This is a genomic window from Butyrivibrio sp. WCD2001, assembly GCF_000424485.1.
Lineage (GTDB): Bacteria > Bacillota > Clostridia > Lachnospirales > Lachnospiraceae > Butyrivibrio.
The window spans coordinates 369,598-427,268 of record NZ_KE384200.1 but is presented as its reverse complement, the minus strand read 5'-3'; the positions used below and the strand labels follow the sequence as shown (position 1 = coordinate 427,268).

Below are 57,671 nucleotides of genomic sequence, written 5' to 3'. Positions count from 1 at the left end.
CAAAGTGAACCGTTGCTCCTGAAACCCTGACGCCGCGCTCGAGCGCTTTTTCATGAACCTTCAGACCGTAGAAACCGGTTCCGCAAAATGACGGAATGAGCGAAGGATGGATGTTGATTATCCTGCCGCTAAATGCCTTGACGATCTTCTCGGGTATCACCACAAGGCAGCCCGCAAGAACGATAAGATCAGGATTCTCTGAAATCAGAAGATTGTAAAAAGCTTCATTAAAAGCATCTCTGTTCTCAAATTCCTTCGGAACAAGAACCTCGGTTTTTATTCCGTGCTTTGCTGCTCTCTCGAGAGCGTAGGCATTTCGGTTATTTGAGAAAACCATGCCAATTTTAGTATTTGTAATCTTGCCGCTCTCCACAGCATCAATTATCGCCTGAAGATTGGTTCCGCCGCCGGAAACAAGGACTGCAATGTTTAGCATATCTCCACTCCCTTGTCGCCTGCTTCTACAGATCCAACGATCCATGCCTTCTCGCCTGAAGCCTTGATTGCCTCAAGGGTCTTGTCAGCATCTGCAGGATCTACAGCGATAACCATTCCAAGTCCGCAGTTGAAGGTATTGAACATCATCTTCTCCTCAAGATTGCCTGTCTTCTGCATAAGCTTGAAGATAGCGGGAACCTCGTAGCTGTCCTTCTTCACTACTGCCTTGCAGCCATCGGGAAGCATTCTCGGGATGTTTTCATAAAAACCGCCGCCTGTGATGTGGCTGCAGCCCTTAACCTTAACGCCTGCATTTTTAATGCTCTTGAGCATCTTCACATAAATCTTGGTAGGTGCAAGAAGCGCCTCGCCGAGTGTACATCCGAGCTCATCGTAGTACTTCTCAAGGCTCTCCTTAGTCATGTCAAATACTTTTCTTACAAGTGAAAAGCCGTTGGAATGAACGCCACTTGAAGCTACGCCGATAAGTGTATCGCCGGCTTTAATGGTGCTACCGTCGATCATGTCCTCTCTGTCTACAACGCCAACTGCAAAGCCTGCCACGTCATACTCATCCTCGGGCATAAGTCCCGGATGCTCAGCTGTCTCACCGCCTATTAGTGCACACTCAGACTGCTTGCAGCCCTCAGCAACACCCTTAACGATTGCTGCGATTTTCTCCGGATAGTTCTTGCCGCAAGCGATGTAATCAAGGAAGAACAGCGGCTCACCACCCGCGCAGATAACATCATTTACACACATTGCAACAGCATCGATTCCGATGGTGTCGTGCTTATCAAGAAGAAATGCAAGTTTTATCTTTGTTCCAACTCCGTCGGTTCCGGATAAGAGTACCGGATCCTTCATATTCTTAATGTTTGCAAGGGAAAAGGCTCCTGAAAAGCCACCAAGGCCGCCAAGGACTTCGGGTCTCATGGTCTCCTTTACATAGCCCTTAATCATCTCAACAGACTTGTAGCCTGCTTCGATATCGACACCTGCGTTTTTGTAGTTAAGCTCTGACATGTTTTCCTCCGTATATATTAATAGTTCTGGTATCCAACCTCCTGAAGGTGTGCGTCCTTTGCGACAACCGCTTCCTTCAGGCCTTTTGAATAGTCCTTAAGTTTTCCCAAAAGCTCTGCATCACTTGTTGCAAGAATCTTCGCAGCAAGAAGACCGGCATTTACACCGCCATTAATAGCCACAGTAGCAACCGGAATGCCTGAAGGCATCTGTACAATACTGTAGAGCGAATCTCTTCCACCTAATGAAGTTGTATGCATGGGAATTCCGATAACAGGCATAGGAAAAATTGCGGCGCACATACCAGGAAGATGTGCTGCCATTCCTGCTCCGGCAATGATGACTTTAAAACCTTTATCTTCTGCGCTCTTCGCATATTCGAAGAACTCTTCGGGCTCACGATGTGCTGAAATAATATTCATCTCATACGAGATTCCCAGCTCATCAAGCACCCCTGCTGCCTTGGCCATGACCGGCATATCCGAGTCAGAGCCCATAACGATCCCAACTTGTGCCATATCTCTCCTCCAAATAAAATGGTACAAAAAATTAAAAACGTAACCACGGAAATCCTACCATAAGATGTACTGTATAATCAACTATGAGAATGCGCTAAACTTTCCGTTTTTAAAATGGTTTTCTTGAGCTTTTTTTCCAATAAACGATAGCTCCCCAAATGCTCAAGAAAAGATTTCTCGTCTCCGTCTTCTATATCCCTCTCCATTGATAGAGCAAGCTCTGCAAGCTGCACTGCTCCGATCAGCCTTGCGGCGTCCTTGGCAGCGCGCACACCGGGCAGAAGTACCGACACTTCCTGAAAGGTGAGCATCTTTTCAGCCCAGTCGAAGGTGCTGTTCTTTGAATACTCGTATAAAACCTCCGTATAAAAAGAAAAGTCGTTCAAAAAATACTGCATCGGCCCTTCGATATCTATACCTTTTATTTTCTTTGAAAATTTCCTCCATTCATCCTTTTCGCCATCGCATCCGATGATGCCGTATTTCATAAAAATGGCTCTGACATCCTTAGAAGGTATCGGTTTTTTCAGGTACTCGGAAAAACCGGCTTCCTTATAAATATCTCCGTCAGCTGCGGAATCGTTTGCGGTTACCATGACTACAGGCGTGGAGGGACACAGCTTTTCCTTCTTAATAATCGCCATGGCCTCAAGTCCATCCATCACCGGCATTAGATGATCCATGAAAATAAGGTCAAAGGTTTCGCGGCGCACCAAATCGACCGCTTCCTTTCCATTGGAAGCAGTCATCGAATCCACTCCAAACATTCCTACGATTTCTGCAAGGAGCTCAGCATTCATTTCGGCGTCATCAACAATCAAAACCTTAGCCATTATTTCTGGTTTCTCCAAGCATGTACAAAAGTCCGAAGGCCGCACTTCCATGGATAGCTGCCATGGATGCGGATTCTTTCTGAACAATTATCTCTTCAAAGGACATTATATTGTTTACCCATTTCTTGATCTCCTCAATCTCCGCGGATGAAAGATCGCTATGGGTTATAAACAGTCTTCTTCTGTCAATAGGTGCAAACTTGGTCAGCTGATCCTCAATGTAGGCTTTGCGGCATTTTGTCACAGAGCCCATCATCATTCTTCCCAGGCTGCCTCTGCCGTCACGGAAGAGAACCGCCGGCTTAAGCATAAAGAGTCTGCTGAAACCTCCGACTTTTCTTTTGATTCTTCCCATCCTGATAAGGTAATCGATATTGTCGATAAGGAAGCTGGTGTGTATACGTTTCTTTATAATATTAAGCTGCTCTACGCAATCCTGAACGCTTTTCCCCTCCCTGGCAAGACGTATTGCCTCAAACACAAGAAGTCCTATACCACTGGATAGACTCTCGGAATCAATCACAGTGACCTTATCAAAAGAAGCTGCAGCCTCTTTTGCCACATGATATGCTCCACCGGCTTTTCCCGACATACTGATATGGATGATATTCTCAGCATCCGAAAGATGCGAAGCAAAGAAATCCTCATACTCCTGAATAGACGGAACATCCACAAAGAGCTTATCTGCTCCGCCCTCTTTCATGTACTTCAAGACGCCATCGGTCTCAGCCTCAACTCCGTCAAGGAACAGTCCGTTCTGCGTCCTGATATAGAGCGGAATAATAGGAATTCTGAGCTCAGATATCATTTCTTTAGGTATATCAACAGCACTTTCTGTCGTTATCAAAATCGGAAGCTTCTCTCTGGTTGAAAGGAGCTTTTGATCCTCCGGATCAATATAAGTGGGAGTTATCCTGTGAACCTTATCTCCCGGAAGCACGCGAAGCAGTGTATTTTCAAGCATTTCTCCGGAGATCGGTTTTAGCAGGTAGCCGTCAAAGCCCGCTGCTCTGTACATCGCCTGATCATCGGCCGACGAATGCGCTGTCAGAACAATGACAGGCGTCTCTCTGTTCAGACCACCAATCTGAGAGCGTATCTGGCGAAGACTCTCCACTCCGTCCATCTCGGGCATCTCGATATCCATAAAAATACAATCATATTCTGCATCATTACATCTTGAAAGACATTCTGCGCCGCTCTCTGCCTGGTCGATAACCATTTTGGTATCCTTCAGGAGTTTGACGGTGACGATTCTGTTCATCATGTTGTCATCGACAACAAGAATCCTGCAGGCGGGAGCCTCGAAGCTCTGTCTGTAGAACTGCCCCATTTCGCGCTTTTTAAGAGTTTCTAGCGCCATCTCACCTATGGGCTCATCCCTAACAATTTCCTGTGGAATCGATACGGTAAAGGTCGAACCCTTTGTATAGATACTGTTGACCTGTATCTCACCGTTCATCTGCTCCGTCAGCTGTTTTACAATCGCAAGGCCAAGTCCCGTACCTGAAATGCCCTTGGTCTGCTCGACATTTATTCTCTTGAACTCATCAAACAGATATGGCATGTTATCTCTCTTGATACCCATACCTGTATCTTCTACTGAAAAGATGATAGATATCTGCTTGTTCTGAAGCGGTTTCCATTTTACGGAAATCTTAACGCTTCCTTCATTCGTAAACTTGATGGCATTGCTAAGGAGATTGATAAGAATCTGCTCTATTCTCATGTCATCTCCGATAAGTTTTCTGGGGATTGTCTTGTCCACGTCAACGTAAAGGGCAAGCCCTTTTCTCGAAGCGCTCTCCCATACCATATTGACTGTCTCGGACAACATTCCGGCAAGGTCATATTCCGCAGGAACAATCTCCATTTTTCCGGATTCAAGCTTATTCATATCCAGAACGTCATTTATAAGAGATAGCATGAGTCTGCTGGCGCTCTTGATATTCTCGGCGTTCTCCGCTATCTCATCGTTGTTTGCACTTCTAAGGATCAGCTCATTGAATCCAAGAATTGAATCTATGGGCGTTCTGAGCTCGTGGCTGACATTCGAAAAGAATTTGTTCCTTGTCTGGGACAGTTCTTCGATTTCCTTCTTCTGCTGCTGGATAAGATCATTTTCCGATTGGTAAACCTGATTCTGGAAAAGAACTATTATCGTAATCAGGAAACTCACAAGCACAACACTTGCAAAGGAATCAAGGTGCGCCATCTCCAGCGTATGCTGCGCCACCTTTTCGGGAAATGTGTAAGCGATATAGTAGGAGATACCGGTCATGATCGCACCGACTACAAGAAGGACATATTTTCTTCTGCCTTCAACCGTAATTCCTATATATGCAAAGCCGAATACGAACCATATCGGGGATCCACCATAGATTCCGCCTCCGTATATGAATGCTGCCGGAAGCATTATAACCACAAGCACCACAGCTATTATGGTAGCTCCGGTCTGCACTCTGCGCTTTTTTTTGGAAATGACAACTATTGCTATAAATGCTATAAGGCAAAGCGAAATAATGAATGTGTTTTTTATGTCATCCTCAACAAAGATGCCTATAAAAATAAGGAGGAACATGGAAAACAGACCGATCACCGGAATAACCGTGAATAGTCTCTCTTGAAGTGTCTTGTTATGATCACTTGCAGCTTTGAACAAGCGCTTTAAAATCATGATGCATTACCTCCGTAAACACGAATAATATCGTCTTTTACAGCGCCTATCTGTCGTTTTAAATCCTCGTGGTTTGCAATAATATATGCCTCCCACTTATCCTTTGCAGCCCTCTCAATCTCTCCCGCTTTTCTGGAAAGATCGTCTGCGCCGATTATTCTTGAAGACAACTTAAGTCCCGAGAGCTTTATACTGTAATTCTCCCAGTCTCTCGCGTCATAGAGTTCCTGCGCCTCACCGGCAATCGCGTCTGCTTCCCTGGCAAATTCAAGCAGTACTTCCTCATAAAAATCGCTGCTTCCGCGGCAGATTCTTACACCCTGTTCGGTATTTAAAGTAACAAGTTCACTGCTTCTGCTAATGCCTGATCCGCCCTCTGCCTGTACCACTTCCTCATCATCTCTCTCAACGGTGACATACTCCCACATCGTTGAAGGAAGCAGCTTTTTAAGGATTCTCTCAAGCTCCGATATCTCAATGGGCTTTGCAAGAAATTCATCAAACCCCTCCTTCATGAACATTTCTCTGACGCCACTCACGGCATTTGCGGTAAACGCAATAATTGCGGTGTGATCGTCGGGGCCAAGGTTATGTCTTATCATCTTCATAGCCTCAACGCCGTCAACTTCGGGCATCATATGATCCATAAAAATGACATCATAGCTCTTTTTCTCACACAGATGTACAGCTTCCATTCCGCTTAGCACAACATCCGCGTCCATTCCGTACCCGGCGAGAATTCCCTTCGCAACAAGCAGGTTCATCTCCTCATCATCAACAACCAGCGCATTTACGCCGTTGAATACAAGCTTCTTTCCACTGGTCTCGGGATCGAATTCCCAAACGGTCATCTTTCTGTTAACAGCATTTACAATTGAATGGCTGAAAATAGGCTTTCTGATAAAGGTAACCTTGCTGCCGGCAGGTATTCTGTAACCTCCCGAAACTGACACAATAACCGAAACGTCAGACTTCATATTTTCATAGAAATCCTTGTTCTCCTGATATTCTTCCTCTGCTATGAGGACATGAGTTATCTGATTTGCGGCGCACAGCTTCTTAAGCTCCTCAAATTCGGAAGCTCTGTGAATCGGAACCGACAAGCCTTTAAGAGTATGCATTATCATCGTGTTGTAGTACTCTCTGACTGCAGGGCTCTTATACTTATCGTTTCTAAGATAGCAGGCAAGCTCGAGTTTTTCGGGATGATCAAGGATAACGCTGGGCTTATCGTCCACAACCTTCTGGGGTATACTTACAGTCACCCTGGTGCCCTTTTTCACCTCGCTCTCAAGTCTCACGAAGCCGCCCATCTGCTTTACAAATCCGAACACGATTGAAAGACCGAGTCCAATACCCTCAGCCCTTCTGCTTCGTCCGGAATCTATCTGATACATTCCCTCTATAACTCGAAGTCTCTCATCATCCGTCATTCCGATACCTGTGTCCGTAACTTCGATACACAGATTAGCTCCGTACTCCTTTTTTCTTGCAAAAAGATGTAAATTTACGCAGCCGTTTTTATCAGTAAATTTCGCCGCATTTACCATGAGATGTCTTATGATTCTCTTTATTCTGCCAGCGTCTCCAATCATTCTCGCAGGGAGATTAACATCCATATCAATGACTATCTCACAGGTTCCGCTTCTGAAGGTTCGAAACTCTGTCGCTATGTCGTTAACTATGGAGGAAATACGGTACTCCTCTTCGGAGAGAAGGAGCGAGCCCGTATCTATCTCGGTGTAGTCCAGGATGTCCTCAATCCTTGAAAACAGTCTTTTACCTGCACTCTGAATTGCATTTAAATCGGCCTTCTTTTTTTCTTCCTTCTCATCTTCGAGCATAAGACCTGACAGACCGGTAACAACGTTTATGGGCGTTCTCAGTTCGTGTGAAATGTTCGCCATGAAGTCCTCGGACTTCTGCTTCATGTCATTTAGTTCCAACTCAAGGTCATCGGCCATTTTCTTGGAAATCGAGAACATTTCACAGATGTATCCGCCCACCCTGTCAGCCAGAATAACCGACAGGATATCCAGAATCAGTATCGAAACAGACAGGTCACTGAAATTCTCCATACCGGTCGCCATGAGAATCATGTGATAGGCAAAGAGCATTACATACATCATGAATAAAATCCTGAGCGCAGGCTTTTCCTCGGTAAGTGAGAACAAAAGCATCGCCAGAACTATTATTAGTGTGGAATTATAAAATTCGGAAATATGGGAACCATAAAAGAATGTAGATAGTGCCACGAAACCGGCAAAAACATATATCCTGAACTTATACTCGAACTGTCCGGACACATAAAGACTCCAGCAGATGACAGTTCCGATAAAGATAATCGGAACTGCCCAAAACTCCCATTTATTTAGTACTGATACCAAAGCGAGGCCAACAGAATACAAGCTATAGCAAAGCAGTATTACGATCTGTATACTCTTGCGTATTTCCTCATTCCGCTTGTTTCTGTCCATAAACTGCACCTCACAATACAGAAAAGTACAACAGCAACCCTACCCATATGAGCGACAGCACATTGAGTATTATCCCCAGATTCGGAAAAAGCTTGAATATATCCCTCTCCATCCTCGACATAATGCCAAGAACCAGACCTGCAATTGAATAAACCAGACAAAACATCACGGCCACCGCGTATTTTGCTTCTGCCTGCCCACCATTCCTGTAGCTTAGAATGACGGCATACACGATTGTGGCTACGGAAATCAGCCCCAGTGCAGCTGAAAGGACTCCTTTTTCAGGATGCTTCTTGTCGGTGAACACGTACCTGCCGCGCCCAAACGACGGAAGCTTAATATTAAGTTTTCGCCTCTTTTTTCTCTCCTCCATATATCAGTTAGCCGGCAGATACCCCTGCTGCGCCATACTCCTTGTAATACTCATCGATGGCCTTCTTAATCTCTTTGTTTATAATAACCTCGCCATCAAAATTCTTGCCATAGAGGTGTTCAACCACTTCTGACATTGAAACGATCGCACCGGCCTCAAATCCATATCTGTCTGTTATCTCCTCAAGTGCGCTCTTGTCGGAATCCTGTCCCTTCTCCTGTCTGTTGAGAGAAACCATCATTCCGACTATATCAACCTCTGCCTGCTCTCTTATGATCGGAACTGTCTCCTCGATGGACTTACCTGATGTGGTAACATCCTCGATGATCATAACTCTGTCCCCGTCTCTGAGTTTGGTTCCGAGAAGAATTCCCTTATCGCCGTGGTCCTTGATCTCCTTGCGGTTTGAACAGTATCTTATCTCTCTTCCGTAGAGCTCGCTTATGGCGATAGTTGTTGCAACCGTAAGCGGAATTCCCTTATAAGCAGGTCCGAATAATACATCAAATTCAAGACCGAAATTGTCATGTATTGCTCTTGCATAATACTCGCCGAGCTTCTTGAGCTGAGCTCCTGTAACATAAGCACCGGCGTTCATGAAAAACGGAGACTTGCGTCCGCTTTTTAATGTGAACTCTCCAAACTTAAGAACGTTGCTGTCCACCATAAATTCAATAAATTCTTCCTTATACCTCTCCATTTTGAGCATACTCCTTTTATTGTATTGCTATGTGCATTGTATCACATTGAAATAAGCATAAACAATTAACTAAATATTAAAGATTTGTAACGATAAAATGCGTATTTTTCTTTTATTTATTGAGTGCGCAGGTCATTACTTTAATGCGTTCTGTATGTCTTCCTTCATGTCGAGAACGGCTTTTCTAGCCGCCTCTCCTACAGCTTCTTTTGCGGGATCGCCGTATTTCTCGTTTTTCCATGCAGCGATGATTCCTCTGGAGGAATTTACGATTGCTCCGAGGCCATCCTTATCAAAGAAGTGAACAAGATCTGAGCCCTTTCCGCCCTGTGCTCCATAGCCCGGAACAAGGATGAAAGCGTGAGGCATGATGTCGCGAAGAACCTTGCCCATCTCGGGATAAGTAGCACCTACGACAGCGCCGACATTACTGTAACTTCCGTCCATAGAATCCTGTCCCCACTTTTCAACAAGCTCTCCGACTGTCTCGTAGAGGGGCTTGCCGTCCGCTATTTTATCCTGAAGCTCACCGCTTGAGGGGTTTGAAGTTTTTACAAGTACGAAGATTCCCTTGTCAAACTCGTTGCAGACGTTGATGAAGGGCTTAACTCCGTCTGATCCAAGGTAAGGATTAACCGTTGCAAAATCAGCATCGAATCCTTTGATGAGAGTATCTCCCACTTTGGATGCTCCGAGGTGTGAGAGCGCGTAGGATTCTGAGGTTGAGCCTATATCGCCGCGCTTTACATCAGCTATAACAAGGAGTCCCTTTTCATGACAGTAATCAATTGTCTTCTTATAGGCGATGAGCCCGGGAAGTCCGAACTGCTCATACATTGCAACCTGCGGTTTTACGGCCGGAACCAGATCGCAGATGCTATCAACTATCTCTTTATTGAATTCAAAGAAGCTGTCAGCTATCGCCTCCGCTGTGTATCCTTTTTCATTAAGAGCCTTGTCCAAAATTCTCTTCGGAATGAAGTCTGTCTTGGGATCAAGTCCTACAACAATTGGTGCCTCAGTCTTTTTGATACCGTCAATTAAGTTTTTGATCATGGGAACTCTCCTTGTGAATAATCTTGTAGATTGCGTTTTTATCTCTCGACAGTATACATGATTTTGGGAGATAAGTTAAGTATCCGGTATGATGTATTTACCGTTAATGGCGCTCGTCTGTGTTCTCAAACCGCTCACAGAATCTTGCTGAAAACGCAGGTGCTTCATTCCCCATAGTGAGGTGGGTGATATCACCGATTCTCAGGGTTCTGAAAATGGCTATCCCTTTTTCGCGCTCCTCTGTAACAATCTCTGTTACGGAAGTCGGCGCCATCGCAAGAAACTGCATGGTGACAAAGGGTGACACTCCCCACAAATGTGACAACATAATTGAAGTGATTCCGAAATGGCAGAAAAATCCGATAACCTTGTCATTGTTTTCCCTAACCTTGTAAACGCTGCCATCGCGCTCGTATCCATAGTCTGAAAGAAACTTATCAAAGCTGTCTATGACATAATCATAAATCTGTGGCATGTCAGTACTCTTTACGAATTCGGAATCTCTCCACGCTTTCGCATCAAACAATTCAGGATGATTCATATAATATGAAGGAATGATGTCCCAGACTATGCGCTTATCATACTCTCCTGTGGCTTCATTTATATGAAGTTCATTTGGAAAGGCAAGTCTTGTTTCTTCATCCGCCTTATTTGCATCAAACAGCGCCGGGAATTCCTTGAGCCAATCTAAAACCGCAGCCTCTTTCCCTAATTCCTTAAGTGAATACTCCGCGGTCTGCCTCGCTCTTCCAAGCGGCGACACATATACATCATCCAAGTGAAAGGACTTGATTTGCGCAGCCAGAAGCTTAGCTTCAACCTTCCCTTTTTCCGTAAGCCCGTCTATCTGATAGTCGGGATCACCATGTCTGAAAAATAAAATTCTCATCGTTTTCTTCCAATCTATTTTGCTGTTTATTTCTTCTTGAAAATCAAGTGATTAAAGAAGGCAATCTTTTTGTATTCTTCCTTCTTGCCCGCTTCCGTTTCCAGGTCAAGCATAGCCTCATACCACTCATCTGTAAACTTGATGTCGTTATTGGAGGACAGTCCAAAGAAGGTTCGCACACCAAACATAGCTGTAAGTTCTGCTTTGTCTGCAATTGATGCTGTAAGCGTTTCGTTGTTGTAGACATTCCGGGTTCCGAATGCGCAGTTCTCACTGCCTTCCTGCGTTAACAATTCAAGGGCTGCCTTCGGATTATCATTCAGTACTGCGTACATCATAACTCTGCCGGGATCATTATGTTTTACTACAGACAGCATTCCACCTTTTTTCAGAATCCTGACAAACTGCTGCAACAAGGCCTCTCTGTCATCCACGTATTCGAGAACGTTGTGGCATATAACAACATCGTAGCTGTTATCTTCAAGTGTTTCCAGGTACTCCGCTCCCTGTGGAACCAGGGTGTAATCATTGTCTGAAAAGCGAAGGCTGTACATTTCTTCACTTGGCTCAACCGCAGTCACTTCATGGCTTTTTGCATAGTGGCCTGCGGTTATGCAAAAACCTGCACCGAAATCGAGTATCTTTAATTTTTTATCACTCGGAATATTCAGTTGTCTGTATATCAAATCATAGAACATTCTTCCCCAGGGCTGCTCTACTGTTTTTCTGTAATTATCGATTGCTGCTGACATTTTTCTCCTCCATAGTATTCTATCTTAAGCCATGTCTTGCAAGCCGCATGTTGTTGAATTTTTTTAGATGTGCTTATCGTCCCCGTTTTTTTATTAAAACGTCGACAGCCTCTTCTCCTTGGGCACATAATAAGGGCTGTCCGGATCAACATCATAGGTCTCGTAAAACTCATCAAACTGGCCAACAATATAATTTATGCGTTCCTTATAAGGAAGGTGTGTATCCTTCACCGCCTCCTTTAAGCCGTCCTGTGTGTAGTAGCAGGCATTTTCTCTTGCGTAGGCTTTGAAAAATGCGTCATAATCAGGATTATCTCTTTCCCCGAGAATTCTGATGCAGCATTCCATTCCCATTAAGTCAGCGAAGGCTTCCTGGCAAACCAGTTTCCCGTCAAGCTTTATGCCATCTCCGACTTCCATCCCATCGAAAAATTCTTCAATTTTCTTAGTCCGATTCGAATACTCCTCGTATTCTTCTTCAGACATCCAGGGATCATTATAGCCCTCATAGTCATAGTTACTGCCTTTGGGGTCATACGCATGAGATAACTCGTGTGCCAGCGTAACTCCCAGATATGCAAGTTTTTCCTCATATGATGCATCGGTAACATCTTCCAGATAACCATCCCCAACAATAATGCTGTTATTATAGGCATTGTAAAATGCATTGACCTGTATAAATGAGCCTGTGAACAATTCCTTATCTGTTTTATCTGTTAAAAGCTGCTTATCTCGAAAGTCATTCAAACTTGTTTTTAGCGCAATGTAGTTTTCCAATGGATTCTCAGTGAGTTCCACTTCGGACAAATCGTCAGTGTGACCATTTTCACCAATGTACTCCTTAAGATAAAAAATCTTGTGATTCGCCTGCTCCTTACCATGCACAGAAAGCCAGTCTGTATCAGCTATCATGTTCCGCATTGTTGCTTTTTCATCTTCTATTATCTCTTTTACGTCATCAATAGTCTTGTCACTAATATATTTATCTTTGAATGTTTTTTCGATTGTGTAACCACCCGCCTGAAACATAGCATATCTAAGGCACTCGTCAAAATCAGGTTTCTCCGCGTACGGATAAAATGCAAAGCTGGTCTCGCCACCGTCTTCTTTATCAAGTCTGGAAAGTGTCACTGCCGCGCAGGCGATCATCTGATCTCTGATTTTCGGAATATTCTCATCTGTATAATAATCATCCAGAAAGCTCAGGTAGTCCAAACTAGAATAGAAGCTTTTATCTCTTCCTAGCGCTTCCTGATTACTTAAGATATCAAGAATCGGGAACTGAACGTTTTTCTCTTCAAGCGTTTTTCTTCCAATGAATCCCCAAAGTGTATCCTCAGACAAACCGTCATGATAGTCGACAATCATCTTATCCATCTCATCAGCATTACTGATGATTTCTTTCGCTCTGTCTTCCGAAAAGCCAAGGTTAATCAGGTAATTTTGCGCCACAGATTTTTGTTCATCTGTCATTCTCCCGTTACCTATGATTGTCTGCGGATCAATGTCATTTGTTATATCACCTCTCACAAAATCAACTCTTCTTGACATTCCGAGATTATAACGTCCCCAGTATTTATCTGTGAAAAGCGAGTATAAATCGTGACGGGTGCACACAGCGTCAATCAGGTCAAGTTTACTCTTTATCTCCTTTTTGGCTTCCGTTCCTTCCCACTTTGCATCCAGAATCTGATTGTAAACATAGAGCACTTTGTAAATGTCACTGTCCTGTGGAAGTGATGAAATATCCGTTTTGAATATTTCCACCATTTTGTCGTCAAGAACCTCTGTCCTCTCAGTAATAACAGAGTAATAACTATACCCGTTTTCTTCCAGTTTGGCTTTGGCTTCTTCTTTCCACTGAGCATTTACCAAGTCATCGAAATCGTAAACGGATTCTCTTTCTATGATTTCTTCAGAAGGGGTTATTTCCTTTTCACTTTCTATGATTTCTTCCGGCTGAGTAGCCTTATTTGAAACAGATGCTGCGCATCCGGTAACTTGCGCGGCAATAGATACACTTAAAGCAGCCGTCACTAAACAGGCTGCCACCCTTTTAATGCGACAATTAGTCATTCTTTTCATACCGTTTCCTCCTTAATTTGTTCCCCCCAAGCAATTATAGCAATATTGGCGGAATCTCTCAAATTGGAGACGGGGCTGTTTAAACGTGGATTCGACTATAGCTCCACTTTAGGTACTTAAAAATCCAGCCTCACAACAAATCTGATTCCGGACGTCTGATTTGTTGTTCCGAATATATCTCCATACAACAAATATAACTACATCTATCTGATTTATTGTGTCTCATATTTTTGCAAACAACAAATCAGTTTTCATCTGTTTGGTTTGTTGTGTCTAGTTTTTTTCCAAACAACAAATCAAGCTGTACTGCTTGGTTTTGTTGCATTGATATTTCGTTCAAACAACAAATCCATCAAATATCTCTTTATTTATTGTTTCTCAATTTTTCCCATACAACAATTATGTCTGATATACTCTTATTTATTGTATCTCCAGGTTTTTCTCACAATAGATTCGTAATGAATTCTATCATTTGTTGTATCTATATTTTCTCGGAGATCATTCCCCTCCTAAGAATCCTGTCAATCCCCGTAGATCTCTGTTAATCTCCCGTAGATTTCTGTCAATCCCCGTAGATCCTCTGTAAAGCTCCTCATAAATCAAGTGTAAATAAATACGCTTAACCGTATTTTTCGCCGCTGAAATCACATGTATTCATATTTATGCTTGACACTGTTATGTTTATGAGTAAAATATAATCTTGTTGTTCTTCGAGCGATTGGTATGCGTTCAGCATGCTATTTTCACAATACTTTTTACAAATTTGGACTCAAAATATATGGCCAGATAGTTTGAACTCCAAAACATGTAACCCCGCTACTGTGAATAATGAGGATAAAAACGAAAAGAATTGAGGACTAATTATATGCAAATAAACACAAATAATATTTACGATTTGATAATAGAAAGAGAAAAAAATCTAACACAAGAAATTGAAAAGCGAAAGAAACGTTTGAATAAATACCCTGAAGGTGATCTCAAAATCATCAGAAATCGTAATAGTTATCAATATTACAAGCGTAACAAAGGGGAGCCTAACGGTGAATATATTCACAAAGATAAACCCAAAACTATTCTTGAACTAGCCCAGAAAAGGTATGACGTAAAATACATCTCATCTGCCGAAAAAGAGTTAAAGCTTTTACACAGTTTTCTAAATCATTACAATTTCAACCCGGCCGGTATATCAGAATCATTTCCATGGGAAATCAAGACAAAAATGGATATAGCCGAGATGACAGATGAGGAATATGCAATCTATTGGCAGAATATCGAATATAAACCCAAAGGAATAGACGAGGGTGTTCCCTTTCATATCACTGCCAGAGGCGAACAGGTAAGATCAAAGGCAGAAGAAATGATAGCAAATGCCCTGTTTTCCAGATCCATTCCATACAAATATGAATACCCTGTAACGCTTTATAATGGAGAAATCAGACATCCTGATTTTACAATACTTAATATTCATACCAGAAAAGTTGTACTGCTTGAACATCTAGGCAAAGTTGATGACCCGGATTATATTTCCAGGAATCTTAGCAAGCTTAGAGATTATGAAAAAACCGGAATATACCTTGGTGAAGAACTGCTCATAACAATGGAGACTCAAAAGATGCCTCTTAACACGCAAAACATTGAGGATTTTCTTGATAAGCATTTTGGAAAAAAGAAGTAATGCAACAAATCAAATGGTACTTCAACGGTTTGTTGTACAGGCAAAAATGCCAAACAACAAACCAGATGGATATCCCCGAATTTGTTGCACTTGCTATTTTCCGAAACAACAAATTGAATAGCAGCTCCTCTATTTGTTGTTTGCACCAAAATACCGAACAACAAACTTCAAGGATAAGCCTACATTTATTGCACCTTCGATTTTTCCAAACAACATAATAGACAGATACACCCATATTTGTTGTCCCAATAAAAAATCCAAGCGAATCCAAACAACAAATCAAAACAACAACGTCACTTTTGTTGTACCCACAAAACCTTAGCGCAACAAAGTACCAACAGCATAAACAGTACCCATAACAAAGTACCAAAAGCATAAACAGTACCCATAACAAAGTACCAAAAGCATAAACAGGCGGAGGCCACAGCCTCCGCCAGCAAAAGCTTGCACTATTCTTCATAACCTTTCACTATCCATCCTAAACCAAATCTCTATTTTCCTCTTTCTCCGTCACTGAGGTCCACATCACTCTTTCTCCGGACCGAAGAAGAATTCATCAATACTCTTTATGAGCTTCGCCTTAGGCATTGTCTTAAGCAGGTATTTTTCAGGGCGAAGAGCGGCCACGCTGACAACACTCTCCTTGTCGCTCTTGGAAGTAAGGAACATGACAGGAAGAGCCTTAAGGCTGTCGCTCTTTCTGATCTCCTGAAGAACCTGTGGACCGTCCATTTGCGGCATCATGTAGTCAAGAAGCACGAGATCAACCTCATTGCTCTGGAGGAAGTTCAGCGCGATCTTTCCGGAGCTTGCCATGTAAACTCTGTACTTCACAGACAACCAGGTCTTGATCATTCTGAGCATTGTTCCATCGTCGTCCACAACAAGAATCTTCTTTTTCTGATCCTCGGATATCTCGTTGCTCTGAACAGCTGACATGAGCTGATTCGAGAGTTGCTGCACATCAAGAGGCCTGAGGAAAGTTTCAGTGACCTTTATATTGGACAGGAACTTGGAAGCATAATTCAGCTCGTCAGTGTTCCCGACCTCATAGAGGAAGAACCTCTCTCTGTCTATTGCTTCATCGAGATACTTCAGCGGTTCTATACCGTTTTTCTCCGGATTGGAAGTATCGATGTCTCCCAGGTAAAGCACATAAAGCTGGGGTTTATCCTCAACCGCTGTAAGTGCGGCCTTGGTAAACTCACAGTGAACTATCTCAAAGCCGTCTTTTTCAAGGCCTTTCGCGATAGCACTTACCATAAAACTTTTGGATGCTCCAATTAGTAGTACTCTTTTGTCCATATTTTCCCCTCATCCGTCAGCTTCGCTGACACCTTCCCCCAAGGGGGAAGGCTTTTATTTTTCCCTCTCCCCCAAGGGGGAAGGCTTTTATTTTTCCCTCTCCCCCAGGGGAGACGGCTTTTATTATCTCCCTCCCCAAGGGGAAGGTTCATAGTTCAATCATAAAATCTTCAAAAGTCCATCCCTATCAACAGCAGCGAGCAGTCTTTTGATTTCCTTGTAAGTCCCCTTGAAATCCTCCGGCATTCGATAGTCGTCCATCATGGAGACGACATCGTCTGCACTGTCAAAATAGCTGCCTTCCACAAATTCCTTGAGACTGCGAAGAGCTCCCTTTAATTCCTCCGGTTCTATCAGAGGTTTGTTCATGTCTTCCTCGGTTTCCGCGGTAGCTTCATCAATAAGCGGCTTCAGGAAATCAATGTACTCCCTGTAATTTGCCAAAAGCTCGGGAGTTCTTCTCTCTATCTCATCCTTGTCCTTCTTATTGCCGCACTGCTCCAGATAAGCGGCGAGGTTTGAAAGCTCGATAGCACCTATGACCCTGGCCGAACTCTTCAACCCGTGCACATAGGTCGTGTAATTATCCAAATCATCGAAGTGCCAGGCATCCTCGATGGATTTTGAGTTATTCTCTATAGCAAGAGCAAAGTTTGTGGCAACCTTCCTGAGTGCGGAGGGCCCACCGCAGTTCTTTGCACCGGTCTCGTAGTCTATGCCCTTGATATTGGTCATAATTCCGATGGCCTCAAGATCCTCCGCTCCTATCTCCTCAGCCTCTATCACGGAATTAAATTCTTCATCATCAGGTCTGATTATCAGTTCTTCAGGAAGAGCTTTCAATATCGCATCCTCAAGCCTTCCTGAATCAACAGGCTTCGGGATATAGCCTGCAAAGCCTTCCTTCATATACATTTCCCTTGCGCCGCTTATCACGTTTGCAGTCAGCGCAAATACGGGTACATCCTTATTCAGATTTTCATCAAGTTCCTTCATCGCCCTGTAGGTTTCGACGCCGTCCATCTTGGGCATTCTGTGGTCCATGAAAATAATGTTGTACTTGTTCTCGCAGACCTTCTCAAGAGCCTCGAAACCGCTCTCGGCAACGTCTACCTGAACCTGGGTCTGTTTTAATAAGCCCTGTATAACCGTAAGGTTTGCAAGTGTATCATCGACAACCAGAATCTTCGCCTCAGGTGCATGGAAGCTCTCGTGGTAGGTATCCTGTCCGAGCAGCGTCTCCTCGTAGGTCGCTGCAAAGTCACCGATAGGATTCCAGTTGAGCACCTTCTGTTTTATGGAAAAAGAGAACTCACTGCCTTTTCCGTATTCACTGCTGACAAGAAGTCTTGAATCCATGAGAGACAGGAGCTGCTTTACTATATTCATTCCAAGGCCGGTTCCCTCGATGGTCCTGTTTCTACTCTCTTCAATACGTTCAAAGGGCGAAAAGAGTTTGTCCATATCCTCTTTGCGGATTCCGATTCCGGTATCCTTCACTCTGAATCTCAGAGATATGTTATCATCATCTATCTTGGTGTAATCGACACTTATGGTAACGCTGCCTTCATTTGTATATTTTACGGCATTGGTTATCACATTCATTGCACACTGTTTAATCCTGATCTCATCTCCGAAAAGGATGCAGGGGATATCCGTTGAAATATTGGTCTTAAGTTCAAGCGCCTTCCCCTGTGCCCTCATGTGCGCGGTATTCACAAGATCGTTGATCAGCGAGCTGAGGTCGTACTCAACAGGTATTATCTCCGTCTTTCCTGCTTCAATTCTGGAAAAATCGAGAATGTCATTTACAAGTCCGAGCAGCAGCTTACCCGAACTGTTTACATTCGAAGCATACTTTAGTATCTCAGCGTCCTTACTCTCCCTGAGTATCATCTCATTAAAGCCGAGCATAGCATTTATGGGCGTTCTGATCTCATGCGACATACTTGAAAGGAAATTGTTCTTCGCCTCATTCGCCATCTGCTGAGCACGCAGTTCATCAGCAAGTGACCGCTGCGCCTGAATCATCTTGATATAGCTGACCATGGTCTCTGCAGTCTTGGTGAAATTCGAGTACATGTACTCAATCTCATCATCAGTGCGTATGTTTAGATTCTGCAGTCTTCGCAGATTTTCATCCAGGCCTTTCGCGCCAAGGTCATAGAAGGACTGCACGGAATCCGCAAGCCTCATTATTGGCCTCGTTATTCGAAACTGCGCATACTGATTGGCAATAACCGCCATAGGAATAATGACTATAAGTATCAGAAGTATCAGCTTTGTATCAAAAATGAGAGTGTCATTATTGAGTGTTAGCCGCAGGTATCCTGTCTGCTTTACACTCTCTATCTGACTGACAACCTGCTCGAGATGGATTATGTTGGTCATTTTACTCCAGTCGGTAGACTGCGAAATTTGATCAACCTGCTTAATAATACTGGACTCAAATGACTGCTTCATATTGGGAATAAGCGTATTGGCATATATTGCAGCCGCAATTCCCAGTGCTACCGCCTGTATTGAAATAATCAGGGATACCGATCTGCTGAGCTTTGACTTTCTGATATCAGCCATTTTTCTGGAAAGCTCATCCACATCACTTCTGTAATATACGCCGCTGAAAAACAGCGCCTTTAATTTATTGGAACCTTTTCCGAGAATCAGGTATAAAACAGCAACCGTAACAAAAGCTTCCGGAAATTCATTCAGGAAAAACCAGATATTTCTGGTCGGCATAAACTCGATAAAGCGTCTCCCTGCCAGAATTCCAAGGCAGCCTCCCCACACGCTCCCGTAGAAGAGCATGTAAAAAAGCATTGCCAATAAAGCTTTGCGCTTTTTTTCAAACATTCCGCTCATTGAAAAGTATTGAGTGGTTGCCGCACCCACAAGATAAATACCGGTAACAAAGGCGAGTTCCTTGTTGACTGCAGTTTTTACGCCAAACAGAATAAAGCATGAAAAAACAGCGGGAGTAACACCCTCAAGCCCCGCAAAAATAAGAAGCGGTGAAAATTTAAACAGGTACACGCTAAAGAACTGTAATCCCGAAAGCTCATCACCGTTATCAATATGCAAGTTGTTTTTAATTGTGATTACTGTTGCAAAAGCAAACAGAACTATCAGAACAATATGCCTGATATAAAAATTGCGGTCACGTTTACGCATAATTACAGTATCCTCTTAAGACGGTCACTGTTCGGAATATCTGACTGCTGTTCCCTTTCCTGCATTTTTCGCCATGCAAAGCGCCATGTCTGCCTTGCGGTACAGATCATGGTATCCTCTGCCCTGATCGGGATGAACGACATAGCCCGCAGAGACTGTGAACGTAATTTTGTCATCATGGTATCTTAAACTGAAAATGTTGTCACAAAGATCCACGATTCTGTCTTCTATGTTCACCGGCTGAATATTTTCAAGGAAAATCAGGAACTCATCCTGATCTATATGGCACACAATGCCATCTCTTCCAAAGAAGTCATCCAGCCTTGCGGAAATTCTTCTCAAAACCTCATCGCCCGCAAAACTTCCAAACCTATCGTTTATATCTCTGAAATTATCCACATCGACCATTATCAGCACCGACTTCCCGCCGTGATGCCTGTAAAGCCTGTTTCTGATAAGCGGAACAGCGGTATGTCTGTTGTAAAGCCCGGTAAGTGAATCACGCTCGGCCATCTGTCTCACTAGATCTTTAGATCTCTTATACTCATCGATATCGAAAGACAGGAAATACGCAACGATGCTTCCCTCTTCCTCCATTATCTGATAGATGGTATGCGTCCATCTCGGAGCCATCTTTTTATCAACTATCCTGTGGAATTCAATCTCATCAAAATTAATTCCGCTGTGATAAGCAAGAATCAGTCTGTCCTTGCTGAAAAATTCCTCAACGTTTCTCTTTTCCTCGTCGATAACCGTATTCTCGACTATGTCATCTATCATCTCCTGGTAGGATTCCTGCTTGTGATATTCCTTATCAAGTATCTTGCGCTTACTGCTAAGGTGGAGTCTTACCAGCTTATCCTCAGACAGATTCGCAACTATGAAAAATGAATGCTTCTGGAACTGGGAATAGGAATTGTACTCAAGCAGCGACACAAACCCTCTTGCTGCCAGAGTGAGGTACACCGGGGACTGCGCCATAAACTGCTCATCCTCAATTGTTCCGATCCTGTCTATTTCATCCTCTTCGGGCTCCTCATTTTTGAGTTCAATAATATTCTTGTTGTGTGAGAGCGCACTCTCATCCTCTTCCATTGCGGTTTTTGAAGGCCTTTCGTTACCCTTGGCTTCATCGAGATAATCAATGCATTCGGATTTGGACATAGGTCTTCCGAAGAAATAGCCCTGAGCCTTTTCACAGCCGACTCTCTTTAGGAAATCCCATGCTTCCATGGTTTCCACACCCTCTGCAAGGGTCTGGATTCCTATCTCTTCTGCCATGTTGATGACATTTTCCCAGATAGCGGTCTCCTTTGGATTGGATCCAAAGTTCTGCAAAAACTTCATGTCGAATTTGAGGACGTCAAATTCATAGTCCTTTAGAAGATTCAGTGATGAATAGCCGCTTCCGAAGTCGTCCATCCAAACCTGGTAGCCACCTCTCCTGAATTTATCTATTGTTCCCTTCAGTACGTCCTGATTGTCGTCAAGGGCACTCTCGGTAACCTCAATATGTATGAGGTTCTTGGGTATTTTATTTACGCTGACCGCATCGTTAACAACGCGGTACATATCCTTTTGATGAAAATCGGTGCGGGAAAGATTGATGGACACAGGCTGGGGTTTATAGCCATGATCCATGTATTCCCTGATATCCTCGCAGACCTGCCTTATCACATAGGCATCGAGCTTGTAGATAAGGTGTGCATCCTCGAGAATAGGTATGAAAACTCCGGGCATAAGGAATCCGTGTTTAGGATCCACCCATCGTGCGAGCGCTTCAAAACCGCATACTCTTCCCGAGATAACCCTTACCACGGGCTGATAGTAAACCTGAATATATCCGTTCAGAACCGCATCGCTTATATTGTGAATTATGTAATGTGCCAGATCGAGCTGGTTGCCCAGCTCTCTGTCATAGTATCTGTAGATATTGTCGTAATTGGCTTTTATACTGTTGCAGGCAATTCTCGCCTTGTCGCAGGCCATACTGATGTCCGTATCATCGGGTTCAAGCTCATAAATACCCGCATGGAGATCAACTCCCGCATCGGGATTGTAGCTTATAACTCTTCTTCGGAGGTCTTCAATTCTCGCCTCTATTCCAGAAAAATATGCAAGTGCAACGAAATGGTCATCGGAAAATCTTGCCACCATAAGTTCCGGGAAAATCTTCTCAATATGTTTTGCCAGATTCTGAAGAAAGCGGTCACCGGCCTCAAAGCCATAGCGCGAGTTGTAGCTCTTAAAATTCTGCACATCAAAATAGATGATGGCAAATTCCCGCTCGGTCTTCGCGCGGCCATCCATCAGATTCTGCGCATTTTTCCTGAAAGAATAAAGATTAGGAAGTCCGGTTAACTGATCAATCTCTTCGTTCTTTAGCATAATTTCCCCACTAAGGTATCATACTTGCTTCAGTGCATAGTACTGATTATTTTTATTTACTATTACAGGCGCATTGGCAAATGCCTCATCCCCGATATAGCACCTGTCCTTTTCTTCATCACAGGTAAATTTTCTTCCGTCAGGATCTTTTTCCATAACAGCTTCAAGTGCCTGCTCAAGTGTTTCGTCAGGCTTACACAGATAGATATTCATAGCATCCTCCCTTATACATCATTTTTATTCTACAACGAAAATTAAGCTTAAAGTGCGTTTTTATGTTTTTTTAAGAGTATTTAAAGTATTCCTTTACATTCCATGAAAAATAAAGCAAAATAGGAACGATTGCGATTTTTGATAGGAGATTTATTTATGGATTCAGAAAAAATAAAAAAACTTGGCATAATGACGCTTGGTGTTTTCTTTATGGGCTTTTTCCTGTCCTTTTTGATTGAAGTAAATCTTGGAACCGATCCCTGCACCTTCATGAACCTTACTATTTCAAGGCGTCTTGGAATTTTATTCGGAACCTGGCAGGTACTGCTCAATTTGGTACTCTTCGTTTTTGTTGTACTGTTTGACCGTCACCAGATCGGTCCCGGCACCATCGCGAACATGGTATTCATCGGATACATTTCTGATTTTTGCAGATGGATATGGAAAAAGACCATCCCCGAATTTGTATTCCGGGAATGGCCCTACAGAGCTGTTGTATTTATAGTGGCACTACTGTGCTTTGTAATTGCGGCATCTCTTTATATGAATGCCGACATGGGCGTTGCCCCCTATGATGCGATACCGAATATCATCAGTGATCGCTTATTAAAGAGCGTCCCCTTCAAGTTTGTCCGCATCGGTTTCGACGGTACCGTTCTCCTCATCGGCTTCCTTCTCGGAGGCCGCATCGAGATCTGTACTGTTCTCATGGTCTTCCTGCTCGGTCCCACCATCAGTGCTGTCGGTGGTTTCCTGAACCGGAAGGTCTTCAACTTCTGATTTCTTATCATCATTCTTATCTTCCTGAAGACTCTTATCAATGAGGTCTTCAGAAGTGATAAGCTTGATGTCCTCTGGAGTGGGATTTTCAAGCTTCGCGATTCTTCTGGCCTGGTTGGTCACGATTTCCTCGAAAAGATTTCTAACCTCACGCGCATTAGCAAAATTCTCAAGACGGGTGAGTTTTCTCTGACTGATCATCTCACGTATGTGCTTCTTGGCATCCTCTTCCACCTCGTATTCATACTTCTTGAGGTTCATGTTGAAGATCTCTTCAAGTTCATCCACAGAGTAATCCGGGAATTCAATATACTTGTTGAAGCGGGACTTAAGGCCGGGATTGGAGTTTATAAAGTTCTCCATCGGTTCTGTGTATCCTGCAACAATAACAACGAGATCATCTCTGTGATCCTCCATAGCCTTGAGGATCGTATCGATAGCCTCCTGACCGAAGGCATCATTTTCCTGGGAAAGCGCATAAGCTTCATCTATGAAAAGTACTCCGCCGAGAGCCTGATTGATCTTCTCCTGAGTCTTAAGAGCTGTCTGTCCGACATAACCTGCAACTAGACCGGAGCGGTCAACCTCGACGAGCTGTCCCTTGGAAAGAACACCAATCTGCTTGTAAATCCTGGAAATAATGCGGGCAACTGTTGTTTTACCTGTTCCGGGATTACCTGTAAATACCAGGTGAAGTGATACAGGTACGGACTTCATACCTTCGTCTCTTCGTAGCTTCTGAACCTTGGCAAAATCGGTAAGTTCCTTAACATCGTGCTTGATGGAGGAAAGACCTATCAGAGAATTCAGATCTTCCATCGGATCTGTCTCAGGTTCCTCTAGCTTTTGCTCCTGCTTAGGTGCTGCATCTCCTGTTGACACTGCTGTAGGTGCCGGAGGAACGGGCTTATTCTTGTTTTCGAAAAGTTTTCTCGCCTCTTCAAGTGCCTCGTTGGCATCCTGATAATGTTCGGTTTTTCTGTCTGCATTTCCGGATTCAGGCTTAGCGGGGCTGTTTTCCTCAGGGTACTTAGGACCTATGTTCTCTTCACCTTTTTTCAGATTTTCAAAGTCCCTGCTGACCTTCCTTCTTATGCTCTCTTCCTTCTTCGGATCGTCAAATACCGGCGGTTTTCCGTCTCCGCCTGATCCCGGGCCGAAGAAGTCGTTGTAAATATCTCCCATGAAATTGTCTGACATCGTAATGCTCCTTGTAACTTACTGATACCACTCCGATACGTCACATCTGTTTGCAACGCCGTAGCCTGTACCGTTTGATGTAAACTGCCATGCAAATTTATTGCCCTGGTCATATCCGCAATATCCGCGGTAATCTGCTACCCAGAGAGGGTACTGCAGCTGACTCATATCAAGTCTGTTATTGTACCACCAGGTTGATGAATAAACACCACCGGTGATGCCTCTTGCATAAAGCTGAGAAACCGTAGCCTTTACTGCGGCTGTTCTCTGAGCAACGCTCATATTATCCGATCTGCCGGAGCCTGTGCCACTGCTCTCAACATCGATAAATACAGGCATCGATGTATTAAGTCCGCTTATGGTATTGGCAATCCAGTTAGCTTCCTCCGCACCCTCTGCCTCATTTACAGCTGTGGTAAAGAAGTAGAAAGAGTAAGGAATTCCGTACTGCTGGCAGTTATAAACATTACTTCTGAACTTGGAATCCTCTACAAGAGCACCGCTGCCGTATCCGCGATAACCCACACGGATAATAACTCCGTCGCAGCTGTTCTTAAGCTGCTTCCAGTCATTAACGGTATTATGGCTTGAGATATCCACAAGCTTACCGGTGTTGTATGTGAGTGAACAGATGCTGCCATTATTATTGTTTTCCTTGGGTGCATCGGGATCGATAACCAAAACCTTGCAGCTTGCTACCTTATTGTTGGAGCCTGCCCTGCAATAGATCTGGCAGTCGCCATATCCCTGCAAAGTAACAAGTCCTCTCTCATCAACCGTAGCAACATTTGTGTTTGTGCTTCCCCAGAGAATAGGTACATTCGAATACTTCGAAGGTTTTACCTTTGCAGTAAGCTGGAAGGTCTTTCCTTCATAGTTTCTGGTCTTAAACTTTTTACTCTTAAGATTCAGCTTAACGCTGCTGACCTTTACGTTTTTTGCAACGGTAAGGTGAAGAACGAACTTCACTCCATCCTTCTTATTGGTAACCGTGATGTCACACTTACCCTTCTTAAGAGTGGTTACAACACCCTTCGTAGTTACGGTTGCAACCTTTTTATTTGATGTTTTGTACTTGAACTGTGATTTGTTCTTGGAAGTCTTGATGATAGCTCCGTATCTGGTAGCTGCAATGGCAAATTTCATGCCCGGCATGACACGGACTTTCTCAGACTGAGCATTCTCCGCATCCCCGTCAGATACCTCGGCAAGCAGCGGATTGAAAACAGCTTCGGACTCATCCTGCTGTTCAATAGATATTTCTTTTGTATATATGCCCGAATAATTGATCTTCGCGGCACTAGCGTTCATAGCAGGTACTGCCGTAAATACAAGCGCTGCGGAAAGTATACCTGCAAAAATTCTCTTAGATAATTTCATACACTCCTCCATATTAAACAAAACAACATACCATATAAATTATACCACAAAAAGCGGCTGCCTAGATAGACCAATCTAGGTAGCCGCATATATTCGGCAATATTTTGAAGCACACCGCAACTATTTATATTTTCCTGCTCTTGAGTTCAGGGTGCTCCTTGTAGAATTCCTCTTTATCCTTATACATGGTAAGATCTGCATTTCTCATGGCTAAACGGATGTCGTCACCTTTTGATGAAAAGTGGCTACCGATAGACATTGTAATCTCTGCAGGATAGGTTGTTTTTTCACGAAGCTTATCTATTTTCTCGTTAAATGCATCCTCTGTGGTATTTATGCTGATAATGGTAAACTCATCACCACCGGCTCTGTAAATCTCATCCGTATCAAAGACGGAGGATATTATAGATGCCGCAGACCACAGCATCTGGTCGCCTGCTTCGTGGCCATACTTATCGTTTACATACTTAAGACCATTCAGGTCAATAAAAATCACTCCGTAAGGCCTGAGCCTAAGTTCCATTTTTGATACAAAGGCATCTACCCTCATATTCATGGCATTTCTGTTGAAAACTCCGGTCAGTGAATCCATGTTGCTGAGTTCTCGCATCTTTTCCATAAGATTATGGTTTGCAAGCTCCGCAGCCAGGAAAAACGAAGTATGCTCAAGAAGTTCCTTAATCTCAATAGTTCTCGAAGCATCAAAATTTATTACGTAAAGATATCCAATCGTGATCTTATTCTGGACAAGTGGAACAAAGCAGATGCTTTTTGCTCCATTATCTCTAAGCGAATGTGCCCATTCCGGATTTCTTTCCTCCAGGCTTTTCATGTCATCCTCATCGGTTATAATAAGACAATTACTTTTCTCAATTGTCTTATCCCAGGTCTTAACAACCTCAGGCGGAATATTCTCAATCCTCTTCGCATGTTCTGCTTCGTCTACATCTTTTGTCTTACCACCGATATATTTAAGTCCATGGGTAAGCTCGTCTATACTGAGAACACTCACGCTGTCCGCATCACATTTTTCATAAATCTCCCGGACAACCTCATCCACGGCCACCATGAAATTGTCCGAAGTACGGAAAGTGGCACAGCTTTTTATTACAGACGCTGCTGTGTCCATCGTAACATTGCCCATTCTATCGGGATCCGCTTCCTTTGTGAGTTCATATGAAAAAATGCAATATCCGATATCGTCACGATCTGAGGCAAGCGGAATATAAACCTGATCCATCCACATTCCTATAGCCTTAGCCTCAACATAGGTATGGATCTGCTTATTGCGCAGTGCAGCCGATGATACAAAATGCTCGAACTTTCTTTCCTTGGGGAAAAGCTCGGTATAAATCATTCCGTCATAATAGGTGGGCGGCATAGATTTTTTATATTTTTCATTAGCCGCAACAATGCGCAGTTCACCCATCTCTCCGTCCGGGAGTCTCTCCACCGACAGGACGCAGGCTATTGTATTTAATGAATTAACTAATGCGGAAAAATCCATATCTTCACCCTTATATTTTGCTGAAATATCGCAGTGCCATGTGGATATTTGAATCCTATTTCCCACAATACTATTGTATAGGAACAGCAGTGAAGTATGAATTATCTAAAACTTAAATTTCTGTAAAAGATTATAAAAAAGAAGCTGTGAAAAGGAATGCCTTCTCACAGCCTCTATTCTTGTTTTAATTATTCTATGATACCGGGATTTTAGAATTTTCCAGCCTTTGCAGCTTCCTCGATGGAAACGGCTGTAGAAACAGTCATACCAACCATCGGGTTGTTACCAGCGCCGATAAGACCCATCATCTCAACGTGTGCGGGAACGGAAGAAGAACCTGCAAACTGAGCGTCAGAGTGCATACGACCCATAGTATCTGTCATACCGTAGGAAGCAGGACCTGCTGCCATGTTATCGGGATGAAGTGTACGTCCGGTACCACCACCTGAAGCAACTGAGAAGTACTTCTTACCAGCCTCAGTACGCTCCTTCTTGTAAGTACCTGCAACGGGATGCTGGAATCTTGTAGGATTGGTTGAGTTACCTGTGATAGATACGTCAACGTTCTCCTTCCACATGATAGCAACACCTTCCTGTACATCGTTAGCGCCGTAGCAGTTAACCTTTGCACGAGGTGAATTTGCATCCTTTGAATAGCACTTTCTGAAGACTTCCTCTACCTCACCTGTGAAGTAGTTGTACTTTGTCTCTACATATGTAAAGCCGTTGATACGGGAAATGATCTGTGCAGCGTCTTTTCCAAGACCGTTAAGGATAACGCGAAGAGGCTTTGTACGAACCTTGTTAGCCTTCTCTGCGATACCGATAGCACCCTCAGCAGCTGCGAATGACTCGTGACCTGCAAGGAATGCGAAGCACTCTGTATCCTCTTCAAGAAGCATCTTACCAAGGTTACCGTGGCCAAGACCAACCTTACGACGGTCAGCAACAGAACCGGGGATGCAGAAAGCCTGAAGGCCGATACCGATTGCTGCAGCAGCATCAGCAGCCTTGCGGCAGTTCTTCTTGATTGCGATAGCAGCGCCTACTGTGTAAGCCCACTTAGCGTTCTCAAAGCAGATAGGCTGAATGCCTTCGATGAGGCTGTAAACATCAATGCCTGCTGCCATTGTAATATCTTTACATTCTTCAATAGAAGAGATGCCATACTCCTTAAGGCAAGCCAGGATCTGGGGCTCTCTTCTTTCATATGATTCAAATAAAGCCATTATTTTTTCCTCCTTACCTTTATCACTGTTTTCTGGGATCGATGAATCTTGCAGCGTCTGCTACACGACCATACTGACCCTTAGCCTTCTCAATAGCTGTGTTTGCATCGTCACCAGCCTTGATGAAGTCCATCATCTTTCCAAAGTTAACATACTTGTAACCAATGATCTCGTCGTTCTCATCAAGAGCAAGGTCTGTGATGTAACCATCTGTAAGCTCAAGATAACGAGGTCCCTTGTCAAGTGTACCATATGTAGTACCTACCATTGAACGTGATCCCTTACCAAGATCCTCAAGGCCGGCACCAATCTGAAGTCCATCCTCTGAGAATGCAGACTGTGTTCTACCATAAACAATCTGAAGGAACAGCTCTCTCATAGCTGTGTTGATAGCGTCACATACAAGGTCTGTATTGAGCGCTTCAAGAACTGTAAGACCGGGAAGAATTTCAGCTGCCATAGCTGCTGAGTGAGTCATACCGGAACATCCGATAGTCTCTACAAGTGCCTCCTGGATGACACCTTCCTTAACATTAAGGGAAAGCTTACAGCCACCCTGCTGAGGAGCACACCAGCCAATACCATGTGTATAACCGGAAATGTCCTTAATCTCTTTGGACTGAACCCATTTTGCTTCTTCAGGAATGGGAGCAGCACCATGATGTACCCCTTGTGTTACGGGACACATATTTTTTACCTCTGTTGAGTAAATCATAAGTACCTCCTTATTGTTAGTGTTTACTATAGTATGATAAATTTTTATCGTTTACTACGCACTACATTTGGATTCTACTAAAAAATGCAGATTATATCAAGGTTTTATGAGTGTTTATGTTATTAAATAATAATAAACACTTATTGATACCTATCGTAAACGACTTTACCGTCCTTAAACTCCCAAATTCTTGTTCCGTTGGCATAAACAATGTATGTGCAGCTTGACTTCTTGATGCCGACTTTCTTAGCCTTCTTCTTGAATGTCTTTGAAACCTTCTTTACTGAATCTCTGGCCTGTCCTATTTCCTTAGGCTGCATCTTTGCTGACATATCAAACATCCATGCATCCAAGGGCATATCCAGCTTAATTGTGAAGTTGTATTTGCTGCCCTCTTTTTTATATGTAACCTTGAGGTTACCGGTTATACCCTTGCACTTGTTTCCACCCTTGTTGATCTCTTTGCAAAGCTTCTTCGCAGCCTTGTCCTTGTTTGCTGCGCTTGCTGTCATTCCTACTGCGCCAAATACCATCATGAACGCAAGCATAAGTGACAAAACTTTTACTACTACTTTTTTCATACTCTTTCTCTCCTTTTTTGTATAGTTCCCCTCATGTGTTTTGTCAGGGCAGATTGCCCACTTGTCTATGATAGCAGAAAATAGTTGGGCTGTGGGATTTTTATTGAAACTATTCTTGCTTATAGATGAAATCATCCGTAAAATACGGTAGAAGGAAACAATTAAACGAGTAAAGCGAAAGTAAAGAAAATTCATAAGAATTCATATGACTATAACAAAGGAAACGAGAAATGAAAATATTTATTTTAAGACACGGAACAACTGCATGGAATAATAAGAGACTTATTCAGGGGCAGACTGATATCCCGTTGGATGAGCTCGGAAAGCTTATGGCGAAAGAGACAGGGAAAGGCTTAAAAGCAGCCGGAATCTCTTTTGATAAGGTATATTCAAGTCCTCTTTCCAGATCATATGAGACGGCGGAAATTGTTCTCGAGGAACTATATTCAGGAAAGAATAATAATCCATTCAAGATTACTACTGATGGTCGCCTAAAGGAGCTTCATTTTGGTTTCATGGATGGCGGAAGTGTTTTTGAGATGACAGAGGATGAACACTGTCCCTTCAGATATTTCAAGACAGCGCCGGATTTGTATGAGAAGGAACTTCTCGCACTAAGGAACAGTGAGCCATCAAGCTCTGAGGACTTGCCAGATCAGGAGAATGTTCCTGCCACCAAGACCTTATCTGATGGTGATAGCAAATCCCCTACCCCTGAACTGCTTAGTGAGCTCTGCCTTCGTGCGAAGGATTTCATGATAAATGTTATAGAGCCGCTTGCAAGCTCCGGCACAGATGATAGCAGCGATTCGGCTTTCGAAAGTAATTCTGCCGCTCATGATAGTACCGTTCTCATAAGTGCTCATGGGGCACTCAGTAAAGCCATACTCATGTATGTCCGCGGTGAATCCGATCTTGCAAAATTCTGGGGCGACGGCCTTCTCCCCAACTGCGGAATTGCTATTGTCGAGCTGATTATTGACGCCGGGAAACCAGTCTACAAAATTCTGAATTCTTCTGTAGTCTACTATGACGAAAGCATTCAGGATAAGGCTCCGAAACTTTTATAAGCTTTTCGCAAATACATCTTTTCATTTTATTTGTTACTCTTTTTTAGTGCTTTTTCTTATAAAAAGAAGCCATTTTTTCGCAATCCATAATAAATAATAAGTTTGTTACTCCTTTTTCATAATAAACAGAGTAACAAACTTTCTTTTTCCCCTTAATTGCGAAAATATTGCTTTTCACAATCTCCAAATAAGACTAAAAAGAGTAACAAACTAAATAAAATATGTAAATTGCGAAAAGGCAGAAAGTTGAATTACTTTCCGCCTTCATTTTTCTACATGAATAAAATTTGTTCTAATCAGCTTCAAGTACAAATTACGTACTTAATACTTGATCTCGAAGGTTCGCTCATCTTCTTCAACAGGAATTGTCGCCATGGTCATGTCCATCACATCAATGTAGGTGCCGGATTTGACGGCGGCGATCCACTGCTGAATCTCTTCCATTGTGCCCTGGGCTTCTGCCGTAACCGAGCCGTCCCACTCATTCTTCACCCAGCCGGTCAGGCCGTACATATTGGCTGTATGAAAAGCAGTATAGCGGAAACCCACTCCCTGCACATATCCTTTGAACTTTACATGAACTCGAACCTTACTCATATTTTCCCTTTAATAAATCCTGTAATTACCCGACAGCGCCAGAAGTGCAAACATATACAGGCAGTTGTCGTAGTATCTGCGCTCGCCCTTTCGAAGCGGCTGATTCCAGAACCATTCCACCCATTTACGCGCGGTCTCAAAGTCGGCACCCGCTTTGTCGTTATCGCTGCCATCCGCTTTTGCTCCCGGGTTATCAATCGCAAGTGCACCCTGCGCAATTGTTGCAAGCAGTCCAAGCGGATGAAGCACAGGTCTCTCGAGAGGTGTCCCGTCTACCTTATAGGCACATCTGACAGCCTCAAGATCTGTTCCGAAAAATTTCATCATCTTAAGCGGAACTCCCAGCTGGCCGCAGTCGTCACCGAACCAGATCGCATCAAGGCCGATATTCGCAGCAGTTCTGTAGGCATCGCTGAAGAAGTCACCAAACTGTCCCCAGGGGAGCTGCTTATCCATGGGTGTTCCGTCAAAATTGCCATACTCAGGGCTAAGTCCGGTGTCCTTGTGACAAGCCTTTACAAGATATTCCCTGCTGACCTTAGCAGCTCTTGCAAAAAATTCTCTGTCCTCCTCGTTTGCCCAGAGCGCAAAGAGCTCATAGAAATGAGGCAGATGATAAGAGGGGTCAGTGTGCGGGCATCCGGGTACAAACAGAATTTGTCCGTTTTCCCTGTTCCACATGGGTGCTCCGGGCCTGCCGTTTTCACCCTTATGAAGGCATGCGCTCAGGATATTTCTGGCCTCCCGACTGTAGTTGAAAATTCCCTCGCCGTCGCCCCATCTGTGAGAAGCGAAAAACAGCGCCATCGCATAGAATTCCTCTCCGTCAGGAGCCGGACCATAGGCGTTCTTTTTGCCGTTTGTCTGACATGACCAGGCAAAATAACCTTCGTTTTCACCCTCGTCCATGTACATGTAGGTCTTGGACCACTTCCATATTCGGTCAAACTCTTCCTTCATGTCAAGCTGAACGCACATCATCATTCCGTAGGACATACCCTCGGTTCTGGCATCATTGTTGCCGGTGTCGGTGAGGTATCCCATATCCTCCCCGGCTTCGTGGTAGATTCTCTCATTATCATCATAGAAAAAAGTCTGAACCGACTCTTTGATCTTAGCGCTTATTTCTTCATCGGATTTCCCGATTTCTCTGAAAAGATTTCTGTATTCGCCTGTCTTAAATGCTCCCATTTTCCGACTCCTCACTTTAAAAAAAAATTCAGGATGATATCTTGATTATAATGGCTGTCATAAAGTAATTTCTACTGAATATATTCTCATGACAGTTTTTCCATGTCTTACTTAAAGTTGCTTTTTTATATGTGGTTGTTGCGGTTCGGAGTCTTTATTGCAATCAGAACGTTTGTTTGGTAGAATGTATTTGAATTACGGAATTAGTTTCAAATTAAGCACTTTTTGCTACATAAATCTTATCAAAAGGGAACCAGCATGGCAGATATTCTTGAGAATTTAAATAAAGCGCAGAAGGAAGCGGTCACCACGACGGAAGGGTACGTCCGCGTCATTGCCGGCGCGGGAAGCGGCAAGACGAGAGCCTTGTCGCACCGCTTTGCATACCTTGTAAACGGACTTGGTATTATGCCGGGTCATATTCTTTGCGTGACTTTTACCAATAAATCCGCGAACGAAATGCGGCAGCGCATCCACAATCTCACAGGTGATAACGACACCGGATACATCAACACTTTTCATGGATTCTGCGTATCTGTGCTTCAGGAGGATTCGCACGCGGTCTCCTATCCCAAGAGCTTCCTTGTGCTGGATAATTCCGACATCGACGAGATGCTGAAGATCATCTACGAGGAGCGCGGGCTTTCGCTTCGCGACATGACTTTCAGCGCCGCCAGAGACATGTTTGAGATTCGCAAGATTTTCAAGGAACCCGAGTACTACCTCGATATGATCACCATGTCACTGGATACTCTTAAGGAAAAATACGACAAGGCCACCGAAGTATCCGACATCCTCTTCTACGGCTACCTTTACCAGGAGAAGAAATGCTTCGGGCTTGATTACAACGATCTGATCAAGTTCTCTCTCTACATCTTTTCACAGAACGAAGACATCAAGCTGAAGTGGCAAAAAAGGCTCGAGTACATAATGATCGATGAGTTTCAGGATATCGACAGCCTCCAGTACGAGCTGATGGAGGCGCTTTCGGGCTACCATAAGAACCTTTTCATCGTGGGCGATCCCGACCAGACCATCTACACCTGGCGCGGCGCAAATGTGAAATACCTGTTGGATTTCGATAAGAATTTCCCTGATGTCACGACCATCATGATGAATGACAATTACAGATCAACGCCCCAGATACTTAGCGCAGTTAATTCTCTTATTGATAAAAATACGCAGAGAATCAAGAAGGATCTATGTTCCACGCTTCCCGCCGGTGAGAGTGTTCTTTGCCATTTTGCACCGAATACCACGGACGAAGCCGACTGGATCACAGGCGAGATTCTGACTCTTAAGGGGATGGGCATCCCTTATAAGGATATGACTGTCCTGTACCGAGCACACTATGTAACCCGCACTATTGAGGAGGGACTACTTCGTGAGAAGATTCCCTACACAATTTATTCAGGCGTCCAATTTTTTGGACGCATGGAGATCAAGGACGCACTATGTTATCTTCGCATGATTGTATATCGCGATGATATTTCCTTCAGGCGAATTGCAAACGTTCCTAAGAGAAATCTTGGTAAAAAGAGGATGCGTTTTCTTGAGGAATATGCCAATGCAAATAACTGCACCCTTTACAAAGCGCTGGGTGATAATTTGGACAATGAAATAATGCGCGGAACAAAAGCAGCTTCATTCCTTAATCTGATAGAAAAATGGAGCGACTGCTACGAGGGGCTTCCGGCTTCTGAGGTTCTCGCCAAAATTCTGAACGAGAGCGGCTACGAAGAGATGCTGCGAACCGAGGGCGCCCAGGAGAGACTTGATAATCTGGCGGAATTAAAGCAGTCAGTATTTGAATATGAGACCACCTGCGGTGAGGAAGTCGGACTTGAGGACTACCTTAAACATGTCGCACTTTTCACCAATGCCGATTCAGATGCCGGAAAAGCGGACAAGGTAAAACTTATGACGGTTCACGCCGCAAAAGGCTTAGAGTTCCCTTATGTATTTTTGTGCGGAATGAATGAGGGAATTTTCCCTTCAAGAAAAATCCGTACCCTTGAGGGTATGGAAGAAGAAAGACGTCTCGCCTTCGTCGCCATGACTAGAGCTCAGAGAAGGCTATTCATATCGGAAGCAGGCGGAATGAATTTCGAGGGACTGCCGCGCTACCCTTCGAGATTTATTCTTGATATAGACAGCAGCCTTCTCGAGTTCACAGAGAAGCCCGACGAAGGCATGATAAAGGCTGTCCGAAAATTTATCGACAATGATTCCAGACATTTAAAAGGTGCTGAAAAGCTGAACCTCTTAGAGCCGGGTCAGCGTGTTAAGCATGCAATCCTCGGCGACGGAACAATACTTGAACTCAACACAGCTGATGGATGCTATCTGATTCAGTTTGATGAGATGGAGACACCGAGGCAGATATCATTTAAGGTAAAGCTGACCACAGTTTAATAAAATACATGTGCCGCCAGACGCACAATAAAACAGCCCGGTGGCGTATACCACCGGGCGTCTTGTTCTCATAATTATTGCATGCCGTTCTGCTTCATGGCATCAAGTCTGTCCATGCAAGCTCTGATAGTCTGGAGCAAAGTCTCCGATTTGATCGGCTTTCTAATAAATTCAAGAGCTCCGTGCTTGTAGACTTCAAACTCGGTCTCTTCCTGCTCATTGGCAGTCATAAAGATAGCAAAAATATTTCTTCCGAAGCGCTCATGCATTTTATCCATCATCTCGAAGCCGTTCATCTTCGGCATCATGTAGTCGGAAAGAACGATATCGGGATGATACTGCTCGTATTCCTCAATAGCTTCCTCTCCGGAAATAGCAGTTATTGTCTTGAACTCTTTGGAAAGAATCTTCTCGAGCATCATCAGAATCATGTCATCATCATCAACAATCAGTATAGTCTTATCAGCCATTTGTCATCTCCCTCATAAAGATAAATCTTAATTGAAACGGATAAAACAATCATTATTTAATAACTAAATGTTCATACAAACATTGTAACTGATTGTGTAGACAATTTCCATATTATTCTGTGAATTTTTTAGACATATCAAATAGCGATTTCTTCCTCGTGTACCTTCTGAATCTCTTCAATAGCGGAAAGCATAGGTTTTACGTCTTTTCCCTTAATTTTTCTATCCACATAGTTCTGTGTAATCTTCATAACGGTGCCGCTAAGTGTAACTACACCGATAAGGTTAGGGATAGCCATCATGCCGTTGAAGGTGTCGGACAGATCCCATGCAAGTGAGAGATCCATAGTAGAACCTACAAGGATGAAAAATACGAACAGGCACTGATATAGCTTGACCGCCTTTGTTCCGAACAGGTACTCAAAGCCCTTGCTGCCGTACTGGCTCCAGCCGAGAACTGTGGAAAACGCAAAGAACAGAATCGCAATTGCGATAAATGCCGATCCGAATTTTCCGAAGATAGTTGAAAAAGCCTCAGCTACAAGAGCTGTTGAAACCTGGTCTGAGATAACCTCTCCTGTATCGAGATTAACAAGTCCGCTGGATAAAACCGCAAAAGCTGTAAGTGTGCAGACAACGATTGTATCGGCAAATACTTCAAATATTCCCCACATTCCCTGAACAACAGGCTCTCTTACGTTGGAGCTCGAGTGAACCATAACCGAAGAACCAAGACCTGCCTCGTTGGAGAATACTCCTCTTTTCATACCCCACTGCATAGCGTAAGCGATTCCGCTTCCCACGATTCCCCCGCCGACAGCTCTCATTCCGAATGCACCCTTGATGATGGATGTGAAAACAGCACCGGCCTGATCAATGTTCATAACAACAACTACGATTGCTCCGATGAGATAGATGACTGCCATGAAAGGAACAAGTCTCTCGGTAACGGAAGCAATTCTCTTAAGTCCTCCGACGATAACAAGTCCTGCGACCACCATCAGGATCACGCCTGTAACAACGTTAGGTACTCCGAACGCTGAATTCATGTTTACGGAAATGGAGTTGATCTGGCTCATATTACCGATTCCGAAGGAGGCAATAACGCAGAACACACTGAACATAACCGCAAGGAAAGCGCCTATAAAAGCACAGCCCTTCTTGGATCCGAGTCCGTCCTTAAGGTAATACATTGCTCCGCCGCACCACTCATCTCTCTCATTTCTTCTTCGATAGTAGATACCGAGTACATTTTCGGAGAAGTTGGTCATCATTCCGAAAAATGCGACAATCCACATCCAGAAGATAGCTCCGGGACCACCTGAAACTATTGCGGCAGCAACACCTGCAATATTACCGGTTCCGATTGTAGCAGCCAGCGCGGTACACAGACTCTGGAACTGTGATATCTGCATGTCATCCTTATCGGTATGAGCTGTGACATGCTTATCTTTGAAAATACCGCCGATGGTATTTTTCACCCAATGTTTAAAATGCGAAATCTGGAATACTCTTGTTAGTACAGTCATAAGAATACCGGTACCAACAAGAAGAATCAGCATGGGAAGTCCCCATACAAAACCATTTACCGCACCGTTGATGTTTTCAATGTTTGTTAGCAAATTCTCCATTAAAAAATCCTCTCCTACATCATTTTGAAAAAGGCGCTTCGGTTTTCACTCCGAAACGCCTTTGTTTACATTGCATAGTATATCACAGTAAAGTGCTAAAGTAAAATATTTTTTAATTTAATTTCCCTTTTTTATCGCGCCATCGCCAAACTTACCCTTTATTAGGCGTTCCATCTCCTCAAGTTTTTCACGCTTCTCTTCGCGCTGTTTTTCCTCCCTGATCTCCTGCTTGCCTGTTGTCATCCAGTCAAAGAGATTACCCTGGCGGAACTCACCGTTGTCAAGATTATCAACACCGACTCCGACTAGCCTTATTCCGATATCGTAATTGAAAAGTCCGTCCTCACCGGTTAGGAGCTTTCCCAAAAGAATCATCGCATTTTCATAGATGACATCTGCATTGTCCGTTGATTCCGACAGCTTCATCTGTCTGGAAAAACGCTTAAAGTCTGAAGTCTTAACCTGTGCTGTGACAGTTCCTCCGAATACTCCGTCCTTTTTAAGTCTGCCGGAGACTTTTTCCGAGAGCCGCCTTACAACAGGCGGCATGTCATTGTCATAGGACACTGAGGTTATGTCATTAGCCATGGTGGTCTCGTTGGAGTAGCTCTTGGCATCCTCGTGCTCCGGATGAACGACGTCAGAGCCAAGGCCGTTTGCCGCATTATGAATGTATTCGCCAAACTTATCACCAAGCTGAGATTTTAAAAGCATCTCATCCATGGTTGCTGCATCGCCGATAGTCCTTATTCCTATTGACCTCAGCTTCTCGGCGCTCTTTTTACCACAGCCATAGAGATCGCCGATGTCGAGCGGCCACATTTTATCTTTTACTTCGTGAGGATATAATGTGTGGGTTCTGTCCGGCTTTGCAAAATCGCTCGCCATTTTCGCAAGAAGCTTATTCGTGGATATTCCCACATTAACCGTAAAGCCAAGCTCGGTGCGTATTTCATCCCTGATCCAACCCGCAAGGGCAACGGGAGACTCACAGTTTAGATCCGTCACATCGAGATAAGCCTCATCTATGGAGACTTGTTCCAAAAGCTCTGAGTAAGACCTCAGAATGCCTATGAAGGCACGGGAATACTCTCTGTAGGTCTGAAAGTCACCCTTTACCACAACAAGATTCGGACATTTCTGCAGCGCACTGGTGATAGGCTCAGCCGTGTTTATCCCATACTTTTTAGCAGGAATAGACTTGGCTGTGACTATGCCGTGCCTAGTCTTTATGTCGCCTCCCACAACCGATGGAATAGTCCGAAGGTCAACCGCATCCGGGTTTTCCTTAAGCTGCTTGACCGCAGACCAGGACAGGAAGGCTGAATTTACATCAATATGAAAAATTGTTCTATTCACAGCGCCTTAATTATTCTGGATTGCTCTTTAATGTGCTTTCTTGTATTTCAGTTTTCCGTTCTTAGCTCCGCCAAACTTGTTGAGCTTTGACATTACAGTCTGTGCCTTCTTTTTAGACTGAGCATAGATTGTGAACTTCGCTTTTTTCTTAATCTTCTTGAAGCAATTCTTACCGATTGTTTTCAAGTTTCTGGAATCAATCACTACATTGCCTAGCTTCTTACATTTATAAAAAGCTTTTGCACTGATTTTCTCAATTGTAGAAGGAAGAATCACTGTTTTAATAGTGCTGTTTCCGCTAAATGCATTCTTCCCGATTGATGTAACATAGTAGGAAGCCATGTTCTCATCACATGCGTAATCAGGAATCACTACCACTTCATCACCGGTTTCAATTCCAATAACTTCAACCTTTGCATATTCTACTGCGCTATAGGTAACTCTGTACTTTATGCCGTTATAGGCGAATGTCTCACCCTCCGCCTTACGTGTAGGAGGCACCATAATGAGTGAGTTGGCAGGTGCACTGTATAAATTGTCATAGTATATTGACCCAAATCTTCCATTTACGAATTCACACATCTTATTGGGAAGCCTTCCATCTTCAGCTTCTTTTGGTGTATAGATAGTTGAAAGGTTTGAACAGTTCTTAAACATATAAGTATTATAATATAATGTAAGTCCATGCAAATTGACTGTTTTTAATGAAGTGCAATCTTGAAATGTATATAAAGCATTGCATTTTGCACCTTCAAGAGGGCTAAAATCAATATTTTTCAAGTTTGTACAACCTGTAAACATATAGTCAAAACCATAGCCAACCAGCTGGGCACTTCCTTTAAGTGAAGTTCCTTCGAATGAACTCAGATCAACAGTTTCCAAACTGGTACATCCATTAAACATATTGGCAAAGCTGTATGCCAACTTTGTATTAAATCCGTTTACATTGACATTTTTAAGAGATGTACAATCCTTAAACATGGATTCAAAATCAGAGACTCTTGATGTATCAAGCTTTGACAGGTCTATGCTTTCAAGGCTGGAACATCCTTCAAACATATGCTTCACGATATCAAAGCTCTCATTATCCCAATTTCCACCTTTTACACTTTTTAAATTGGTACACTGCTGAAACATTCCATATGCACTATCAAGTTCTGACCAGTCAACGCCGGTAAGATCTACTGTTTCAAGGCGACTGCAATACGAAAAAAGTCCTGGGCCTCCAAGAAATCTATATCCCGTATTTGTTATCTTGCATCCCTTTTCAAATTTTACATGCTTAATATATGTGTTTTCGGAAAATGTCTCTTTATATATTTCTGTTTCTCTCATTACACCATTGTACATAGCCTTAGCAGGAACAGTAATACTTTCACTTTTTCCATAGTACTGCTCGAGTATAAGTTTTCCATCTGAACTTAGATAATGACTGTATCCATCCAGGGGATCGCCCGATGCCTTCGAATCAAAACCAAACAACAACATTCCGGACAGCAGCAAAACAACTGCCATCAGCATTCCTTTCACTTTCTTCATAACTTTTCACCCTCCGTTTTGTGAACTATAATTTAACATTTATTCTATCATAAAAAGTGCTAAAATAATTGCATAAAACTATTTTCAGAATCTATTGGAGGGGGCCATGAAATTGAGTTATTTAAGGCGTATATTTATCTGTTTTTCTGTTATTTTTTCATTGCTTTTTTTATCTACAGTCAATATGATTTCTTACGCTGCTGGCAGTTCAAAAACTTTCACGAAACATTATGACACTTATAAGGACTGGTGGATCTACGACGGAAAAATTCCCGATATTGTAAGTAAGGATTTTAAGCCCGACAGCAAAACTCAAAAGCTGCTGGATGAAGCTGAGAAAAAGGGAATTGTAGATTTTGCTCCTGAAGATACTAGTGGGTATGAGGGAAAAGGTGAAGTCTATTATAAGGTAGTAGTCAAAACTCCTTCCTTCACCTTGTTCTTTGTGGGTGAGACCTGCAGGATGCTTCTGAAAACGGAGGATTCAAGCTATGTATACATTGATGTACCGGCTGTTTCTCTTCGCGGAATTTTCCCTGAATGCACTGAGTACGATCTTGACAGCGATGGCAATCCCGAGCTTGTCATCAAGCCTCAAATTCTGCATGGCACAGGTTACTATGAAGAATTTGTTCTCATAGCGGATATAGATAAAAAGTCCAAATGTACAGTGTACTTTTTAAATCCGGAAGACTATCTGTCGGAAGTTGCTGAGCATGTTGAAGCCAAGGAGTCAAATGGCAATGTGTCACTTTACGTCGATGGAATAAAAGAAGGCACTGAAGTCGCTTCATCGGATCTAAGGGATGACTTTGAGCCCGGTCTTTATCTTGAAAATATCATATATTTCAGAGTCTATGACGGCATAATATGGATAGGTATAGAGCCTATGTTTGACGCCGCCAGCCTTAACAGTCCGGACGTGATGGTCTGGTATCCCGTAACCTATGAAGGGGACGGCAAATATTCCGGCGGCGAAATTGTATGCAGGCCCTTTGGCTACGATGTATATCAGAAAGTTACTGAATCCTTCACAGAAGACGATATGTACACCATCTGGGATAATCCGATTTTTCAAAAGCCGCTTCTTATAACCGCAAACAAAAAAGACAGCATCGACAAAAGCAAGACCTACGAAATACAAGTTTCTGCCTGCAAAGTCTCCATGATGAAAAACGGAAAGTTCACAGAACTTGGAACAATTGAAAGTGCCGACAAAAATCCCGTCTCAATGTCACCCGACGGAATCGTGGCAAAGGGCAAGCACTTTTTATATGTATACGAAGCCACTCCGGATTGCCGCGAGCTTGTAATCAAGGATGGAGTTGAGGACAACACAATCAGCAATTTCAACAATCACAAAGGATATATTCGAATCCGCAACGGAAAGGCCGAGAACATTACCAAGAACGAATATGAGGCGATTTATAAGACTTATGAAAATGCAGTTCCGATAGAATTCTAGAACAAGAGCCCCTCAATTTAGGAGTTCTCAAAAAAAATGGTGATCACTTTTAAGGAGTGGTCACCATTTTCACATAGTTCAGTTTTCATCAGAGCGCGTACTGAATAAGGAGTCTAAGCACATTCTCTGCTCCGTCTCTGTGGCTTCTCTCATAGCCGTGGGAAGCATACACGCCTGCACCGATAAGTCCGTGCTTGAGGTCACTCCCTGCACAGAGAGTTGCTTCTACATCACTTCCGTAATGAGGATAAATATCGATTGCATAGTCAGCGCCGCTATCTTTTGCAGCCTTCACAAGCCCCTGAACAACTGGATAGCTGTAAGGGCCACCGCTGTCCTTTGCGCAGATGGAAACCTGCTTTTCAGTACAGGTAAGTCCATCACCTACGCAGCCCATATCTACAGATATAGCCTCTGTGCAGCCTTCAGGTACATTGCCACATCCGCCGTGTCCAACTTCCTCAAACACAGTTATATGAGCATAAAGTGCTCTCTTGGGAGTTATCTTCTTTTCCTTGATATACTTGGCAAGACCAAGCAAAATTCCGACGCTGAGTTTATCATCAAGGAATCTTGATTTGATATATCCGGTTTTTGTTACTCTGACATTTGGCTCAAAGCAGACGATGTCGCCCACTGAGATGCCAAGCTTTTCGGTATCCTTTCTGTCCTTAACGTCCTCATCAAGCACAACCTCGCAGTTTTCCCAGGTTCTCTTGGTGTCGTTATACTCCCCGTTTACGTGAATGGATGCATTGTTGAGCTGGAAGGTACCCTCGTATATTCCGTCAAACTTTGTGATTACGCGCACATTCTCGGTCTCAGCATTATTGGGATTCATGCCTCCGAGATTCGTGAGCTGAAGTCTTCCGTTATCCTTTATGGTTGCCACCATTCCCCCAAGAGTATCTGTATGAGCCTCAAGCAAAAGGCCGTCCTTCTTGTCTTTTCCTGTGAGGTCAACGATCACACCGCCTTTATTTGTGATGGTCGCCTTAAAGCCAAGCTTTTTGAATTCCTTCTGAACCCACACTGCGGCTTCTTCCGTATAACCTGTGGGAGAATCGATGTTCAGAAGCTTTGTGGTCTCATCGACTATAAAGTCTGTGTATTTTGTTAGTGATACTTTTTTCATATATGCCTCCGTTCTTTTATTTTTCATAAAAAGTCAACGTATAAAATATACCCCCAGAAGTCGTTACCCTTCCTCAATCTCTGCAATTCTTCTGCCATACACTCTCTTAAAGAAGAATCCTGAAAGGATGAGTGAAGCAATCTCGGCGATGGGGAATGCCCACCATACAGCATTGACGTTGCCGGTCTGAGCGAGGAGCCAGGCGGCGGGGATAAGGACCACAAGCTGACGGCCTATTGAAACAGCCAGCGAATAGATACTCTCCGAAAATGCCTGGAATACCGAACCAAGTGCTATGCAGACTCCGGCGATGGGGAAGCTCAGGCTGATAACACGAAGAGCAGGTTTTCCGATGCTTATCATGTCATAGGAAGCATTGAACAGGCCAAGCAGTCTGTCCGGAATAATCTGGAAGGTTATGGTTCCGATTATCATGATTGTTGCTGCAAGTGCTATCGAGAACTTCAGAGCCTCGTTGATTCTGTCTTTCCTCTTTGCCCCGAGGTTATAGGCAAGAACAGGAATAAGTCCGTTGTTCAGGCCGAATACCGGCATGAAGAAGAAGCTCTGGAGCTTGAAATATACACCAAACACAGCAGTTGCAGTTGTTGAAAATGCAATAAGTATAAGATTCATGGCATAGGTCATGAGCGAACCTATGGACATCATCAGAATCGAAGGAACACCAACGTAGTAGATTTCCTTGACTATGTCTGCCTTGGGACTGAAAATAAGCGGAATTCTGAGATTTACATCAGGATTAAGCTTAAGGTTACAGTAAAGTCCGATACAAGAACCTACAACCTGTCCGAAAACCGTTGCAAGAGCGGCACCGGCAACTCCCATCTTAGGTGCACCGAACATACCGAAGATCAGGATGGGATCCATGATAATGTTGATAATAGCGCCGGACATCTGCGAATACATACTGAAGAGTGTACGTCCTGTTGACTGAAGCATTCTCTCAAAGGTCATCTGGCAGAATACTCCGATTGAACAGCAGCAGATGATGCTAAGATATGAAACACCGTAGCCTGCAATCACCTCATTATCAGTCTGTGTCATGAGGAACGGCTTTACAGCAAATATTCCGATCATAAGGAACACAAAATAATTTATGAAGGTCAGCATAAGAGTGGTGTTGGCTGCTCTGTCTGCCCTGTCGAAATTTTTCTCACCAAGTGATCTTGATAAAAGGGCATTCATACCTACGCCGGTACCTGCGCCGAGTGCAATCATCAGATTCTGAAGCGGAAATGCCAAAGTTACGGCAGTCAGCGCATTTTCATTGATCTGTGCTACGAAAATACTGTCCACCACGTTGTAGAGCGCCTGCACAAGCATAGACGCCATCATCGGCAGTGACATTGAAACAATAAGCCTTTTAACGGGCAAAACGCCCATCTTATTTTCTTTGGAATTTGACATCGATAACCTCTTTCAACTTGTTTTAATGAAAAAAGAATGCCCAGAGACATTCTTTTAACATGCTTTTCTATACTACTATAAACAAGTCTTGTTCACAACACTTAATGTCCTGTTTTCAATTTATACTCAGTTTCTGCCATTATTGGTACTTGTATTATTGTTTGTACCATTTGTGCCATTTGTACTGTTTGCATCATCTGAGTTCAGATTATTTGGATCGTAGGTGCTTGTGATTCCTGCGGCCTTATTAAAAATAGTGGCCAGCGTCCTTCCGTCATTTATATGAAGCTCATGCCTGTACCAGCCTCCGGATACCTTTATAAAAAGAAATCCGTCACATCTTACGCTGGTTCTCCTCGTGCGTCTTACAGCCTTATCAAGGAAATTGGCAAGATCACTGCCGCTGTAGATATACGCAGCAGGTATGTACCAGCCGTTGTACTTGCGGGTAAAAGTGTACTTGCCGTAGGTTACGGTAGTATTACCTTCCTCGTCAGTCCCGACTGTGATATTCATCTGATTTTCCTTGATAGACGTATTCGACTGCTTTGTAGTCGCTGCCTTCGCCGGTATGGACACCAGCGTGATCGCGAGAACGAAAGCAAACATCAACGCTCCAAGATTTCTAAATAATTTCTTCATAGCACTTACCCCATTAGAACAATCCGTAACAATTATCCTCTTATAACAAACGTCTCCTTTTCCTCTCCTATTATCTTCTTAAGTTTCTCCCTGGCTTCATCTCTCGAATCAGCCTCTACTTCTATTCCGAAAGCGAACATTTTTCTGTTCGCAAATCTCGCATTGTGTTCGTCGAACTTTTCCTGCATCGCCGCAAGTGAGTAGTGCCTTCGAAGCTCGACAATATCCCTGGCAACAAAATCGATGTATTCCTTTTTCTCTTCCTCTGACTGTGAATACTTTTCAATGATTCTCATAGTATCCACAACATTGAGATAATCGCTGGATAAATATTCCTCCAGTCCCTTCCAGTGGAATCCCTCATCCTTAGTCAGATGTGACATCCTGCTGTCGATGTAATCGTCGAAGGATATGCCCTGGTTTTCAAGCCAGTCCATCGCATACATCTTCCAAACATGCTCACGCTTACTGAATACCTCCTGATCGTTAAGAAGCTGCATCTTTCGGAAAAGATCCTCAACAATCGGCACAATATCTTCCGCGGCTGACTTTTTTATATTAAAAGCTCTGCCGGAATATTGCGCTCCGTCCTTCACATTTTCAAGTGAAAGTGCAAAGGAATTCTCATCGATAAGGGACATGTTTACCGCCAGATCGCCTAAGCGGGCAACACAAATACTGCGGTCTTTCAAAGTTGTATCCCGCTGCTTAGTAAATGCATGAATCATGAACTCAGGCTTAATGTAGGTAAACATTCTTTACATTTGTATCCACCTTTCACGAGCACTTATACATAGTAATTATAGCTTTTTTTGCCTTTGGAAAAGCGGTTTTTATAAAATGTTTATTTTAATATCAGATGGAGTTTATAATTCCCCTCATCCGGCGCTTCGCGCCACCTTCCCCCAAAAGGGGGAAGGCAGGATATTTTTCCAAGGGGAAGGCGATTAATTATTTGTCTTATAAACTGGGAGCTTCTTAAACTCCTCGAAACTAACCGGTCTGGAATAGTAGTATCCCTGATAGTGGTCCACGGGGTACTTGAAAAGCCTGAGTTCCGTATCAGCGTCGCCGACTCCGGTGGCGCATACGCTCATGTTCATATTTGCGGCAAAACCGGTTATAGCCTCAGCCATGTAGCGGCTAAGCGGACTCTTACTGATATTTTCGGTGATCTCCGGAGCCAGTTTTATTATGTTGATAGGAAGCCTCGTGGCCAGATCCAACGTGGAAAAATCGGTCACATCAAGAGCAATCCTTATGCCGCAGGACTTAAGGAAGATTACCTGACTCTTCAGATAATCGAAGTTGATATTGCTGGTGACGTTGGAGAGCTCGATGCACAGCGCTGTTCCGGGATATCTGTTGCCCTTAAGGAGTTCCACAATCGATGTTCGAAACTCACTTCGTTCGAGCTGCACGTACGCAAGATTGATGCTCAGGTAGAACTCAGGATGGTCCTTCAAAATCGCCAGTCCGTCCTTCATCGCTTTATCGAGGATCCATATTCCCAGCTTATAAAAAGTGCTGTCCTGTTCAAGCCACGGCACAAATTCACTAGGTGCCACATCCCCGTAAGGCTGTCTGTTCCAGCGAAGCAGAACCTCCGCTCCCGCGAGCTTACCGTCATTCTTGGCCAGGATCGGCTGATAATTCAGATAGAATCCCTTGCAGTGGTCGATAACGCTCTCTCTCACCGCTCCCACAAGCTCTATTGTGCTCTTGTTGTACTCGAGCTCATTATTATGAAAAATGATAAGATTTCCGTGTTTCTCAGTCTTGGAATGGGCAAGTGCATATTTAGCACTGGTGTAGACAGCATGCACATCTATCCCTGACTCGTCGACAACTATGACACCACCACCGAGTTCTGCGGAGACCTTGGTGGTTCCGACCTTCATATTCTGCCTTACATGCTGGCGCATCTGCTGATAGAGGTTCTTCACCTCCTCCAGTGTCATGTGAACTGTACAAAGTCCGAGGATTGTTCCGTCACCTCTGTAAATATGCGCTTTTTCCCCAGCCTCTTTCTGAAGATAATCCGCCATGGATTTCAGCATTCGGTTTCCAAACATGTAGCCATACAGCCTGTTTATGTCACCAAAATCAATCACGTTCACAAGGAGCAGGATATAATTGACGCCGTCGAATTCCAGGCGGTGCATGTAGTTGAACATCTCGTAATGGTTGGAAAGGCCGGTGATAGGATCGGTATTGTCAACAATACCCTTATTCATAAGCGAGCATGCATAAAAAGCAGCTTTTCCCGAATAATCCTTGATAACTACTCCCCTGCACGAACATGCGACATACTCGCCGCTCTTGTTCCTGGCACGATATTCAAAGCTTGGATTGACGCGATTGCCCTCGAAGGCGGTGTGAAGATGCTCCCTGTAGGTGGCCCTGTCCTCGGGATGAATATGGGCCTCCCAGACCTGATCTGCTTTGTAGACAAACTCACCCGGCAGGCCGAAATAATTCACCGCATTTTCGGACCACCTGGCCATGTTGTTTTCGATATCATAGACGTAGACATATCTACTTTTTGAAGTAACCGCAAAGGTTTCGTATATTTTGCTTATGGCATCATAAGCCCCCTGATTAACCAGCATGACTTGCTCCCTCCGACAAAAAGCGTTCCATCCTGCACCTTTCTGAATCAAACGCTGTCATATTCCATATTGTTTTATTTTGAAATAAAAATAAGATGAATCCCCAAAAATTGCATAGTATTTGTGATAAAATACTATCAATAAAAGTATAAATATCCATGAAGTTTACATCAACTATTTTTTCAAGCATAAAAACTTAAAGACAAGGAGATATGTAATGGCAAAGATATCTAATCCCGCACAGAATGAGGCTTCACTTACAGCAAAAGGCGAACTTCAGTACAAGGAGTACGGAAGGCTTCTTCTTTTCGGTATCCCGTGGCCTTTTAAACGATATGAGGTTTATAACAACGAGATGACAATCATTTCAGGTTTTCTGAGCATCAAGGAAGATGATTGTTTCATGTACAAGATCACTGACGTAGAATTATCGCGTTCATTTTTCCAGCGCCTGGCAGGTCTTTCCACGATCACGCTCTTCACCTCCGATGTAACCGACAAGACGATCGTGATGAAGAACATCAAGCACGGCCGCGAGATCAAGGATTTCATCAATCAGGAATCCGAGCGCGCCCGCCTTCGCCGCCGCACCGTCAACATGCAGAATATCGGCTTCGATAACGATGGCGATGGAAATATAGATGATTTAACTTAAGTCGTAGAATACGCCCCGGGATATGACAACTTCCGGGGCGTATTATTTATTTCATATATTTAGTATATATCTCTACCTGGTCGTAGATGCAGCGCCAGGAGCTCCAAGCGTTGGCGGATACGCATATGTAGTGACCGCCGCTGTTTGAAACAGTATAGCTTGCTGCGCAGCAGCCGGACTGATTAACGAAGCCGGTTTTCGCGCACATTACATTGCCGCCCGTATCCTTATCCTCGATCCTTCTGAGGAACCAGTTGGATATTGTTATGCCCTCTGGATGCTGCTCAGTTGCGGAAGTTGTGTACTTATGGGCTGACAGGATTTCTCTCGCCAGGTCATTTTCCACAGCGGCCTTCATTATCATCGCCATATCCGTAAGAGTACAGTAATGATCCTCATCATAGATTCCGACACAGTTGGTGAAATGCGCAGAGCCGGAAAGTCCAAGCTCATCCAATTTTGCATTCATCATATCCACAAAAGCTTCATGAGAACCCGCAACATAATTTGCAAGCGCAAGACCTGCATCCGCACCTGAAGGAAGAATCGTACCGTACATCAGATCTCTCACGGTAACGGTCTCATCCACATCGAAGCCCACAATACTGCAGTCATTTGAAAAGGTGAAATCCGTGATGTCCCTTGTAATGGTGTAGGTGTCATCAAGATTTTCTACATGCTCTGCTGCCACCAGAATTGTGAGTATTTTGGTCATGGATGCGGGACATATCCTTACATCGGCTGCTCTTTTCGCAACAACCTCTGCCTTGTCCACATCTATAAGGACCGCATTTTCACTAATCACTTCTTCGCTTACTATATCAGCGGTCGAATCCGTGGTATTGACGGTGTAACCCGGTGCAAAGCTCGCAACCTCCGGGGAGAGCTCTTTAACCTCTACATCAGGCTCGGGTTCAGGCTCAGTCTCCGGCGCTACTTCCTGTGGCTGTTCCGGAGCTACCTCCTCCTGCGGAATTTCCTCCTGAATTGTAGATAAATCCGCAGCATCCTCCGTCGTTTTATCCTTATGTAACACTAAAAAAATCACAGAAATAACAGTTATCAATATCAGAGTCGCCGCAACACCGATAATTACCGGTGTGTGTATTCTTTTCTTCTTGGGTTTTCTCCTGATATAATAACTGCTATCCAAATTTCTATATTTATTATTACCCAATACTAATTACCTTGACGAAAGGAAAATCTCCTCTCTCTCCGCATCCTTGTCATCCGGATACGCCTTCCTGTATTTTTCCATTAAAGTTTTTGCCTGCGCATAATTGCCGGCATACTCATAGGCAGTTATCTCATTCATGAGAAGCGCCCTGCTGTATTCGTTGTTACCAAGCGCAAGACCGGCTTCAAATGAATTCACTGCACTGTCATAATCCCCAACATATGTCTGACACAGTCCAAGCTGATTATAAATATCAGGGTGATCGGGATCCTCTGCCAAAAATGTCTTATAAACGCTTATGGCATAGTTGTAGTCTCCCTGCTTTTCTCCTGTCTGTCCAAGCAGCAAAACCACCGGTGCTTTCTGCGCATCTCTCTCATTTCTTGCGAGCTCGAGATAGCTCTGTGCATCGGCATTATTGCCCAGATAATAGGATATCTGTCCCTTTTCATAATTAGTCATATTAGGGTCAGTGTTATTGAGGCAGGCTTCGAGAATCTCTCTGCCCTCTTCCTCAAATCCGTTAGCTGATAAAGCTTTGTATATCATTATTCTGAGGTCATAGTTGCGAGGTGACAGTGTCATAGCCTTATTAAAATCGGCAGTAGCTCCATCGTGATCACTCATATAAAGTCTCGCCATTCCGCGCATGTAATAAGCATCCTTGTCCTTCTTTCTAAGCGCAAGGATAGCGTCATATACCTTAATGGCCTCATCATATTTTTCCTGTTTTATATAAGTGTCAGCCAGATAGTAATTGGTGTCAAAATCCATATCACCGGGGATTCCGCTTGTGGCTGCAAGTGATTTCAAAAAGTTCTCAGCTGCAGAATCATATTCTCCGAGGGTCTTGTCCAAAAGTCCTTTTGCCCTGTACAAGACTCTGGCGTTTTCCCCCGCCTTCTCAGCAGCATCAAAGCACTGAGCTGCCTCTTCATACTCATGGCTCTCGATATATGCAAGTCCACGATCAACGTTCTTGTGGCTCGCTATGTTTCCACATCCGCTGCCAAAAAGCAGTGCCCCCAACATTACTATCACTGTCGCTGTCATGTTACTGCGTACAGTCATTATCATTCCATCCCTTTAATCCGCTGGCAGTTCTGCCAGCTCATTCGATTATTTTAAATATGCGATGATCTCTACTTCGCAAAGGACATCCTTGGGAAGTTTCTTCACTGCTACGCAGCTTCTTGCGGGTTTGCTGGTGAAGTATTTCTCATATACAGCATTGAAAGCAGCAAAGTCAGACATCTCTGCAAGAAAGCAGGTTGTCTTTACGACATGACTAAAATCGGTGTCTGCTGCCTTTAAGATTTCCCCAATATTTTTGCACACAAGGTCAGCCTGCTCAGAGATGTCACTTCCCTCGATTCCGCCTGTTGCGGGATTGATCGGGATCTGACCTGAAGCATAAAGAAAATCCCCTGCCTTGATTGCCTGTGAATAAGGTCCGATTGCTGCCGGTGCCTTGTCTGTTGATACGTATTCCATACTTTTCTCCTCCGTTAAAAAGTGCATTTTTTATTGTTTATCAGAATCGAACGCGGCTGTAACATAGAAACCGCGGTCGTTTTCCTCTACCTTAAGAACCACTCCCTTGCGCTCGCTCATCCTCTCTCTGAAGGGATAATTAGCTGACATGGCCAGTGAAGGATCTATCGTATAATACACATTACTGGGAAGTTCACCCTCAGTAACGGTAACCTCATCCCCCTCCTTCAATAGCCCGGGGCGTTCCATTTTAAAAACCATTTCTCTTACCATAATCTGTCTTCCTTACTGTGCCGGAGCTTCCGGTTGTGCCTCCTGTGGTTGTTCTGCAGGCTGTTCTGCTGCCTGCTCCGGATTTTCCTGCTGAAGTCCCTGCTGAATCTGCGGAAGATCATTCTCATTTACATAAGCATGTTTTTTCAAATAATCATACCATAATGCGTAAGATTTTGCTTTCAAATGTACGTTATCAAATGAAAGATCTTGTCCAAGCGCACCGTGCTCATCATCCGTAGCACTGTTCATGTCTATGTAAAATACATGCTCGCCGTCAGCCAGCGTGGAAAGTGCCTCATTTCTTGCATTTATTGTCGAGTTTTTGAAAACTCTGTCGCTTTCACTCTTTTTATGAGTTACATGCATTATTCCCTGAATATAAATGATCGCGTCAGGCTGAAGTTCTCTTATTCTTGAAACAACTGCGCCGTAATCGGCAGCAAAACTCTCAGCAGTTCCACTTCCGAGTTCGTTTAAGCCGAGCATTATATAAATCTTGGCAAATTGCTTCCTTGTAAGAGCTTCCTCCACCGTAACCTTCTCTGTAGGAAGGTCTTCTTCGGAGCCCTCATATCCTTCAGGCGGTACGACCCTGGCTGTCACGAAGGGCTTCTTGTTAAAGCCGTAGATAGTCAGTGATACTTTAGCATAGAAGGTTGCACGCTCATCCAGCTCCGGACAATATTCAGACAGTCCCACGGTTCTTGAATCACCAATGAAAAGTGCATCATCAAAATAGGAATCGGGAACAGCTGTCTCGACATAGTTTATGTGTTCCGGTGCAGTAGCTTCCTGAGGTTCCGGAGGTACTGTGTTGTCTTCTGCAGCCGCAGGCGCTGCATTGCCATCACTTACTGCAACATCGCTGTCGCTAACAGCCACTGCATCTCCATCACTTACTGCTGCATTGCCGTCGCTTACTGCTGCATTGCCGTCGCTTACTGCTGCATTGCCGTCGCTTACTGCTGCATCACCGTCACTAACTTCCGGCGCCACAGCTTCATCGGATGCTTCCGCCACCTGTTCTTCAGGATTCGCATCTGCCCCCGTATTCTCATCCGATAATCCGGAAGCAAAGTCCTCCTCATCACCGTTATCTATTGTATCATCCAAAGGCATCGGGATTCCAAAGAATTTTGCCTGAATTAGAGATACAAGATAAGGCATCTCCCCGTTCATTATTTTTCGAAGCGGGAAGCTAAGGAGCGGTGCATCTGCAGCATTATATTCAGTTTCATCATACACACTCTTCTGTCCAAGTGCGGCATCCGCAGTAAAAAACAGTGCCACAACAAGAATGCCTACGGACAGGAAGTGCCTGCCAAATTTTTTCATAAATGCTCCAATGTAGCTCTTCTCTCAAAATGAGAAATACAAAAACGGATTGCCGGCCTTTGTTGATACGAAAGCCGCACATATCCAAAACAGAAGAAGCATTACTACCTTTATGTGTAAGTCTTTTCTGTGTTTTTCAAAATAATCGTAAACAGCCGGAATAAGGAATATGAAACCTCCCACGAAAAACGGCCAGTACATCGACAGGAGTTTTACGAGGTCTCCGGGATTTACCGCAATTCCGCTTCCAGAAACAGGAATCATTCTTCCCAGATAATTAAACAAGTCCTCCTTAATAGGAAGGGCAAATATAACCCAGGTTATCGGCACCATTATTAGTACATGGACTCTGCCGATCACTGAGAGAAGCTTTTTATTAAAAGTCCAGACAAACTTCTCGAATATGATCATTATCAAAAGCAGACCTGCCCATACCAGGAAGTTAACTGTAACACCATGCCAGAGTCCGGTGAGAAGCCACACAACAAAGAGGTTTCTTATCGTTAAAAACTTACCCTTTTTGCTGCCACCCATAGGGAAGTAGATATAATCCCTGAACCATGAGCCAAGTGTCATATGCCATCTTCTGTAAAATTCGCCTACTCCTTTTGACGAATAGGGATGATCGAAATTACGCACAAACGGAAATCCCAGCATCACACCGATTCCGGCAGCCATAAGTGAATATCCCCAGAAATCAAAGTAAAGATTCATGGAGTAACATACCACTCCTACCCAGGCGAGAGGTGTTGAAATACTCTCATAGCCGATTGTACCTATCTCATTCCACATCATGGCGAGATAATCAGCGAGAAGTGCTTTCATGGCAAAGCCAAGTGTGAAGAACATAAGTCCCTCTTCAATCTTATCAAGATGCAGACGTTTTCTGAATTTAAAAGCCATAAATTCATCTTCTGTGCCCGATAAAATCTTATTTTTTTCAAAATCGGAATATCTCATGATAGGGCCGGACATAACCTGCGGGAACATTGCAAAATATGCTGCTACCGCAATAATCCCGGGACATTCACGTATTTTTCCCTTATACAGATCTGCCTGATAGCTGACCATTTTGAATGTAAAGAAGCTGATTCCGAGCGGAAGCGTCTGTATATTCCCATAGCTTACAAGGAACTTGAAAGCAAGAAGAAGTATTACATCAGACGCGATAATGAGGAAAAGAAATAACTTACTTTTCTTATGACATTTATATGAGAATAATATGTTTACCACGATTGCAGCTGCAAAGACCACCATGCTCATGGGGTCTCCAATTGCATAAAATGCAAGACTGCCCACCAGTAGAATCAGTGGACGCAGCCTTGCCGGTAATACATAATATGCAAGTAGAAAAATCGGAAGAAATCTAAATATAAAAGATAAATCCGAAAAATTAATAATATTAGGGTTAATCTGAAGCATTATTAATCTCTGCTAACTTGGTCTCGGCGGAGCTTGCGCTACGTGTATCCGAGAAATCATTCACAACCTGGTCGTATACGACCTTTGCATTGTCAGTGTCGCCGCTTTCATAGTAGGCATTTCCCAAATTATAGAGTGCATCGACATTGGTGTTATCATACTGGAATGCCTTGGATAACAGGCTGATGGCTGTTTCAAAGTCACCATTTCTGTATGCCTCGTATCCTGTATTGTAACTTCTCTTCGAAAGTTCACTACCCACAAGAACCATAAAGGAATTGTAGAGCGCTGTAAACTGCGCGGAAGGTGCTCCTTCCATGTTGTTAAGATCAACTCCCTGCATCTGAGTTTCGATAGTATCCATATCCTCCGGATTTGAAAGATATGCTGAAACCGCAGCCATAAGATCGTTAGGTGCAGAGCCGGTTGTCTCCGTCTCTTTGTAGGAATCAACTTCCGTTTTCAATTCCTCAAGCTCAGTAGTGAGGGATGCTATCTGCTGTTCGTATTCACCCATCTTGGCTGATTTGGAATCGGATTCCTCGCTTATAGCAGAAATCTGCTCTCTGAAGCTCGCGTTCATGGACTGAATTCTGGCAGGTAATATCAGATAATATGCCGCCGCCATACCAAGAACAACGCCTAGCACTATTCCCCAGATTGATCCACTCCTTGTAAATACATTGGTGCGAACAGGTTGGATTATTGTTTCGTTACCGCTCTGATAACGGATAACATCACCCTTAACCTTTGCTTTTTCCTCTCCCGACTTGGCTTCCTGAGGATCCATCATTGCCTCAGCTTCCTTAAGATATCTGGCTGCCATAACATTGCCCGTATCAAGCTTCAAGCTCTTTTGAGCTTCAGTCTTGGCCTTGGCATAATTGCCATTGTTCAGATATAAAAGAGCAAGTAAAAGGTGTGCTCTGATAAATCCGGGATTCATCGACAAAACCTTTTTAAGCTGGATTATAGCCATGTCAAGTCTGTCCTGATGACAGTGATTAAGTGCAATATTGAACTTTTTAATAGTCTGGTTGAAAGTCTCCAATCTGGACGGATCATTTCTAACAAGATCCATGTAATCGTCCGCTGCGTTGTCCTCCGGCTTAAGGTTTTTACTTATTACCCATTCGCTCAGAGCAGCAACAACTTCACCACACTCATAATAGACCAGTCCCAAAAGGTTTCTGGCCTGAATATTACTCTTATTAAATTTAAGACTCTGATGCAGTGATTCAATGGCTCCCGAAAGATCACGAATCTCCGCTCTCTCCAAACCATCGTTATAATAGCGGTTGGAAAGCGACATGATCCTTTTGTAAACTTTTACAGCTGCACCACAGTTCGGGCAGAAATCGTGCTCAGTGAGCTCCGCCCCACATTGATAGCATTTCATAATATGAAGTCACTCCCTATTGTATGCAGAGTATCAGTGGATACGTGTCTGACGGCTCATCTCCTCAGCCTTCGCATCCTTTAACAGGCCAACCAGCACGTCGGCCATGTCATCCAGATCCTGATTATAAATAATCTCTTCTGCATCCTCTATCTCGAGGCTAGGACGAAACTTCTTAAGTTCATTCTCAAAATTGATCATTGTAAAGCTCCCAAAGAAACAATCTCATAAGAAAAACAAATATACATCAGTGTCCGGGTAAAATACCCAGTGTCTCCCTCACCTGACCGACAAGATAAAGCGATCCGGCTGCAAATACCACATCTCCGGCTCCGCGCTCGGTTATGATGTCCATAAGAGCATCCCTTACACTTGTATAGTAGGAAAAACGAATATCGCGTTCAATATTCGCATTTCGCATCTCAGATTCAAAAGCGGCACGAAGCTGTGACTCGGAAACGGATCTGCCGGTTTCAAGCACTGAAACACAGACCTCATCAAAAATTCCGCTCTCCAGTATCTGCCTTATCATAAGATGGTATTGTTTGTCGGCAACAGCTCCAAACAGCAGCGTTCTCTTCTTCTCACAGGGTACTTCTCCCGCGCATTCAAGGAAAGCCTCCATACCATCGACATTATGTGCACCATCAACATAAAAGCCCGGAAGAATAAGTTCCATTCTTCCTCCCCATCTGGCCCTTTTCAAGCCATAGCTGATGTCTTCATCTGCTATGTTAACACCGATATCTCTAAGGGCTCTTGCACACATTATCGCAATAGCGGCATTTTCTATTTGGAATTTTGCGACAGTCTGCAAGCGCAGACCGCAATATTTATCATACTGAGATTCATAAGAAAAATCAATGCAAATATTACCCGCATCATCCGGTGCGGTTTTAATATCCTTCACATAATCAGGCTCTACCTTGTAAACCTTGGCAGATAATTCCTCTGCACGCTTTTCAATAACCTCAGTACTCTCATCACGCCTGTTGCAGAAAACAAGCGGAGTATTGCTGCGTATTATTCCTGCCTTCTCCCCGGCAATCCTTGAAATGGTATTGCCAAGGTATTGCATGTGATCCATGCCTATCTCTGTGATCACGTCAAGTACAGGCTGGTGAATACTGTTTGTGGCATCAAGTCTTCCTCCAAGTCCGGTTTCAAGGACAAGATAATCCACCGGATACTTTTCATATAGAAGCATCGCCATAAAAAACAGAAACTCGAAATATGACGGAAAATCGTCATCGTAATTATATTCTTTTATTTTTCTAAGAAGGTCTCCGAATATCTCGCAGAAAATCGAATCCTCTATGGGTTTGCCGTTTATACAAAACCGCTCCGTTACCTTTACCAGATGCGGTGATGTAAACATTCCTACAGAGAAACCCGCCTGTCTCAAAATCTCCGACAGATAATTGCACACAGATCCTTTGCCGTTGGTACCGGCAACATGGATTATGTGCATTTTCCGGTCAGGACTTCCTATAAATTCCAGGAATTTCCTTGTCTCCTCCACAGAGTGTTTCTCCGTGAAAGCCGGTATCTGATCTACAAAGCGGTCGCATTCGTAGAATCCGAGCCTTTCCCCTGCATCAAGACGCGTAAGCAGCTCATTGATGCTGTTTTTCAACTCTTCCATCATAGTATTATCATCACTTTTTCAGCTGAGCCAGTCTCTCTTCAACCTGTGCGAATGTCTGCTCGTACTTCTTCTGCTTCTCTTTTTCTTCCTCGATCTTCTCAGCGGGAGCCTTAGAAAGGAACTTCTCGTTTGAGAGCATATTCTGTGATCTCTTAAGCTCGCCTTCGAGGCGCTTCTTTTCCTTCTCAAGTCTCTCAATCTCGGCCGAGATATCTACAAGATCTGAGAACGGCATATATATTGTAGCTTCAGCAAGAACCACCGATACAGCATCCTCGGCAATGCCTGCCTTATCGTTCTGGCAAACTGACTCGGAAGCGCTTGCAAGTGTCTCGAAGAAAAGCTTACCTGTACGGAAGATATCAAGAACCTCTTCCTTTTCGGATACTACGTAAACCATGGCTTTTCTTGAAGGAGCAACGTTCATCTGTGTACGGATGTTACGGATTCCTCTTACTGCTTCCTTGATAGTCTCAATAGACTTCTCGTCAGCGGCATAGTTCCACTCCTCCTTGTACTCAGGCCACTTGGAGATCATGATTGACTCCTCTTCGTCCTGAAGTGTGCAGAAGATTTCCTCTGTTACGAAAGGCATAAACGGATGAAGGAGCTTAAGTCCGTCAATAAGTACTGTCTGAAGAGTCCAGAGAACTGCCTCGTGAGATTTCTTATCATCCGAATTGTAGAGACGGGGCTTAACCATCTCAATGTACCAGTCGCAGAATTCATCCCAGATAAAATCG

Annotated in this window: 48 protein-coding genes (2 of these 48 only partly in view); 5 read left to right on the top strand and 43 right to left on the bottom strand. The window is 43.7% G+C overall.

Translation table 11 applies throughout. The annotated features are described in order from the left end of the window. From purN to G630_RS0119720, 12 genes are all read right to left on the bottom strand, one after another. Positions 1–436 carry the 5' portion of a phosphoribosylglycinamide formyltransferase gene (gene purN, locus G630_RS0119775; RefSeq protein ID WP_022763047.1) on the bottom strand. It extends 209 nt beyond the left edge of the window, so only the first 436 of its 645 coding nucleotides appear in the window; its start codon is at positions 434–436; its stop codon lies off the left edge, out of view. Then, entirely contained in the window at positions 430–1,464 is a 1,035-nt protein-coding gene (purM, locus tag G630_RS0119770) for a phosphoribosylformylglycinamidine cyclo-ligase (protein WP_022763048.1), read from the bottom strand. Before purM ends, purN begins: the two co-directional genes overlap by 7 nt. 17 nt (positions 1,465–1,481) lie before the next feature. Beyond that, positions 1,482–1,982 carry a 5-(carboxyamino)imidazole ribonucleotide mutase gene (gene purE / locus G630_RS0119765; protein ID WP_022763049.1) on the bottom strand — a complete coding sequence of 167 codons (501 nt, stop codon included), beginning with the start codon at positions 1,980–1,982 and terminating at the stop codon, positions 1,482–1,484. A gap of 77 nt (positions 1,983–2,059) precedes the next feature. Continuing rightward, on the bottom strand, positions 2,060–2,815 hold the full coding sequence (locus tag G630_RS0119760) for a response regulator (RefSeq protein WP_022763050.1): 756 nt from the start codon (positions 2,813–2,815) through the stop codon (positions 2,060–2,062). Further along, a complete protein-coding gene (locus tag G630_RS23095; protein WP_022763051.1) occupies positions 2,808–5,492 on the bottom strand; it encodes a DegV family protein in 2,685 nt (894 codons plus the stop codon). Before G630_RS23095 ends, G630_RS0119760 begins: the two co-directional genes overlap by 8 nt. Next, positions 5,489–7,969, bottom strand: coding sequence for a hybrid sensor histidine kinase/response regulator (locus G630_RS0119750; protein WP_022763052.1), 2,481 nt, complete (start codon positions 7,967–7,969; stop codon positions 5,489–5,491). Before G630_RS0119750 ends, G630_RS23095 begins: the two co-directional genes overlap by 4 nt. 10 nt (positions 7,970–7,979) lie before the next feature. Beyond that, a complete protein-coding gene (locus G630_RS0119745; protein WP_022763053.1) occupies positions 7,980–8,342 on the bottom strand; it encodes a DUF6142 family protein in 363 nt (120 codons plus the stop codon). A 7-nt stretch (positions 8,343–8,349) separates the two neighbouring features. Continuing rightward, a complete protein-coding gene (pyrE, locus tag G630_RS0119740; RefSeq protein WP_022763054.1) occupies positions 8,350–9,042 on the bottom strand; it encodes an orotate phosphoribosyltransferase in 693 nt (230 codons plus the stop codon). Between the two features lie 135 nt (positions 9,043–9,177). Then, positions 9,178–10,098: an orotidine-5'-phosphate decarboxylase gene (gene pyrF, locus G630_RS0119735; protein ID WP_022763055.1), complete on the bottom strand. Its 921-nt coding sequence runs from the start codon at positions 10,096–10,098 to the stop codon at positions 9,178–9,180. 103 nt (positions 10,099–10,201) lie between these two features. Then, positions 10,202–10,987: a histidine phosphatase family protein gene (locus tag G630_RS0119730; protein ID WP_026499560.1), complete on the bottom strand. Its 786-nt coding sequence runs from the start codon at positions 10,985–10,987 to the stop codon at positions 10,202–10,204. Between the two features lie 26 nt (positions 10,988–11,013). Then, a complete protein-coding gene (locus tag G630_RS0119725) occupies positions 11,014–11,739 on the bottom strand; it encodes a class I SAM-dependent methyltransferase (RefSeq protein ID WP_049946328.1) in 726 nt (241 codons plus the stop codon). A gap of 93 nt (positions 11,740–11,832) precedes the next feature. Continuing rightward, positions 11,833–13,824 carry a M13-type metalloendopeptidase gene (locus G630_RS0119720; RefSeq protein WP_026499558.1) on the bottom strand — a complete coding sequence of 664 codons (1,992 nt, stop codon included), beginning with the start codon at positions 13,822–13,824 and terminating at the stop codon, positions 11,833–11,835. A 952-nt stretch (positions 13,825–14,776) separates the two neighbouring features. Between G630_RS0119720 and G630_RS0119715 the strand changes: the two genes are divergently transcribed. Then, a complete protein-coding gene (locus tag G630_RS0119715; RefSeq protein ID WP_196805837.1) occupies positions 14,777–15,499 on the top strand; it encodes a hypothetical protein in 723 nt (240 codons plus the stop codon). Between the two features lie 525 nt (positions 15,500–16,024). On the opposite strand, the gene G630_RS0119710 is transcribed toward G630_RS0119715, so the two are convergent. The 10 genes from G630_RS0119710 to G630_RS0119655 all read right to left on the bottom strand — a co-directional run bounded on the left by G630_RS0119710 (position 16,025) and on the right by G630_RS0119655 (position 29,968). Next, on the bottom strand, positions 16,025–16,804 hold the full coding sequence (locus G630_RS0119710) for a response regulator (protein WP_026499556.1): 780 nt from the start codon (positions 16,802–16,804) through the stop codon (positions 16,025–16,027). 159 nt (positions 16,805–16,963) lie between these two features. Continuing rightward, positions 16,964–19,975: an ATP-binding protein gene (locus G630_RS24050; protein ID WP_049946327.1), complete on the bottom strand. Its 3,012-nt coding sequence runs from the start codon at positions 19,973–19,975 to the stop codon at positions 16,964–16,966. 24 nt (positions 19,976–19,999) lie between these two features. Beyond that, positions 20,000–22,363, bottom strand: a complete 2,364-nt coding sequence (locus tag G630_RS24045) for an EAL domain-containing protein (protein ID WP_049946326.1) — start codon at positions 22,361–22,363, stop codon at positions 20,000–20,002. 18 nt (positions 22,364–22,381) lie between these two features. Beyond that, positions 22,382–22,576 (bottom strand): hypothetical protein, encoded by a 195-nt coding sequence (locus G630_RS0119690; protein WP_026499555.1) that lies wholly within the window; start codon positions 22,574–22,576, stop codon positions 22,382–22,384. Between the two features lie 606 nt (positions 22,577–23,182). Next, complete coding sequence (locus G630_RS24515) at positions 23,183–24,556, bottom strand: AAA family ATPase (protein WP_081668078.1); 1,374 nt, start codon at positions 24,554–24,556, stop codon at positions 23,183–23,185. Positions 24,557–24,574: 18 nt separating this feature from the next. Then, positions 24,575–25,936, bottom strand: coding sequence for a GH25 family lysozyme (locus tag G630_RS24040; RefSeq protein WP_026499553.1), 1,362 nt, complete (start codon positions 25,934–25,936; stop codon positions 24,575–24,577). Positions 25,937–26,060: 124 nt separating this feature from the next. Beyond that, the gene (locus tag G630_RS0119670) at positions 26,061–27,509 is read right to left on the bottom strand and encodes a sensor domain-containing diguanylate cyclase (protein ID WP_196805836.1); all 1,449 of its coding nucleotides are present in this window, start codon (positions 27,507–27,509) and stop codon (positions 26,061–26,063) included. A 143-nt stretch (positions 27,510–27,652) separates the two neighbouring features. Next, on the bottom strand, positions 27,653–28,672 hold the full coding sequence (locus G630_RS0119665; RefSeq protein WP_022763477.1) for a GGGtGRT protein: 1,020 nt from the start codon (positions 28,670–28,672) through the stop codon (positions 27,653–27,655). Between the two features lie 22 nt (positions 28,673–28,694). Continuing rightward, positions 28,695–29,387, bottom strand: coding sequence for an iron-sulfur cluster assembly scaffold protein (locus G630_RS0119660; protein WP_022763478.1), 693 nt, complete (start codon positions 29,385–29,387; stop codon positions 28,695–28,697). Between the two features lie 140 nt (positions 29,388–29,527). Beyond that, complete coding sequence (locus G630_RS0119655; RefSeq protein WP_026499551.1) at positions 29,528–29,968, bottom strand: hypothetical protein; 441 nt, start codon at positions 29,966–29,968, stop codon at positions 29,528–29,530. 230 nt (positions 29,969–30,198) lie between these two features. Here G630_RS0119655 and G630_RS0119650 point away from each other — a divergent pair, with 230 nt between their 5' ends. Continuing rightward, positions 30,199–31,038, top strand: coding sequence for a histidine phosphatase family protein (locus tag G630_RS0119650; protein ID WP_022763480.1), 840 nt, complete (start codon positions 30,199–30,201; stop codon positions 31,036–31,038). Positions 31,039–31,359: 321 nt separating this feature from the next. Here the strand turns inward: G630_RS0119650 and G630_RS0119645 are convergent, their stop codons facing one another. Together G630_RS0119645 and G630_RS0119640 are read right to left on the bottom strand one after the other, a co-directional pair. Beyond that, a complete protein-coding gene (locus G630_RS0119645) occupies positions 31,360–31,635 on the bottom strand; it encodes an acylphosphatase (RefSeq protein ID WP_026499550.1) in 276 nt (91 codons plus the stop codon). Positions 31,636–31,644: 9 nt separating this feature from the next. Next, positions 31,645–32,826, bottom strand: coding sequence for a glycosyl hydrolase family 8 (locus G630_RS0119640; protein ID WP_026499549.1), 1,182 nt, complete (start codon positions 32,824–32,826; stop codon positions 31,645–31,647). A gap of 258 nt (positions 32,827–33,084) precedes the next feature. Here G630_RS0119640 and G630_RS0119635 point away from each other — a divergent pair, with 258 nt between their 5' ends. Further along, complete coding sequence (locus tag G630_RS0119635) at positions 33,085–35,241, top strand: ATP-dependent helicase (RefSeq protein WP_026499548.1); 2,157 nt, start codon at positions 33,085–33,087, stop codon at positions 35,239–35,241. A gap of 74 nt (positions 35,242–35,315) precedes the next feature. Here the strand turns inward: G630_RS0119635 and G630_RS23070 are convergent, their stop codons facing one another. The 4 genes from G630_RS23070 to G630_RS0119615 form a co-directional block, all read right to left on the bottom strand. Next, positions 35,316–35,711, bottom strand: a complete 396-nt coding sequence (locus G630_RS23070) for a response regulator (protein WP_022762472.1) — start codon at positions 35,709–35,711, stop codon at positions 35,316–35,318. Positions 35,712–35,848: 137 nt separating this feature from the next. Continuing rightward, positions 35,849–37,342 (bottom strand): alanine/glycine:cation symporter family protein, encoded by a 1,494-nt coding sequence (locus G630_RS0119625; RefSeq protein ID WP_044959937.1) that lies wholly within the window; start codon positions 37,340–37,342, stop codon positions 35,849–35,851. 117 nt (positions 37,343–37,459) lie between these two features. Then, positions 37,460–38,701, bottom strand: coding sequence for a DNA polymerase Y family protein (locus tag G630_RS0119620; RefSeq protein WP_026499546.1), 1,242 nt, complete (start codon positions 38,699–38,701; stop codon positions 37,460–37,462). A gap of 27 nt (positions 38,702–38,728) precedes the next feature. After that, positions 38,729–40,240, bottom strand: a complete 1,512-nt coding sequence (locus G630_RS0119615; protein WP_026499545.1) for a leucine-rich repeat protein — start codon at positions 40,238–40,240, stop codon at positions 38,729–38,731. A 184-nt stretch (positions 40,241–40,424) separates the two neighbouring features. Between G630_RS0119615 and G630_RS0119610 the strand changes: the two genes are divergently transcribed. Next, on the top strand, positions 40,425–41,705 hold the full coding sequence (locus G630_RS0119610) for a hypothetical protein (protein ID WP_196805835.1): 1,281 nt from the start codon (positions 40,425–40,427) through the stop codon (positions 41,703–41,705). Positions 41,706–41,793: 88 nt separating this feature from the next. Here G630_RS0119610 and G630_RS0119605 read toward each other — a convergent pair whose 3' ends face one another. From G630_RS0119605 to G630_RS0119585, 5 genes are all read right to left on the bottom strand, one after another. Next, positions 41,794–42,840, bottom strand: coding sequence for a M42 family metallopeptidase (locus G630_RS0119605; RefSeq protein ID WP_026499543.1), 1,047 nt, complete (start codon positions 42,838–42,840; stop codon positions 41,794–41,796). 63 nt (positions 42,841–42,903) lie between these two features. Then, a complete protein-coding gene (locus G630_RS0119600; protein ID WP_022762477.1) occupies positions 42,904–44,268 on the bottom strand; it encodes an MATE family efflux transporter in 1,365 nt (454 codons plus the stop codon). Between the two features lie 126 nt (positions 44,269–44,394). Continuing rightward, a complete protein-coding gene (locus G630_RS0119595; RefSeq protein ID WP_022762478.1) occupies positions 44,395–44,910 on the bottom strand; it encodes a hypothetical protein in 516 nt (171 codons plus the stop codon). 32 nt (positions 44,911–44,942) lie between these two features. After that, on the bottom strand, positions 44,943–45,665 hold the full coding sequence (locus G630_RS0119590) for a hypothetical protein (RefSeq protein WP_022762479.1): 723 nt from the start codon (positions 45,663–45,665) through the stop codon (positions 44,943–44,945). Positions 45,666–45,857: 192 nt separating this feature from the next. Next, positions 45,858–47,522, bottom strand: coding sequence for a sensor domain-containing phosphodiesterase (locus G630_RS0119585; protein WP_026499542.1), 1,665 nt, complete (start codon positions 47,520–47,522; stop codon positions 45,858–45,860). A 217-nt stretch (positions 47,523–47,739) separates the two neighbouring features. Between G630_RS0119585 and G630_RS0119580 the strand changes: the two genes are divergently transcribed. Next, a complete protein-coding gene (locus tag G630_RS0119580; RefSeq protein ID WP_026499541.1) occupies positions 47,740–48,177 on the top strand; it encodes a PH domain-containing protein in 438 nt (145 codons plus the stop codon). A 46-nt stretch (positions 48,178–48,223) separates the two neighbouring features. Here the strand turns inward: G630_RS0119580 and G630_RS23065 are convergent, their stop codons facing one another. From G630_RS23065 to G630_RS0119530, 10 genes are all read right to left on the bottom strand, one after another. After that, positions 48,224–49,354 (bottom strand): D-alanyl-D-alanine carboxypeptidase family protein, encoded by a 1,131-nt coding sequence (locus G630_RS23065; RefSeq protein WP_022762482.1) that lies wholly within the window; start codon positions 49,352–49,354, stop codon positions 48,224–48,226. 6 nt (positions 49,355–49,360) lie between these two features. Then, positions 49,361–50,425, bottom strand: coding sequence for a tetratricopeptide repeat protein (locus G630_RS0119570; RefSeq protein ID WP_022762483.1), 1,065 nt, complete (start codon positions 50,423–50,425; stop codon positions 49,361–49,363). Between the two features lie 48 nt (positions 50,426–50,473). Further along, a complete protein-coding gene (locus G630_RS0119565) occupies positions 50,474–50,848 on the bottom strand; it encodes a RidA family protein (protein WP_022762484.1) in 375 nt (124 codons plus the stop codon). Positions 50,849–50,878: 30 nt separating this feature from the next. Beyond that, complete coding sequence (locus G630_RS0119560) at positions 50,879–51,121, bottom strand: hypothetical protein (RefSeq protein WP_026499540.1); 243 nt, start codon at positions 51,119–51,121, stop codon at positions 50,879–50,881. 12 nt (positions 51,122–51,133) lie between these two features. Next, positions 51,134–52,459, bottom strand: a complete 1,326-nt coding sequence (locus G630_RS24035; protein WP_049946325.1) for a GDSL-type esterase/lipase family protein — start codon at positions 52,457–52,459, stop codon at positions 51,134–51,136. Positions 52,460–52,483: 24 nt separating this feature from the next. Next, positions 52,484–53,758: an MBOAT family O-acyltransferase gene (locus G630_RS0119550; RefSeq protein ID WP_196805834.1), complete on the bottom strand. Its 1,275-nt coding sequence runs from the start codon at positions 53,756–53,758 to the stop codon at positions 52,484–52,486. Positions 53,759–53,867: 109 nt separating this feature from the next. Then, positions 53,868–55,280, bottom strand: coding sequence for a tetratricopeptide repeat protein (locus G630_RS0119545; protein ID WP_026499538.1), 1,413 nt, complete (start codon positions 55,278–55,280; stop codon positions 53,868–53,870). A 33-nt stretch (positions 55,281–55,313) separates the two neighbouring features. Next, positions 55,314–55,481: a hypothetical protein gene (locus G630_RS25250; protein ID WP_022762489.1), complete on the bottom strand. Its 168-nt coding sequence runs from the start codon at positions 55,479–55,481 to the stop codon at positions 55,314–55,316. Between the two features lie 46 nt (positions 55,482–55,527). Then, positions 55,528–56,928 (bottom strand): bifunctional folylpolyglutamate synthase/dihydrofolate synthase, encoded by a 1,401-nt coding sequence (locus G630_RS23050; protein ID WP_049946323.1) that lies wholly within the window; start codon positions 56,926–56,928, stop codon positions 55,528–55,530. 10 nt (positions 56,929–56,938) lie between these two features. After that, positions 56,939–57,671: the end of a valine--tRNA ligase gene (locus G630_RS0119530; RefSeq protein ID WP_026499537.1), read on the bottom strand. It continues 1,940 nt past the right edge of the window; only the last 733 of its 2,673 coding nucleotides appear in the window; its start codon lies beyond the right edge, outside the window; its stop codon occupies positions 56,939–56,941.

What these genes read in the sequence shown, in the direction of transcription:
- purM (WP_022763048.1), bottom strand. Translation starts at nt 1,464, where the DNA reads ATGTCAGAGCTTAACTACAAAAACGCAGGTGTCGATATCGAAGCAGGC.
- purE (WP_022763049.1), bottom strand. Translation starts at nt 1,982, where the DNA reads ATGGCACAAGTTGGGATCGTTATGGGCTCTGACTCGGATATGCCGGTC.
- G630_RS0119760 (WP_022763050.1), bottom strand. Translation starts at nt 2,815, where the DNA reads ATGGCTAAGGTTTTGATTGTTGATGACGCCGAAATGAATGCTGAGCTC.
- G630_RS23095 (WP_022763051.1), bottom strand. Translation starts at nt 5,492, where the DNA reads ATGATTTTAAAGCGCTTGTTCAAAGCTGCAAGTGATCATAACAAGACA.
- G630_RS0119750 (WP_022763052.1), bottom strand. Translation starts at nt 7,969, where the DNA reads ATGGACAGAAACAAGCGGAATGAGGAAATACGCAAGAGTATACAGATC.
- G630_RS0119745 (WP_022763053.1), bottom strand. Translation starts at nt 8,342, where the DNA reads ATGGAGGAGAGAAAAAAGAGGCGAAAACTTAATATTAAGCTTCCGTCG.
- pyrE (WP_022763054.1), bottom strand. Translation starts at nt 9,042, where the DNA reads ATGGAGAGGTATAAGGAAGAATTTATTGAATTTATGGTGGACAGCAAC.
- pyrF (WP_022763055.1), bottom strand. Translation starts at nt 10,098, where the DNA reads ATGATCAAAAACTTAATTGACGGTATCAAAAAGACTGAGGCACCAATT.
- G630_RS0119730 (WP_026499560.1), bottom strand. Translation starts at nt 10,987, where the DNA reads ATGAGAATTTTATTTTTCAGACATGGTGATCCCGACTATCAGATAGAC.
- G630_RS0119725 (WP_049946328.1), bottom strand. Translation starts at nt 11,739, where the DNA reads ATGTCAGCAGCAATCGATAATTACAGAAAAACAGTAGAGCAGCCCTGG.
- G630_RS0119720 (WP_026499558.1), bottom strand. Translation starts at nt 13,824, where the DNA reads ATGAAAAGAATGACTAATTGTCGCATTAAAAGGGTGGCAGCCTGTTTA.
- G630_RS0119710 (WP_026499556.1), bottom strand. Translation starts at nt 16,804, where the DNA reads ATGGACAAAAGAGTACTACTAATTGGAGCATCCAAAAGTTTTATGGTA.
- G630_RS24050 (WP_049946327.1), bottom strand. Translation starts at nt 19,975, where the DNA reads ATGCGTAAACGTGACCGCAATTTTTATATCAGGCATATTGTTCTGATA.
- G630_RS24045 (WP_049946326.1), bottom strand. Translation starts at nt 22,363, where the DNA reads ATGCTAAAGAACGAAGAGATTGATCAGTTAACCGGACTTCCTAATCTT.
- G630_RS0119690 (WP_026499555.1), bottom strand. Translation starts at nt 22,576, where the DNA reads ATGAATATCTATCTGTGTAAGCCTGACGAAACACTTGAGCAGGCACTT.
- G630_RS24515 (WP_081668078.1), bottom strand. Translation starts at nt 24,556, where the DNA reads ATGTCAGACAATTTCATGGGAGATATTTACAACGACTTCTTCGGCCCG.
- G630_RS24040 (WP_026499553.1), bottom strand. Translation starts at nt 25,936, where the DNA reads ATGAAATTATCTAAGAGAATTTTTGCAGGTATACTTTCCGCAGCGCTT.
- G630_RS0119665 (WP_022763477.1), bottom strand. Translation starts at nt 28,672, where the DNA reads ATGGCTTTATTTGAATCATATGAAAGAAGAGAGCCCCAGATCCTGGCT.
- G630_RS0119660 (WP_022763478.1), bottom strand. Translation starts at nt 29,387, where the DNA reads ATGATTTACTCAACAGAGGTAAAAAATATGTGTCCCGTAACACAAGGG.
- G630_RS0119655 (WP_026499551.1), bottom strand. Translation starts at nt 29,968, where the DNA reads ATGAAAAAAGTAGTAGTAAAAGTTTTGTCACTTATGCTTGCGTTCATG.
- G630_RS0119650 (WP_022763480.1), top strand. Translation starts at nt 30,199, where the DNA reads ATGAAAATATTTATTTTAAGACACGGAACAACTGCATGGAATAATAAG.
- G630_RS0119645 (WP_026499550.1), bottom strand. Translation starts at nt 31,635, where the DNA reads ATGAGTAAGGTTCGAGTTCATGTAAAGTTCAAAGGATATGTGCAGGGA.
- G630_RS0119640 (WP_026499549.1), bottom strand. Translation starts at nt 32,826, where the DNA reads ATGGGAGCATTTAAGACAGGCGAATACAGAAATCTTTTCAGAGAAATC.
- G630_RS0119635 (WP_026499548.1), top strand. Translation starts at nt 33,085, where the DNA reads ATGGCAGATATTCTTGAGAATTTAAATAAAGCGCAGAAGGAAGCGGTC.
- G630_RS23070 (WP_022762472.1), bottom strand. Translation starts at nt 35,711, where the DNA reads ATGGCTGATAAGACTATACTGATTGTTGATGATGATGACATGATTCTG.
- G630_RS0119625 (WP_044959937.1), bottom strand. Translation starts at nt 37,342, where the DNA reads ATGGAGAATTTGCTAACAAACATTGAAAACATCAACGGTGCGGTAAAT.
- G630_RS0119615 (WP_026499545.1), bottom strand. Translation starts at nt 40,240, where the DNA reads ATGAAGAAAGTGAAAGGAATGCTGATGGCAGTTGTTTTGCTGCTGTCC.
- G630_RS0119610 (WP_196805835.1), top strand. Translation starts at nt 40,425, where the DNA reads ATGATTTCTTACGCTGCTGGCAGTTCAAAAACTTTCACGAAACATTAT.
- G630_RS0119605 (WP_026499543.1), bottom strand. Translation starts at nt 42,840, where the DNA reads ATGAAAAAAGTATCACTAACAAAATACACAGACTTTATAGTCGATGAG.
- G630_RS0119600 (WP_022762477.1), bottom strand. Translation starts at nt 44,268, where the DNA reads ATGTCAAATTCCAAAGAAAATAAGATGGGCGTTTTGCCCGTTAAAAGG.
- G630_RS0119595 (WP_022762478.1), bottom strand. Translation starts at nt 44,910, where the DNA reads ATGAAGAAATTATTTAGAAATCTTGGAGCGTTGATGTTTGCTTTCGTT.
- G630_RS0119590 (WP_022762479.1), bottom strand. Translation starts at nt 45,665, where the DNA reads ATGTTTACCTACATTAAGCCTGAGTTCATGATTCATGCATTTACTAAG.
- G630_RS0119585 (WP_026499542.1), bottom strand. Translation starts at nt 47,522, where the DNA reads ATGCTGGTTAATCAGGGGGCTTATGATGCCATAAGCAAAATATACGAA.
- G630_RS0119580 (WP_026499541.1), top strand. Translation starts at nt 47,740, where the DNA reads ATGGCAAAGATATCTAATCCCGCACAGAATGAGGCTTCACTTACAGCA.
- G630_RS0119570 (WP_022762483.1), bottom strand. Translation starts at nt 50,425, where the DNA reads ATGACTGTACGCAGTAACATGACAGCGACAGTGATAGTAATGTTGGGG.
- G630_RS0119565 (WP_022762484.1), bottom strand. Translation starts at nt 50,848, where the DNA reads ATGGAATACGTATCAACAGACAAGGCACCGGCAGCAATCGGACCTTAT.
- G630_RS0119560 (WP_026499540.1), bottom strand. Translation starts at nt 51,121, where the DNA reads ATGGTAAGAGAAATGGTTTTTAAAATGGAACGCCCCGGGCTATTGAAG.
- G630_RS24035 (WP_049946325.1), bottom strand. Translation starts at nt 52,459, where the DNA reads ATGAAAAAATTTGGCAGGCACTTCCTGTCCGTAGGCATTCTTGTTGTG.
- G630_RS0119545 (WP_026499538.1), bottom strand. Translation starts at nt 55,280, where the DNA reads ATGAAATGCTATCAATGTGGGGCGGAGCTCACTGAGCACGATTTCTGC.
- G630_RS25250 (WP_022762489.1), bottom strand. Translation starts at nt 55,481, where the DNA reads ATGATCAATTTTGAGAATGAACTTAAGAAGTTTCGTCCTAGCCTCGAG.
- G630_RS23050 (WP_049946323.1), bottom strand. Translation starts at nt 56,928, where the DNA reads ATGATGGAAGAGTTGAAAAACAGCATCAATGAGCTGCTTACGCGTCTT.